At 61.8% G+C, this 42,720-nt stretch carries 40 protein-coding genes, 1 tRNA gene and 1 pseudogene; 24 read left to right on the top strand and 18 right to left on the bottom strand.

The window, feature by feature from the left end; genetic code table 11:
• The 5 genes and pseudogenes from K6N12_RS34515 to K6N12_RS31990 all read right to left on the bottom strand — a co-directional run.
• Nucleotides 1-114, bottom strand: a pseudogene (locus tag K6N12_RS34515) (electron transfer flavoprotein subunit beta/FixA family protein); the annotation flags it as partial.
• A gap of 163 nt (nucleotides 115-277) precedes the next feature.
• Nucleotides 278-1,075 (bottom strand): rhomboid family intramembrane serine protease, encoded by a 798-nt coding sequence (locus K6N12_RS32005; protein WP_097629823.1) that lies wholly within the window; start codon nucleotides 1,073-1,075, stop codon nucleotides 278-280.
• A 32-nt stretch (nucleotides 1,076-1,107) separates the two neighbouring features.
• A complete protein-coding gene (locus K6N12_RS32000; protein ID WP_097629819.1) occupies nucleotides 1,108-1,686 on the bottom strand; it encodes a cob(I)yrinic acid a,c-diamide adenosyltransferase in 579 nt (192 codons plus the stop codon).
• A 296-nt stretch (nucleotides 1,687-1,982) separates the two neighbouring features.
• Nucleotides 1,983-2,186: a twin transmembrane helix small protein gene (locus tag K6N12_RS31995; protein WP_097629818.1), complete on the bottom strand. Its 204-nt coding sequence runs from the start codon at nucleotides 2,184-2,186 to the stop codon at nucleotides 1,983-1,985.
• Nucleotides 2,187-2,200: 14 nt separating this feature from the next.
• Nucleotides 2,201-3,034 carry an SDR family oxidoreductase gene (locus tag K6N12_RS31990; RefSeq protein ID WP_097629817.1) on the bottom strand — a complete coding sequence of 278 codons (834 nt, stop codon included), beginning with the start codon at nucleotides 3,032-3,034 and terminating at the stop codon, nucleotides 2,201-2,203.
• 76 nt (nucleotides 3,035-3,110) lie between these two features.
• On the opposite strand from K6N12_RS31990, the gene K6N12_RS31985 reads away from it, so the two are divergent.
• Nucleotides 3,111-4,034, top strand: a complete 924-nt coding sequence (locus K6N12_RS31985) for a YihY/virulence factor BrkB family protein (RefSeq protein ID WP_097629816.1) — start codon at nucleotides 3,111-3,113, stop codon at nucleotides 4,032-4,034.
• On the opposite strand, the gene gluQRS is transcribed toward K6N12_RS31985, so the two are convergent.
• Entirely contained in the window at nucleotides 3,999-4,880 is an 882-nt protein-coding gene (gluQRS, locus tag K6N12_RS31980; protein WP_097629815.1) for a tRNA glutamyl-Q(34) synthetase GluQRS, read from the bottom strand. The two genes, K6N12_RS31985 and gluQRS, sit on opposite strands and share 36 nt — an antisense overlap.
• Here gluQRS and K6N12_RS31975 point away from each other — a divergent pair.
• The gene (locus tag K6N12_RS31975; protein WP_097629814.1) at nucleotides 4,879-5,571 is read left to right on the top strand and encodes a DNA-3-methyladenine glycosylase family protein; all 693 of its coding nucleotides are present in this window, start codon (nucleotides 4,879-4,881) and stop codon (nucleotides 5,569-5,571) included. The two genes, gluQRS and K6N12_RS31975, sit on opposite strands and share 2 nt — an antisense overlap.
• Before the next feature lie 111 nt (nucleotides 5,572-5,682).
• On the top strand, nucleotides 5,683-6,240 hold the full coding sequence (locus K6N12_RS31970) for an HNH endonuclease (RefSeq protein WP_003567029.1): 558 nt from the start codon (nucleotides 5,683-5,685) through the stop codon (nucleotides 6,238-6,240).
• Here K6N12_RS31970 and K6N12_RS31965 read toward each other — a convergent pair whose 3' ends face one another.
• Entirely contained in the window at nucleotides 6,241-6,756 is a 516-nt protein-coding gene (locus K6N12_RS31965; protein WP_097629813.1) for a disulfide bond formation protein B, read from the bottom strand.
• Between the two features lie 18 nt (nucleotides 6,757-6,774).
• Entirely contained in the window at nucleotides 6,775-7,365 is a 591-nt protein-coding gene (locus tag K6N12_RS31960) for a YqaA family protein (protein ID WP_097629812.1), read from the bottom strand.
• Between the two features lie 258 nt (nucleotides 7,366-7,623).
• On the opposite strand from K6N12_RS31960, the gene K6N12_RS31955 reads away from it, so the two are divergent.
• Nucleotides 7,624-7,908, top strand: coding sequence for a hypothetical protein (locus tag K6N12_RS31955; protein WP_097629811.1), 285 nt, complete (start codon nucleotides 7,624-7,626; stop codon nucleotides 7,906-7,908).
• 42 nt (nucleotides 7,909-7,950) lie between these two features.
• Here the strand turns inward: K6N12_RS31955 and K6N12_RS31950 are convergent, their stop codons facing one another.
• Nucleotides 7,951-9,699, bottom strand: coding sequence for a cation:proton antiporter domain-containing protein (locus tag K6N12_RS31950; RefSeq protein WP_097629810.1), 1,749 nt, complete (start codon nucleotides 9,697-9,699; stop codon nucleotides 7,951-7,953).
• Between the two features lie 212 nt (nucleotides 9,700-9,911).
• Between K6N12_RS31950 and K6N12_RS31945 the strand changes: the two genes are divergently transcribed.
• Entirely contained in the window at nucleotides 9,912-10,196 is a 285-nt protein-coding gene (locus tag K6N12_RS31945) for a hypothetical protein (protein WP_097629809.1), read from the top strand.
• 166 nt (nucleotides 10,197-10,362) lie between these two features.
• Complete coding sequence (locus tag K6N12_RS31940) at nucleotides 10,363-10,650, top strand: hypothetical protein (RefSeq protein ID WP_049732769.1); 288 nt, start codon at nucleotides 10,363-10,365, stop codon at nucleotides 10,648-10,650.
• A gap of 196 nt (nucleotides 10,651-10,846) precedes the next feature.
• On the opposite strand, the gene K6N12_RS31935 is transcribed toward K6N12_RS31940, so the two are convergent.
• Nucleotides 10,847-10,931 (bottom strand) — tRNA-Leu (locus tag K6N12_RS31935).
• A 190-nt stretch (nucleotides 10,932-11,121) separates the two neighbouring features.
• The gene (locus tag K6N12_RS31930; RefSeq protein WP_097629808.1) at nucleotides 11,122-12,417 is read right to left on the bottom strand and encodes an MFS transporter; all 1,296 of its coding nucleotides are present in this window, start codon (nucleotides 12,415-12,417) and stop codon (nucleotides 11,122-11,124) included.
• Between the two features lie 129 nt (nucleotides 12,418-12,546).
• Here K6N12_RS31930 and K6N12_RS31925 point away from each other — a divergent pair, with 129 nt between their 5' ends.
• On the top strand, nucleotides 12,547-13,125 hold the full coding sequence (locus K6N12_RS31925; RefSeq protein ID WP_097629807.1) for a TetR/AcrR family transcriptional regulator: 579 nt from the start codon (nucleotides 12,547-12,549) through the stop codon (nucleotides 13,123-13,125).
• Nucleotides 13,126-13,209: 84 nt separating this feature from the next.
• On the opposite strand, the gene K6N12_RS31920 is transcribed toward K6N12_RS31925, so the two are convergent.
• Entirely contained in the window at nucleotides 13,210-14,190 is a 981-nt protein-coding gene (locus tag K6N12_RS31920) for an aldo/keto reductase (RefSeq protein WP_097629806.1), read from the bottom strand.
• A gap of 251 nt (nucleotides 14,191-14,441) precedes the next feature.
• On the opposite strand from K6N12_RS31920, the gene K6N12_RS31915 reads away from it, so the two are divergent.
• Nucleotides 14,442-16,082 carry an AMP-binding protein gene (locus K6N12_RS31915; RefSeq protein WP_097629805.1) on the top strand — a complete coding sequence of 547 codons (1,641 nt, stop codon included), beginning with the start codon at nucleotides 14,442-14,444 and terminating at the stop codon, nucleotides 16,080-16,082.
• Here the strand turns inward: K6N12_RS31915 and K6N12_RS31910 are convergent.
• The 3 genes from K6N12_RS31910 to secA all read right to left on the bottom strand — a co-directional run bounded on the left by K6N12_RS31910 (nucleotide 16,079) and on the right by secA (nucleotide 21,668).
• Complete coding sequence (locus tag K6N12_RS31910) at nucleotides 16,079-17,356, bottom strand: GNAT family N-acetyltransferase (RefSeq protein ID WP_097629804.1); 1,278 nt, start codon at nucleotides 17,354-17,356, stop codon at nucleotides 16,079-16,081. The genes K6N12_RS31915 and K6N12_RS31910 overlap by 4 nt on opposite strands.
• A complete protein-coding gene (locus K6N12_RS31905; protein WP_097629822.1) occupies nucleotides 17,357-18,772 on the bottom strand; it encodes a lipopolysaccharide biosynthesis protein in 1,416 nt (471 codons plus the stop codon).
• 178 nt (nucleotides 18,773-18,950) lie between these two features.
• Nucleotides 18,951-21,668, bottom strand: coding sequence for a preprotein translocase subunit SecA (gene secA, locus K6N12_RS31900; RefSeq protein WP_097629803.1), 2,718 nt, complete (start codon nucleotides 21,666-21,668; stop codon nucleotides 18,951-18,953).
• Between the two features lie 245 nt (nucleotides 21,669-21,913).
• Here secA and K6N12_RS31895 point away from each other — a divergent pair, with 245 nt between their 5' ends.
• The 6 genes from K6N12_RS31895 to K6N12_RS31870 all read left to right on the top strand — a co-directional run bounded on the left by K6N12_RS31895 (nucleotide 21,914) and on the right by K6N12_RS31870 (nucleotide 26,133).
• Nucleotides 21,914-22,795 carry a peptidylprolyl isomerase gene (locus K6N12_RS31895; RefSeq protein WP_097629802.1) on the top strand — a complete coding sequence of 294 codons (882 nt, stop codon included), beginning with the start codon at nucleotides 21,914-21,916 and terminating at the stop codon, nucleotides 22,793-22,795.
• A 115-nt stretch (nucleotides 22,796-22,910) separates the two neighbouring features.
• Entirely contained in the window at nucleotides 22,911-24,152 is a 1,242-nt protein-coding gene (gene argJ / locus K6N12_RS31890; RefSeq protein WP_097629821.1) for a bifunctional glutamate N-acetyltransferase/amino-acid acetyltransferase ArgJ, read from the top strand.
• Complete coding sequence (locus tag K6N12_RS31885; RefSeq protein WP_097629801.1) at nucleotides 24,133-24,939, top strand: GNAT family N-acetyltransferase; 807 nt, start codon at nucleotides 24,133-24,135, stop codon at nucleotides 24,937-24,939. Before argJ ends, K6N12_RS31885 begins: the two co-directional genes overlap by 20 nt.
• On the top strand, nucleotides 24,936-25,349 hold the full coding sequence (mutT, locus tag K6N12_RS31880; protein WP_097629800.1) for an 8-oxo-dGTP diphosphatase MutT: 414 nt from the start codon (nucleotides 24,936-24,938) through the stop codon (nucleotides 25,347-25,349). Before K6N12_RS31885 ends, mutT begins: the two co-directional genes overlap by 4 nt.
• 229 nt (nucleotides 25,350-25,578) lie before the next feature.
• Nucleotides 25,579-25,896: a hypothetical protein gene (locus tag K6N12_RS31875; RefSeq protein ID WP_003582564.1), complete on the top strand. Its 318-nt coding sequence runs from the start codon at nucleotides 25,579-25,581 to the stop codon at nucleotides 25,894-25,896.
• Between the two features lie 69 nt (nucleotides 25,897-25,965).
• On the top strand, nucleotides 25,966-26,133 hold the full coding sequence (locus K6N12_RS31870) for a Flp family type IVb pilin (RefSeq protein WP_003590018.1): 168 nt from the start codon (nucleotides 25,966-25,968) through the stop codon (nucleotides 26,131-26,133).
• Nucleotides 26,134-26,202: 69 nt separating this feature from the next.
• On the opposite strand, the gene K6N12_RS31865 is transcribed toward K6N12_RS31870, so the two are convergent.
• Nucleotides 26,203-27,087: a methyltransferase domain-containing protein gene (locus tag K6N12_RS31865; protein ID WP_097629820.1), complete on the bottom strand. Its 885-nt coding sequence runs from the start codon at nucleotides 27,085-27,087 to the stop codon at nucleotides 26,203-26,205.
• Nucleotides 27,088-27,164: 77 nt separating this feature from the next.
• On the opposite strand from K6N12_RS31865, the gene K6N12_RS31860 reads away from it, so the two are divergent.
• Genes K6N12_RS31860 through K6N12_RS31845 form a run of 4 tightly spaced genes read left to right on the top strand, consistent with a single transcriptional unit; the run spans nucleotide 27,165 to nucleotide 29,523 of the window.
• On the top strand, nucleotides 27,165-27,941 hold the full coding sequence (locus K6N12_RS31860; RefSeq protein ID WP_097629799.1) for a ComF family protein: 777 nt from the start codon (nucleotides 27,165-27,167) through the stop codon (nucleotides 27,939-27,941).
• 31 nt (nucleotides 27,942-27,972) lie between these two features.
• On the top strand, nucleotides 27,973-28,230 hold the full coding sequence (gene grxC / locus K6N12_RS31855; protein WP_097629798.1) for a glutaredoxin 3: 258 nt from the start codon (nucleotides 27,973-27,975) through the stop codon (nucleotides 28,228-28,230).
• Between the two features lie 10 nt (nucleotides 28,231-28,240).
• A complete protein-coding gene (locus K6N12_RS31850; RefSeq protein ID WP_097629797.1) occupies nucleotides 28,241-29,098 on the top strand; it encodes a carbon-nitrogen hydrolase family protein in 858 nt (285 codons plus the stop codon).
• A complete protein-coding gene (locus K6N12_RS31845; protein WP_097629796.1) occupies nucleotides 29,095-29,523 on the top strand; it encodes a DUF1178 family protein in 429 nt (142 codons plus the stop codon). The genes K6N12_RS31850 and K6N12_RS31845 overlap by 4 nt, the downstream gene beginning before the upstream one ends.
• A 28-nt stretch (nucleotides 29,524-29,551) precedes the next feature.
• Here the strand turns inward: K6N12_RS31845 and ubiG are convergent, their stop codons facing one another.
• The gene (gene ubiG, locus K6N12_RS31840; RefSeq protein ID WP_097629795.1) at nucleotides 29,552-30,298 is read right to left on the bottom strand and encodes a bifunctional 2-polyprenyl-6-hydroxyphenol methylase/3-demethylubiquinol 3-O-methyltransferase UbiG; all 747 of its coding nucleotides are present in this window, start codon (nucleotides 30,296-30,298) and stop codon (nucleotides 29,552-29,554) included.
• A 296-nt stretch (nucleotides 30,299-30,594) separates the two neighbouring features.
• On the opposite strand from ubiG, the gene K6N12_RS31835 reads away from it, so the two are divergent.
• From K6N12_RS31835 to clpB, 6 genes are all read left to right on the top strand, one after another.
• Nucleotides 30,595-31,869: an aspartate kinase gene (locus K6N12_RS31835; RefSeq protein ID WP_012559094.1), complete on the top strand. Its 1,275-nt coding sequence runs from the start codon at nucleotides 30,595-30,597 to the stop codon at nucleotides 31,867-31,869.
• 89 nt (nucleotides 31,870-31,958) lie between these two features.
• Nucleotides 31,959-34,226 carry a phosphoenolpyruvate--protein phosphotransferase gene (gene ptsP / locus K6N12_RS31830; protein WP_097629794.1) on the top strand — a complete coding sequence of 756 codons (2,268 nt, stop codon included), beginning with the start codon at nucleotides 31,959-31,961 and terminating at the stop codon, nucleotides 34,224-34,226.
• A gap of 29 nt (nucleotides 34,227-34,255) precedes the next feature.
• A complete protein-coding gene (gene prfA / locus K6N12_RS31825; RefSeq protein ID WP_097629793.1) occupies nucleotides 34,256-35,335 on the top strand; it encodes a peptide chain release factor 1 in 1,080 nt (359 codons plus the stop codon).
• Nucleotides 35,332-36,192, top strand: coding sequence for a peptide chain release factor N(5)-glutamine methyltransferase (gene prmC, locus K6N12_RS31820; RefSeq protein ID WP_097629792.1), 861 nt, complete (start codon nucleotides 35,332-35,334; stop codon nucleotides 36,190-36,192). Before prfA ends, prmC begins: the two co-directional genes overlap by 4 nt.
• A gap of 343 nt (nucleotides 36,193-36,535) precedes the next feature.
• Nucleotides 36,536-37,258 carry a DUF4167 domain-containing protein gene (locus tag K6N12_RS31815; protein ID WP_097629791.1) on the top strand — a complete coding sequence of 241 codons (723 nt, stop codon included), beginning with the start codon at nucleotides 36,536-36,538 and terminating at the stop codon, nucleotides 37,256-37,258.
• Nucleotides 37,259-37,508: 250 nt separating this feature from the next.
• Nucleotides 37,509-40,109 (top strand): ATP-dependent chaperone ClpB, encoded by a 2,601-nt coding sequence (gene clpB / locus K6N12_RS31810; protein WP_097629790.1) that lies wholly within the window; start codon nucleotides 37,509-37,511, stop codon nucleotides 40,107-40,109.
• A gap of 189 nt (nucleotides 40,110-40,298) precedes the next feature.
• On the opposite strand, the gene K6N12_RS31805 is transcribed toward clpB, so the two are convergent.
• Complete coding sequence (locus K6N12_RS31805) at nucleotides 40,299-42,239, bottom strand: M23 family metallopeptidase (RefSeq protein WP_097629789.1); 1,941 nt, start codon at nucleotides 42,237-42,239, stop codon at nucleotides 40,299-40,301.
• Between the last annotated feature and the right edge of the window lie 481 nt (nucleotides 42,240-42,720).

The following is a 42,720-nucleotide window of genomic DNA, read 5'->3' as shown; positions in this document are numbered from 1 at the left end:
GAACGGGTTCATCGACATCTTCACATTGGCAAGCTCGACACCGGAACCATCCGGCTTCACTCGGATCTTCACGTTGTAGTCGACGACGCGCTTGACGGGCACGAGAATCTTCATGGTGTCCTTCCTTCAGGGGAAATTGGCTTCAGCGAAAATGCGCGCTCGCGCGCCATTTCGATTGTCGAATGGCGACATGGATACGCGCTTTTCCTCCAATTACAACGCTTCCATGCTAGCGGCGGGCGATTTGCCGGGCAATATATGGACGTTTACGTTCACGTCAATATTCTTGTCGGCGTCGACCCCAAGGAAGGCGTTGAACCTTGCGCCCGGCCGCGTCGACAGTGATGGCCGGACCGGTGCCGGGATCGCTTCTCACAGCCCGGGGCGTGACGATCTCTCGGTCGAAGAGCGGCACACCCGGCCGGCGCAACACCAGGATCGAAAGGGCACCGGCAAGAATGCCGCCGACATGCGCGCCCCAGGAAACGTCGCCGTCGGGTGCGACCGCCAGCATGAAGAATTGCTGGCCGATCCACAAAAGCAGCGGCACGAAGGCCGGCAGCGGCAGCGGCACGCGGAAGAAGACCAGAACCCAGACCTTGACGCGCGGATGCAGCAAGACATAGGCGGCAATCACACCGGAAATCGCCCCCGAGGCGCCGACCAGCGGCGCTTGCGACGTCATGCTCAGCAGACCGTGGCAGAGCGCGCCGGCGGCCGCGCACAGCAGATAGAAAATCAGGAAACGCAGATGTCCCATGGCATCCTCGACATTGTCGCCGAAGACCCAGAGGAAGATCATGTTGGAGGCCAGATGCCAGAAGCCGGAATGGACGAAGGCATAGGTGAGGTAAGTCAGCGGCTCCGGCACGATTTCCAGCCCCTGGGCCAGCACCGCGTCGCCAAAGGCGATCGCCGGGATATAGCCGAGCCCGACGGTCGTTGCCTGCGCTGCCTGCTCGCTCTCCAGGCTGGTGAAAAGCCAGACGGCGACATTCAATGCGATCAGTAAGAGCGTCACCCACTGGACCTTGATATATTTCAGCGTGTTGGCGTCATGAAAAGGTATGAACATCAAGCCCCCCGGCAATCGTGATCGCGGCAAGCCTATCTGTTTTTTCCCGGAACCCAAAGCACATCCGCATGGCCGCGGTCATTTGCATGACGTGCGGCGACGAAGAGGAAATCGGAGAGCCGGTTGACATATTTCCTCGCCGGCTCGCTGACGATCTCGCCGTCGGTGCGGGCAAGCGCCACCATCAAACGCTCGGCGCGGCGCGCGATCGTGCGGGCCAGATGCAACTGCGCGGCGGCCGGGCTGCCGCCCGGCAGGACGAAGGACGTCAGGGGCTCCAGGCCGGCGTTCAACTGGTCGATGTCGCGCTCCACGCGGGCGACCTGCGCCTCGACGATCCGCAGCGGCTCATAGGCCGGTGGCTCGCCGGTATCGGGGGTGGCGAGATCGGCGCCGAGATCGAAGAGATCGTTCTGGATCGACATCAACATAGCGTCGAGTTCGGGCAGGCCTGATGTGTGCAGCCGCGCCAGCCCGATCGCGGAATTGGCCTCGTCGATCGTGCCATAGGCCTCGACGCGCAGATCGTCCTTTGCCCGGCGCGGGCCGGACACCAGCCCGGTCGTGCCGTCGTCGCCGGTTTTGGTGTAGATCTTGTTGAGTTTCACCATGTTGCACCGCCTGATAGGGGGAGGGTTGAACCACCCCACCCTCCGTCATGCTCGGGCTCGACCCGGGCATCCAGACCGCATCCAGCAGCGGCTAGGGGGATGGATCCTCGGGTCAAGCCCGAGGATGACGGAGAGTGGGGTTGGCATTGTTGCCAAACTCGCGCAGTCATACTGACACACACCGCGTTGGGGTGTTTCCTCAAGCCGCTTACCTCACCTCCCTCATTCCTGTTACGAGCACAGGAATGAGGGAGGATGTTTCGGCGTTCATCATCAAAAATGCCCCCACGGTCTTCTCACGTCGGCCGGCCGCCGCCGGTGAACCAGAGTGTTAGCATGATCAGGAAGACGGCGATGGCCTGCAAGAGGACGCGCAGCTGCATCAGCTTGTTGGAGCGATTGGCGTCGCCGCCCTTCATCATGTTGAAGAGGCCGCGGATCAAGACGAGGGCGACGCAGCCCATGACGATGATCGCGAGGATATAGGTGACGGTGGACATGGCATTCAGCTTTCTCAGTCCGTCCAGCGCATCAGGCGGTAGAAGAGGTCTGCCGGAAGCAGCCGCTTCAGGAACATGCCCTGCTTGGCCGGTGTCGTTACAGGATAATGTGGCCTCGGATTTTTCGAGTTCAATGCGTGTTTCAACACGGAATAGACCGCCTCCGGGCCAAGCTTGTGGCGGTTGACCGGGCCGGATCCGTCGAGTCTTGCCAGTTGCCTGACATAGTCGGCTGCGTGCGGCGAGTTCTCGACGTCGATATGTTCGTGGATCTTGGCGAGCGCGTTGGTGGTGAAACGGGTGGCAATCGGGCCGGGCTCGATCAGACTTACATGGATGCCGCTGCCCTGCAGTTCCATGCGCAGGGTGATGCTGAGGCCTTCGAGCGCAAATTTGGAGGCGGTATAGGCGCCGCGATAGCGATAGGGCACGACACCGAGAATGGACGAGCATTGCACGATCCGACCCTGACCGCATTTGCGCATCGCCGGGATCACCTGCCGCGTCAATTCGTGCCAGCCGAAGAAATTCGCCTCGAACTGGGCGCGCAGCGCTGCCGTCGAAAGATCCTCGACGGCGCCCGGCTGGCCATAGGCGCCATTGTTGAAGAGCGCGTCGATGCGGCCGCCGCTACGTTGCAAGACGGTGTCGACCAGCTCGGAAATCGTCTCGGGCCTGGCATAATCCATCAGGAAGGCTTCGATGCCGTCGGTTTCCAAGCCCGGCAGATCTTCCGGTTTGCGCACCGTCGCGAAGACGCGCCAGCCATCGGCTTTCAGCGCCCGCGCGCAATGAGCGCCTATACCGGACGAGCATCCAGTCACGACGATGCTGCGCTCTGCCGCCATGGAATGATTCCTGTACAAAATGGGACTCGTTTCCCATATTCGGCCAGAGGATACAATCTGGAAAGCCGGAGACGGAATGCCGAAGGCGCTGCGCACGATCTACGACGTGGTCTACGACGCGATCTGTCACATGGTCGAGGATGACGGCTTCGCCATGGCAAGCCATGTGGCGCTGTCGAGCCTGCTTGCGGTTTTCCCCTTCCTGATCTTTGGCACGGCGCTCGCAAGCTTCCTCGGCGCCGATCAGTTTTCCTCGACCGCCATCCATCTGATCTTCGACACCTGGCCCGAGGCGATCGCCAAGCCGCTCGCCGACCAGGTGCTGCAAGTACTGACCATTCCGCGCGGCGGGCTGCTGACGATCTCGGTGCTGGCGGCTGCCTATTTTGCTTCGAACGGCGTCGAGGCGCTGCGCATCTCGCTCAACCGCGCCTACCGGGTGCAGGAAACGCGGCCGTGGTATTTCACCCGCCTCGCCAGCCTCGGCTATGTGCTGATCGCGGTGATCATCTTTGCGGCGATCAGCATCCTGCTGGTCGCCGTACCGCTGGCGCTCGACTATGCCAGGAATTGGTTTCCGCTGTTTGCCGATACGCTCGACATCGTCTTCAGCTGGCGCATTTACGGCACGCTTGTCGTGCTGACCGTCGGGCTGCTGGTCATGCATCTCTGGCTGCCGGCCGGCAAACGGCGGGTCTTCGACGTCATTCCGGGCGTGCTGCTGACGCTGCTGCTCTGGCTTGCCGGAGCGCTGATCTTTGCCTATTACCTCGCGACCTTCGCCAACTACACCGCAACCTATGCCGGTCTCGCCTCGGTCATGATCGTGCTGATCTTCCTCTATATGGTCGGCGTCATTTTCATCATCGGCGCCGAGATCAATGCGGCGCTGATCAAATTCCGCGTCTTCCGGATGTTCTCCCACACCCTTTCGATTGTCGGCAGGGAGCGTGTCGAAAGGCCATCAGAGCCCGACAAGGCGGCGAATGTCGGCCCCTGACATGCCGCTGGCGCGCAACTCGCCAATCCCGCTGTCGCCCTGGCTTTTCGAAAGCTTGCGGCCGGCATTGTCGAGAATGAGACGATGATGGTGATAAACCGGCTGCGGCAGGCCGAGCAGCACCTGCAGCAGCCGGTGCACCGAGGTGGCCGGGAAGAGGTCGAGCCCGCGCACCACATGGGTGACACCCTGGAGCGCATCGTCGACCACCACCGAAAGATGATAGCTCGACGGAGCGTCCGAGCGCGACAGGATGACATCGCCCCAGACTTCCGGCTCGGCGGCGATCTCGCCCGATCTGCCGTCGCCGGTTTCCGTCCAGAACAGCAGCTCGCCGATCAGGTCGAGTGCCTTGCGCATATCGAGCCGCCAGGCATGTTTCTTCCCCGAGGTCAGCATCTCCTGCCGTTCGTCTTCCGGGCGCTCGCGATCGGTTGCGGGGTAAAGTGGCGTGCCGTCGGGATCGCGCGGCCAGGACTTGCCAGCGGCCTCATAGGCGGTGACGCGCGTCTTCACCTCGCCGCGCGTCAGGAAGGCCGGATAGACCAGGCCGCGTTCGATCAGTGCGTGCAGTGCCGCCCGATATTCGGGGAAATGTTCCGACTGCCGCCGCACCGGGCTTTCCCAGCCGACCCCAAGCCAGTCGAGCTCCCTGAGGATGCCGGCCTCGAACTCGGGCGTGCAGCGCGTCTGGTCGATATCCTCGATGCGCAGCAGCAGGCGGCCATGTTCGGCCTCCGCCATGTCGTGATTCAAGAGGGCCGAGAGGGCATGACCGAGATGCAGCTCACCGTTGGGGCTCGGCGCAAAACGAAAGACAGGTTTTTGACGCTCGCTCGTGGTCATGCTTTCTTCTGCCATGGATTTAGGTTTCGAACCACTGCGAGGCGATGTGCAGATCATCCGCAACGAAGACGACGTCAGGCAAGGGCTCGAAGCGCTGCTTCGCCTCGATCCGCGCCTTGTGCCGATCGCGGCGGATGCCGGGCCTGTGCCGCTGCGGCTGCGTGAACCGGGTTTTGCCGGCCTTGCCCATATCATCGTCTCGCAGATGGTGTCGCGCGCCAGCGCCGAAGCGATCTGGCGGCGCATGCAGCCGGCGGACGGTCTCCTGACCGCGGAAGGCTATACGCTGCTTCACGCCGAGGCCTGGCGCGACTTCGGCCTGTCGCGCGCCAAGGCCGAGACCTTGTCGCGGATCGCCGAAGCCGTTGCCTCCGGCCGCCTCGATCTTTCCGGGCTCTGCCTGATGCCGCCTGGTGAAGCGCTTGGAGAACTCACCGCGCTGAAGGGCGTCGGTCCGTGGACGGCAGAAGTCTATCTGATGTTCTGCGGCGGCCATGCCGATGTGTTTCCGGCCGGCGATGTCGCGCTGCAGAACGCCGTCGGTGCGGCATTCGGTCTCGCGGCACGGCCTCAGGCAAAGGCGCTAACGGCGCTGGCGGAAGCCTGGTCGCCGTGGCGCTCGGTGGCGGCACGGCTTTTCTGGGCCTATTACGCTACGAAAACACGGCGTGACATGGTGCCGACCGGCTGATCGGCAACACTCTTCAAATTGCCTTTATCCTCTGAATTTATTGGACTTCACAATCCTGTAACAACCGGCCTAATATACAGGTGCAGATGCCGAATCGATCAGGAGAGTCCCTTGACGATTGCAGTCTCCCCCCAGGCCCTGCCAGCGCTCGTCCTGAACGCTGACTACCGGCCACTGAGTTATTACCCCTTGTCGCTGTGGTCCTGGCAGGACGCGATCAAGGCGGTATTTCTCGACCGTGTGAACATCATCGCAGAATATGAACATTCGGTTTCCTCGCCGAGTTTTTCGATGCGGCTTCCGAGTGTCGTGTGCCTCAAGACCTACGTCCAGCCGTCCCGCAATCCCGCCTTCACCCGGTTCAACGTCTTCCTGCGCGACCGGTTCGAGTGCCAGTATTGCGGCGCCCATGACGATCTGACTTTCGATCACGTCATCCCGCGCGCCCATGGCGGCGAGACGACCTGGGAGAATGTCGTGGCCGCCTGTTCGCCTTGCAATCTGCGCAAGGGCAGCAAGCTTCCCAAGCAGGCGAGCATGTTCCCGGCGCAGAAACCCTATCAGCCGACGGTGCAGGATCTGCACAATAACGGCCGGCTGTTCCCGCCGAACTATCTGCACGACAGCTGGCTCGACTATCTCTACTGGGATACCGAACTGCAGCCCTGATCAGGCCGTCTTGCGAACGCCAACGAAAGCGAAGGCGGCCAGCAGGATTCCGGCAATCACGTTCCAGCCCGCAAAAGACAGGCCGAGCACCCGGAGCGCCGCATCGGTGCAGGACGGGCCCTTGATCGTGTTGAGCTCACCGAGCAGATCGCCGGCATTGGTGGTCATGCTGCTTGCCGTTGTCGAGCAAGTGGCCGGGCCCGGCCAGAAATGCCATTCGACTCCGGCGTGATAGACGCCCATGCCGGCCGTGACCAGCATCAGCATGCCGGCGGCGAGAATGAGCGCGCGGGTGATCCAGTTCGGCAGGCCGACGAGTTCCGAAACCGCGGCGAGGACGGCGATCGGGATGGCGTAATAGTAGGGCTGCCGCTGCAGCAGGCAGAGCGCGCAGGGAATATAGCCGCCGATATATTGGAAACCAAGCGCCGTGCCGACCGCGGCCGCCATGCCGATGGCGAGCAATATGGAATAGACGAAGCCGGGACGGGCGAGCGGCGAGGAAGTGGCAGTCATGGCGGAACTCCGCGAGATTTAGTGAGCGAAAGAGCGGTAGCCGACATATAGCACGATCACCGCAGTTGCACCGATGCCGACGATCTGGCCGAGGCGCTTCTCGATGAAGTCACGGATCGGCTCACCGTAGCGGCGCAGCAACCAGGCGAGGAAGAGGAAACGCGCGCCGCGGGCGATGATCGCCGAAACAATAAAAAGCCCCAGATTGACGTGGATGACGCCGGAGAGGATCGTGACGATCTTGATTGGCGGCAGATGCGCAAGTCCCGAAGTGACGAGCAGCAACAGGATCGTCTCGTAGGTGACATAGGCCTTCATCTGCTCGAAGGCGTCGAGCTTGCCGTAGAATTCGAGAACCGGCCGCGCCACCGTCTCATAGGCGAAATAGCCGAGCGCCCAGCCGGCGATACCCCCGAGCACGGAAGCAATGGTCGCGATCACCGCGTAGCGATAGGAGCGTTCCGGCTTGGAAAGCGCCATCGGCAGGAACAGCACATCGGCGGGGACGAGAAAGACGGAGCTTTCGACGAAGGCGATGACGGCGAGCCAGACTTCGGCCGATTTGCGCGCGGCCAGAGACATGGTCCAGTCGTAAAGTCTGCGGAGCATTCCGAACCCTTCCTGTTGCGGTGCAAAAAAGCTTTAGGGGCCGTGCGCGACGCTGTAAATGCCCGCCCGTGTCCTTCGTGCCACCCGCCGCCTAAAAATTTCGTGATACAGGCCCCGCCGCCCTCCCAAGATTTCATGTGATGGCGAATCGGCCATTCTGCGGCAAGCTGTCTCAAAGCGTGATGCCGAAAAGTGTGGGCGGTTTTGGGACGGCATCAAGCTCGAGCTGAATTGGGCGACGTGCAGGGTGGCATCAGAATGTTCAAAGTGATCGAAGGCGGCCGCGGGCAGGCCGTGCATATGGCCGACCGGCCCGAAGAGGGCGGCAGACCGAGCCGGGACGATGTGCGCCGGGAAGCGGCGCGACGGCTGAGCGAAAGCGGCTATCATCCGTCGCGCATCCGGGAATTTGCGACCGGCGTGCCAATGCTGGCGTCGCTTAAATATTTGTCGCTGCAGATCGATTTCGCAGCCGAGACATTGTCGCGGCTCGACCCGATCCCGGAGGATTTCCGCGCCGACGGCTATTGGCCGGCTGGCTGAGGCAATCGCATATCGCATTCGCAGACATGCGTCGGTATTGCCTCAGGAGAGGTCCATCGACTTTTCCCATTGCTGACGCAGGTCGTTCATCTCCGTGCGTTTCTGCGCCATTTCGCTGACGGCGGCGCGCAGATTGGGATGACGCGACATGAACATGTTGAAGTCGCGCCGTTCGAGCACTTCGAACTGGCAGAAATCGACGGCGATGACATCGGCCGTGCGCCGTCCGCCGGTCAGAAGCGCCATTTCGCCGAAGAAGGCGCCAGGCTCAAGGCGGATCGCGCCGCTTGCGAGCCGGACTTCCACCGCCCCCGAAGAAATGAAATACATGCCGTCGCCGCGGTCGCCGCGGCGGATGACGCGTTCGCCGGGTGGAGCGGATTTTGCCTTGAAGAGCAGCAGCAGTTCCTCCTGCGCGTCTTCGTTAACCTCGGAGAACAAAGGAAAAGTCTCGATCAGCTGCTGCATTTTCAGCTGATGCTCGCGTTCGCGCTCCTCGCCGAGCGCCCTGATCTTTTCCAGTTCCTTGCTGAGCGCCTTCTGCCTCGCCCTGCCGTAGCTTTCCCAAAGGGAGGGCCATCTCGAATGGGCAAATTTCTTCAACCCGTCGGTCGCCAGGATCACGATCGGGTTGAGCGTGATCGACAGGATTGCAGCGGCAAGGATCAGATCCTGGCCCTCGTGCGGCAGCAGCCCGAGCGAGACGCCGAGGCCGGCGAGGATGAAGGAGAATTCGCCGATCTGGGCAAGGCCGCCGGCCAATGTCAGCCCCAGGCCGATCGGATATCGCAGCAGTAAGACGATGAAGAAGGTGATGATGGCCTTGCCGAGGATGACAAGCGCCAGCGCGCCGATCACCGCCAGCGGCTGGCTGACCAGGATCGATGGATCGAAGAGCATGCCGACGGAGACGAAAAACAGCACGGAGAAGGCGTTCTGCAGCGGCAGCGAGTCGGCGGCCGCCCTGTGGCTGAGCTGGGATTCGCTCATGACGACGCCGGCAAAAAAGGCGCCGAGCGCAAAGGAGACGCCGAAGATCGCCGCCGAGCCGAAGGCGATGCCCAGCGCGATCGCCAGGACCGTCAGCGTGAAGAGTTCACGCGAACCGGTGCGGGCGATCATCGTCAGCAGCCAGGGCACGATGCGCGGGCCGAGGAAGATCGCCATGGCGGCGAAGCCGGCCACCTTCGCCAGCGTCAGGCCGATCGTCAGCGCCAGGGAAAGCTCGCCGAGGCCGTGGTTGGTGGTCGCGGCGGCGTTGCCGCCAAGAAGCTCTGCGAGCGCCGGCAGCAGCACCAGCGCCAGCACCATCACCAGATCCTCGACGATCAGCCAGCCGACGGCGACGCGCCCGCTTGGCGCGTTGACGAGATTGCGCTCCTCCAGCGCCTTCAGCAGAACGACAGTGCTGGCCACAGACAGGCTGAGGCCCAAGACGATGCCGGCGCCCAAGCTCCAGCCCCAGAGTTTGCAAAGGCCGATGCCCAACAGGGTGGCGAGGATGATGCGCCCGATCGCGCCCGGCACGGCGATCCCTCGGACGGCGAGCAGGTCCGAGGCGGAAAAATGCAGGCCGACGCCGAACATCAGAAGGATGACGCCCATTTCGGCGAGCTGCCCGGCAAGGGCGGTATCGGCGACGAAACCCGGCGTAAACGGCCCCATCAGAATGCCGGCGAGGAGATAGCCAACGAGCGGCGGCAGCCGCAGCCGGTCGGCGCCATAACCCAGGATCGCCGCGAAAACGAAACTGACGGCGACCGTTGCGATAAGCCCTACTTCCTGATGCACGTCCGACCCTTCCTGTGATGGCGGCGGCCACTCTGTACGAAGTGCAAGCAAAATTAAACAGTTGATTTGGCGGGTAGCGGCCCTTGTTCGCAATCCTTGCGATCAGGCGTAGAACTGGTCTGCTGTCGTCTGCACCAAGCCCGGGCGGGCGGCGATCTTGGAACCAGTTGCGTCTTGTCTCGTTGCCCTTTCATCCAGAAAGGAGAAACGACATGCGGAAGATCATCCTGAATTGTACTATAGCGGCCCTTGCCGCCTGCTCGTTTGCAGCGCCTGTTCTCGCCGACAGCGTCTATGTTAGGGAACGTACCTATGATGACGGTTATCGTCATGAACGGGTGAGACCCGGCATAACCATCAGCGAGCGTGGCGTCACTTTCGGTGCGGTGCGCGAACGTGAACACCGCCGCTATCGCGACAACGGCTGCGAAACCAGAAGTGTCACCCGTCAGACCGACGACGGCGAAGTGACCAAAACGGTCCGGCGTTGCAATTAACTGGAACTACGCGACAATGACGAAGCCCGGTTCGAAGAGCCGGGTTTTCGCCTTTCGTGGCGCTGATATCGCAATCCAGTGGTGAAACTCGTCCGTCGGTGTTATGAGCACGCCTTTGGTAGAAGCGCATTCCCAGCGCAAACACCGCCTGCACAGGATTTCGAGTATGATTGAACTTACGCCGTCCCAGATCGCCGCGCTGAAACTCGCCAGGGATGGAGACCTTTACCCTCAGCCGGCCAATAAATGGACGCATCAGAACGCAACGGTGACCTACGCGAAAAACGACCGCTGGAAAGAGCGGCCGCAGAAAATAAAATCGGTCACTGCCAAGACGCTGGGCGAGTTGAAGGAACCAGGTTTCCTCGAGCGGCGGCACCTCGATGACGATGTCACGAAAGACGTCTACGGCATTACCATGGCCGGCAAGATGTGGCTGCTGAAGAACAAGTAGTTTCGGATGTGAATACGGTTCGTGCTTCCGCGTCAGCTTGTCGATGCGGAGGCGCGGACGAACGTATCGGGATGACGGTTTTAGTGGCCGGAGCACTGTCTAAACCGGTCAGCCATCCTTCCTAACGGAACTGCGGCGCGACAGCCTTCGCTCTATGAGCTTCGGCTTGCTGAGCCGAAGCTCATAGAGCGAAGGCTGGTGCCCCATGCCGGGGTCGAACCAGCACTTCTTTCGAAACTCGATTTTGAGTCGAGCGCGTCTACCAATTCCGCCAATGGGGCAACGGAGTGAACGGGCGGCTGTCTAACATGCGAGCGCCCGCACGCGCAAGACGGGCAAGCGAAGTTATCGGACTGATCCGGTAGAGACATCCGGCCTCGTTTCGAGGCCGGATGCTTGCGATATCAAAGCTCTCTATTTTTATGCATGTCGTTATCCCCGAACCGCTGGCACACTTCCGGGCGACATGCATTAATGGGCGGCGGCGGGCGCCGGGCTGGTCAGGCCGGACTTCTTCAGCGTGATCGCCAGGATCGAGGCCAGCAGGCAGAAAGCGCCGGCGACGAAGAAGGCGGGCAGGTAGCTCGACAGCTCCGTGCGCGACAGGCCGGCGCCATAGGCGGCGGTAGCGGCGCCCAACTGATGGCCGGCAAAGACCCAGCCGAAGACCAGGCCGGCCTTTTCGCGGCCGAAGCGGTCGGCGGCGATCTTGACGGTCGGCGGCACGGTGGCGATCCAGTCGAGGCCGTAGAAGATGGCAAAGATGGAGAGGCCGTAGAAGCTGAAATCGCTGAAGGGCAGATAGAGCAGCGAGAGGCCGCGAAAGCCGTAGTAGAAGAACAGCAGCCAGCGATTGTCGAAGCGGTCGGACAGCCAGCCCGAGCCGATGGTGCCGAAGAAATCGAAGATGCCCATGACGGCGAGCACACTGGCAGCAGCCACCGGCACGATGCCGAAATCGCCGCAGAGAGTGACGAAATGGGTCTGGATCAGGCCATTGGTGCTGAGCCCGCAGATGAAGAAGGTGGCAAACAGGATCCAGAAGGTCGAGGTCTTGGAGATTTCCCTGAGCACGGTGATCGGCGTCATCAGCGCAACGCCGAGAGAGGTTCCCGCCGGCGGCGGTGTCACCTGCGTTTCGCCGACGGACGGCAGGTTCAGGTCGGCCGGCCGGTCTCGCATGAAAGCCAGCACGGCCAGAGCTGCGACCATGATCATGGCGCAGACGAAAAACACCGTCGATCGCCAGCCGTAGCGTTCCGTCAGCTCCGCCATTAGCGGCAGAAAGACGAGCTGGCCGGTAGCCGAGCTCGCCGAAAGCATGCCGACGACGAGGCCGCGATGCTTGGTGAACCAGCGGGTTGAGACGGTGGCCGCGAGCACCATAGCCGTCAGACCCGTGCCGAAGCCGACGACGACGCCCCAAAGCGCCAACAGATGCCAGAGCTTGGTCATGAACAGCGAACCGATGAAACCGGCGCCGATCAGGGCCAGGGCGAAAACGATGACCTTGCGCACGCCGAAATAATTCATGAAGGCGGCGGCGAACGGTCCCATGAAGCCGAAAAGGATCAGGCGGATCGCAAGGGCCGAGGAAATCTGCGAGGTCTCCCAGCCGAACTCGTCCTGCAGCGGCTTGATGAGAACGCCGGGTGCGCCCATGGCGCCGGCCGTGACCAACATGGTGAGGAAGGTGGCGGCGACGACGACCCAGCCGTAGTGGATGTTGCGCCGGGCAAGGGTGGAGGCAAGGGCTGTGGAAACCATAGGCGAGATTCCGTTCGGATTCAGCTTCGGGAAGATACGGGAATGCTTTACATGATGGCCATCATATTTCTTGCCTATTGATGATGGACGTCATATATTTTGTCAAGCGACTATTTCTGGAGTTTAAAAATGCGGGTCAGCCGCGAGAAATTTGCCGAAAACCGAGAGAAAATCCTGAGCGTTGCCGGCGTGCTCTTTCGAGAGAACGGTTTCGACGGCGTCGGCGTCGCCGACATCATGAAGGCGGCCGGGCTGACGCATGGCGGTTTCTACGGTCACTTCGCGTCGAAGGACGACCTGGCGCTGGAGGTCAGCCGCAAGCTGATCGACAAGGTCGAAACGCGCTGGAAGGAGCATATCGCCGATTCTCCGGACCGGCCGCTGGAATCGCTTCTCGACCACTATATCCACTGGCGAACGGTCGACGATCCGGGCGGCAGCTGCGTCTTCGCGACTCTGATCCAGGAGGTCAGCCGCAGCCGCGGTGCGGTGCGCGCCGTCTTCAGCGACGGGCTCTCCGTGCTGGTCGACACGCTCGCCGATATCGTTCCCGGAAAGAGCGAAGAGGAACGCCGCGCCAATGCCGCTACCACGCTCTCCTCGATGATGGGCGCCGTCATTCTTGCCCGCGCGGTGGAAGACCGGGCGCTTGCAGAGCAGTTTCTGGTGACGATGCGCCGGCAGCTCGATCCCAGCAGTAGTTTTTAATCTGGAAAGACAATGTTTCGCTCTCCCTCTTCTGCCCATAGAGGGAGTGTGATCTGTCTTACCGATGCCTCAGGCGGCCAGCGGCTATTTGAAGCCGGCGACGGCGTGTGGGATATAGGGTGCTTCCAATGCGGCGATTTCCTCAGTGGTGAGCTTGACCGAGAGCGAGGCAACGGCGTCGGTCAGGTGGTTCGGTTTGGAAGCGCCGATGATCGGGGCGGTCACCGCACTCTTCTGCAGGATCCAGGCGGTTGCGACCTGGGCGCGGGAGACGCCGCGAGCCTTGGCGATCTCTGCCACCGCCTCGACGATCTTGCGATCGGCATCGATGGACTGCGTGTAAAGCGTCTTGCCGAATTCGTCGGTTTCGCTGCGCGCTGTCGCCTCGTCCCAGTCGCGGGTCAGGCGGCCGCGGGCAAGCGGGCTCCAGGGGATGACGGCGATCTTCTGATCCTCGCAGAGCGGCAGCATTTCGCGCTCTTCCTCACGGTAGAGCAGGTTCAGGTGGTCCTGCATGCTGACGAATTCGGTCCAGCCGTTCAGCCTCGAGACGTAGAGCGCCTTGGCAAATTGCCAGGCATACATGGAGGAGGCGCCGATATACCGCGCCTTGCCTGCCTTGACGACGTCGTGCAGCGCCTCCAGCGTTTCCTCGATCGGCGTCGTATAGTCGAAGCGGTGGATCTGGTAGAGGTCGACATAGTCTGTGCCGAGGCGGCGCAGGCTGTTGTCGATCTCGTCGAAGATCGCCTTGCGCGACAGGCCGGCGCCGTTAGGGCCCGGCCGCATGCGGTTGAACACCTTGGTCGCCAGCACGATGTCCTCGCGCTTGGCGAAATCCTTTATGGCGCGGCCGACGATCTCCTCGGAGGAGCCGTTGGAATAGGTGTTGGCGGTGTCGAGGAAGTTGATGCCGAGGTCAATCGCCTGCCGGATCAACGCCCGGCTTTCTTCCTCCCGCAGGCTCCAGGCATGATTGCCGCGGCCGGGATCGCCGAAGGTCATGCAGCCCAGGCAGATTTTCGAGACTTCCAGGCCGGTTTTCCCAAATTTTGCATATTCCATGAAACGACTCCGTGATGAATTTGCTGATCCAAATCCGATGCCCCAAATCCGATGTCGTTGGACCGCCTTGTATGATCTAGTGCGGAAACCGGCAAAGTCGCAGGGCGCCGGGCGAAGAATCCGTCCGGCGATGCGCACAACAATGCGTGATGGGCTTTGAAGCAGGGGGGCGGTCATCGCCGTCCGGACCGGTCGCTTGCGCAATTGCAGCACAAGGTGTTAGCTGGTGCAGCATTCACTGGATTTCGCCTATGCTACTGCCGTCCCACAATCGCTACGACGATCTCTATCGCGATTTTTCGTGGCGGATTCCCGAAGATTTCAATATCGGCCGCGCCGTCAGCGACGACTGGGCGGCGAGGGCGCCGGAGCGCGTCTGCCTCGAACATTTCAGCCCGGACGGGCATCACCGCAGTTTGACCTATCGCGCGCTCGCCGACCGTTCCTCGGCCTTTGCAAATGCGCTGGTTTCACTTGGCATAAAACGCGGCGATCGCGTCGCGCTGCTCCTGCCGCAATCCTTCGAGACGGTGATCGCGCATGTGTCGATCTACAAGACTGGCGCGATCGCCTTGCCGCTGGCGCTGCTCTTCGGCGTCGAGGCGCTGGAATACCGGCTGAAGGCGGCAGGGGTGGCGGCCGTCGTCACCAATGGCTTCGGTCTCGAGCGCATCCGGCAGATCCGGGAGCGCCTGCCGATGCTGAAACATATCGTCAGCATCGACGGGGCGACTGCCGATGCGGCCGACTTCGGCGAACTGGTGGATGGCCATTCTCCCGTCTTTGATGTCGTCAAGACCGGTCCGGACGATCCGGCGTTGATGATTTTCACCTCGGGAACGACAGGGCCGCCGAAGGGCGCGCTGCATGGCCACCGCGTCCTACCCGGCCATATTCCCGGCATGCAGTTTGCTCATGAGGGTTTTCCGAAAGCGGGCGACAAGGTCTGGACGCCGTCCGACTGGGCCTGGGCGGGCGGGCTGCTCAACGCGCTGCTGCCGAGCCTTCTGCTCGGCGTTCCCGTCGTCTCGTCGCCGGCGCAGAAATTCGACGCCGACATGGCCTATCGCATCATGGCCGAGATGGGGGTGCGCAACGCCTTCATTCCGCCGACGGCGCTGAGGTTGATGAGATCCGTTGCCGATCCGCGCTCGAAATACGATCTGGTGCTGCGCACCATCGGCTCGGCCGGAGAGGCGCTCGGCCGTGAGACCTATGAATGGGCGCAAAGGACGCTCGGCATCACCGTCAACGAATTCTACGGCCAGACGGAGTGCAATTTCGTGCTCTCGTCGAGCGCTGCCCATGGCGTGACCAGGGCCGGCGCCATTGGCCGCGCGGTACCCGGACACCGCGTCGCAATCGTCAGCGAAGCCGGTGACGAATTGCCGACGGGCGAACCGGGCCAGATCGCCATCGCCAGTCCCGATCCCGTGATGTTCCTCGGCTACTGGGACGATGCGGCGGCGACGAAACGAAAATTCGCAAAGAACTGGCTGCTCACCGGCGATGTCGGCCGGCAGGATGCCGATGGCTACGTCGCCTTCGAGGGCCGCGACGACGATGTCATCACCTCGTCGGGATATCGCATCGGCCCGGCCGAAATCGAGGATTGCCTGATCGGCCATCCCGCCGTGCAGCTTGCCGCCGCCGTCGGCAAACCCGATGCGGTGCGCACCGAGATCGTCAAGGCCTATATCGTTCTGTCGCTGGGCCATCAGCCAAGCGAGGCGCTGGCCGCCGATATCAGGGAATGGGTGAAGACGCGGCTTTCAATGCATGAATATCCGCGTGAGGTGGAATTCATCGATGCCTTGCCGCTGACGACCACCGGCAAGGTGATCCGCCGGCTGCTGCGCGAGAGGGCGGCGGCCGAAGGTCAGCCGTGCTAGCCCCGGCCGGCGAGCGACATGATCTTCTCGCGCAGCATTTTCGCCATGTTGCGGGTGCTGCGGTACATGTGGAGCTGGGCTGAGACCTGACGCATGTCGCGGTCGCTGTTCTGCGTCAGGCCGATCACCAGCGTTCCCATTTCCTCGCGCTCCTGCCAGAAGCGGCTCATGATCGGATGGTCCGAGACGGCGCAGGAATCGGAGCGGACGATATTGGCGTCGTCGAGATGCCATTCGGTGAGTTCGCTCATCAGCAGCTTGCCCGGCGAAAAGCGCGCATAGTTCTCGTCATAGGCGGTCTTCCAGGTATAGGCCTCGCCACCCATCATCAGCACGACGATGGCGGCGATCGCCTTGCCGTTGAGATCGATCGTGTGAATACGCACGGCATCGACGGCGGCAAGGTTCGACACCGCCTCGCGGGCGAAGGCCGTGTGATAACGATCGGTGACGAGAGCGCTTCGGCGCTTGCCCTTCCAGCCACCGGCTTCCATTGCCAGGAATTCCTCGAAGCGGATATGGATTTCGCGCGGTTGCCGGGCGACGGCATAGACCGCTGTTCCCAACTCCTCCAGCAGGCGCCACTGGCGGCGCATCTCGCGCATATGCGAGGAGGAGATGGTTTTGCCGAGATAGGCCGGCGCCTCTTCCTCGCTCTGCAGCATCGGGCGCAAATAGGGATTGGTGACGGTGACGGGAAGATTGCGGCTGAGCGCCACGGCCTTGATCATCCGCACGAAGATACCGTTCAGCCTGAGATCGGGCAGGACCACGATTCCGGGCAGATTGAGGTCGCGCGCGGTCAGTCCCTCGAAGAGATTGTCGAGAGTCTCGGCAGCATCCTCGCTGTCGACCAGCGGCGTGCCGAGCGGGCCGAAGCTGTTCGACCAGCCGCGGATGATCGATGGGCCGACGGCAAACCCCGGCTTGTCGACCGAAAACGGCATTAGAAAACGCATGCGGCTGCGGCCGGCATTGTGGTCGCGGATCAGGGCGAAGTTCACCTGCCGGTCTTCGAGCCGCGGCATGGCGGGCGCGAGGAAGCGGCCGGAGAAGAAGACGTTCGGCTCCATCGCCCGGTTGGAGAGGAAGTCGAGTTCTTCCTGCAGTTCATAGCCGAGCTTGCCGGGATAGAGGCAGAGTTCGCGCCCCGGCCGGCCGATCTCGGCGCGGGCCTCAGCCCGCGGCGCTTCGAAATGCAGCGCGGCGAGATCATGCACCATGCGGTTGGCAATGCTATCGGTGCTTTCGGTAACGGGAGGAATACGCACCATCTATCGAACTCTCATTTCTGGCGTTGCGGCGGAGGGGCTGGCAAAGGCGAAAAGGACGATGCCGAGCGTGCGGCGCACGGCAAGATGCAGCAGGATTGCCTCGACCGCCATGGCAGAAGCCGTGGCGATCGCGGTGCCCTCTATGCCGTAATGCGGGATCAAAGCGAGGTTGAGACCGACATTGGCGGTCAGAGCGCCGGCGTAGAGCGCGACGCAGAGGTTCTGCTTGCCAGCCATCATCAACAGCGTTTCGGCCGGGCCGACCAAAGACTTGGCGAGGATGCCGGCAAGCAGGATCGCCATGACCAGATAACCTGATGTGAAGACGCCGCCGAAGAGCGACAGCAGAAGATGGCCGGCGGCAAGTACCACAAGGCCGACGCCGAGTGCCGGCCAGAAAGTCCAGCGGGCGGCGTCGATGGCGGCGGTCGCCAGCTGGGCGTGGTCGCCTTCGGCGATGATCGAGGAAAAGCGCGGGCCGGAGGCTGCCTTGACCGAGAAATTGATGAAATGCACCAGCGCCATCGTCTTGGCGGCGGCGAAATAGATGGCGACATCGTGCGGCTCGAGGAAGATGCCGACGACGACGACATCGGAATTGGTGAGCAGGAAGCTCACGCCCTCGATCAGGAAAATCGGAAAAGCGACGCTGAACCAGGCGAGGAAATCGATTTTGCGCGGGCCTTCGTCATAATGCCGGCGAAGGCGATAGAGCGTTGCAGCATACTGGCCGAGCGCGGTGACGAAGGTCGCGACGAGCGCCGCCTGCATCGCGGTGACGGCCGTATGCTCGGCGCCGATGGCAATGGCGATGAGCATGAAGGCGATGATCAGGATCGGACGGACGATATAGACCGGGCTAAGCGCCATGACCGGCCAATGGTTCGCTCGCGACGTGCCTTCCAGAATGTCGCCGAGCGCGATCATCGGCATGGCAAGCAGGCCGAGGAATATCGGGACGAGATAATAGACTTGGATCATATGGCCGAATAAATGCAGCCCGAGCATGCCGGCGGCGAGCACCGCGGTGCCTGAAAGCAGCGCGAAGATGCGCGCCGTGCCGGTGAGGCCGCGGATTTCCTCGAAAGCGCCGGCCGCCCTGTATTGCGGCAGAAAGCGGATGATCGCCGTGTGGAACCCAAGACACGAGAGATCGCCGAAGACGACGACCAGCACCCAGACGAAAACGAAAATGCCATATTCATATTCGCCCATCAGCCGGGCAAGCACGATCTGGGAGATGAAGGCGAGGGCTGCGCTGAGGATTCGGATCGAAAAGGCCGTCAGCGCCATGCGCTGAGCGGCCGCCTTCTCACCACGTTCGGTGAGCACGGCCGCAAGCATGCGCAGCGCACGGCCGCCGATCGGGCGCAGACCCGCGGGCAGCATCTTTTCCGCTGTTTCTATGACCGCCATGATGAACACGCAAAACTCTGAAGGTCAGGCAAATCGTCCCGAAGTCTTGACAGAACAGGGTTAAGAAACGGTTCCGGATCGGGCTTGTCACCGATGCTGAAATCGCGGTTTTCCTGCGCGGCCGCGGAAAAGAAAATGCCGCCCGAAGGCGGCATTTTCACGATCTTTGGGGCTTGCCTCAGACCTGCTCGAAGGCGCCGTGGCAATGCTTGTATTTCTTGCCGGAACCGCAGGGGCAGGTCTCGTTGCGGCCGACCTTGCCCCAGGTAGCCGGGTCGTCCGGATTGCGGTTCTCCGGCGAAACGATGACTTCCGATGCCTGGTAGATCGCCGGGGCGAAATCGTCCTCGCCTGTGGTCGGATCGAGGTGATGGGCCTGCATCAGCGGCGGTTCGGGTTCGGCAGGGGCCTGCTGCACCAGCTCGACGCGCATCAGCTGGGCGGTCACGGCCTCGCGCAGATTGTTAAGGAGGCTCGTGAACAGCTCGAAGGCTTCCGACTTGTATTCCTGCAGCGGATCGCGCTGGGCATAGCCGCGGAAGCCGATGACGGAGCGCAGATGGTCGAGATTGACGATGTGCTCGCGCCAGAGATGATCGAGCGTCTGCATAACGATCGAGCGTTCGACATAATGCATAATGTCGTCGCCGAAACGCTCGGCCTTTTCGGTGAAGGCGGCGTTGGTGGCTTGCGTCAGGCGCTCGCGGATGTCGTCTTCGCCAATGCCTTCTTCCTTCACCCAGTCTTCGATCGGCAGGTCGAGATTGAGAATGTTCAGAGCACCGGTCTTCAGGCCGGCGGCATCCCATTGCTCGGCGTAGGCGCGCTCGGGGATATGCTTGTCGACCAGATCCTCGATCACCTCACGGCGCATGTCGGAAACGGTTTCGGAAATATTGGTCGATTCCATCAGTTCGAGGCGCTGCTCGAAGATCACCTTGCGCTGATCGTTGAGAACGTCGTCATACTTCAAGAGGTTCTTGCGGATATCGAAGTTGCGGGCTTCGACCTTCTTCTGCGCGCGCTCCAGAGCCTTGTTGATCCAAGGGTGGACGATCGCCTCGCCCTCCTTGAGGCCGAGCTTGGTCAGCATGCTGTCCATACGGTCGGAGCCGAAAATGCGCATCAGGTCGTCCTGAAGCGAGAGGTAGAATTTCGAGCGGCCGGGGTCGCCCTGACGGCCGGAGCGGCCGCGCAGCTGGTTGTCGATGCGGCGGCTTTCATGGCGTTCGGTGGCGATGACGTAGAGACCGCCGGCTTCCAGCGCCTTCTGCTTGAGTTCCTTGATCTCCTCGACGATTGCCTGGATCCGGGCTTCACGCTCCGGACCGGCTTCGACTTCGCCGAGTTCGCGCTCGATGCGCATCTCGAGGTTGCCGCCGAGCTGGATGTCGGTACCGCGGCCGGCCATATTAGTGGCGATCGTGATGGCGCCGGGCACACCGGCCTGGGCGACGATATAGGCTTCCTGCTCGTGGTAGCGGGCGTTCAGCACCTGGAAGTCGTCGAAGCCCTGTTTGCGCAGGCGCTCTGCGAGCAGTTCCGATTTCTCGATCGACGTGGTGCCGACCAGCACCGGCTGGCCGCGCTTATGGGCGTCGAGAATCTCCTCGATGATCGCCTTGAACTTCTCGTCGAAGGTCCGGTAAACCTCGTCGTCCTCGTCGATACGCTTGATCGGCAGGTTGGTCGGGACCTCGATGACGTCGAGGTTGTAGATATTCCCGAATTCTTCCGCTTCCGTCTGTGCCGTGCCGGTCATGCCGGCGAGCTTGGCGTACATGCGGAAATAGTTCTGGAAGGTGATCGAGGCCAGCGTCTGGTTTTCCGGCTGGATCTGCACCTTTTCCTTGGCTTCGAGCGCCTGGTGCTGGCCTTCGGAATAACGGCGGCCGGGCATCATGCGGCCGGTGAATTCGTCGATGATGACGACTTCGTCGTTGCGGACGATATAGTCCTTGTCGCGCTGGAAGAGCTTGTGGGCCTTCAGCGCGTTGTTGACGTGGTGGACGATCGCGACGTTCTCGATGTCGTAGAGCGCGTTGCCCTTCAAGAGGCCGGCCTGGCGGAGCAGGTCCTCCAGCTTCTCGGTGCCCTCTTCGGAGAAGTTGGCCGAGCGCTGCTTCTCGTCGATCTCGTAGTCGCTGGGGACGAGCAGCGGAATGAAGGCGTCGATCGTATTATAGAGTTCGGAGCGGTCGTCGAGCGGACCGGAGATGATCAGCGGCGTGCGCGCTTCGTCGACGAGGATCGAGTCCACTTCGTCGACAATCGCGAAGTTGTGGCCGCGCTGGACCATCTGGTTCTTCTCGTACTTCATGTTATCGCGCAGATAATCGAAGCCGAGTTCGTTGTTGGTGGCGTAGGTGATGTCGCAGGCATAGGCCGCGTGGCGTTCCTCGTCGGACAGGCCGTGGACGATGACGCCGGTGGTCATGCCGAGGAAACTGTAGACGCGGCCCATCGTCGCGGCATCGCGCTGGGCGAGGTAATCGTTGACGGTGACGACGTGCACGCCTTTGCCGGACAGCGCGTTCAGATAGACCGGCAGGGTGGCGACGAGGGTCTTGCCTTCGCCGGTCTTCATCTCGGCGATCGCATTCGAATGCAGGATCATGCCGCCGACCAGCTGTACGTCAAAAGGCCGCAGGCCGAGAACGCGGCGGGAGGCTTCGCGCACGACCGCGAAGGCCGGGATCAGGATGTCGTCGAGCGTCTTGCCCTCGGCGAGCAGAGCGCGAAACTCGACGGTCTTTGCCGCCAGCTGCTCGTCCGTCAGGGCCTTGGTCTTCTCTTCGATAGAGTTGATGGCAGCGACGTTCGGCTGGAAAGACCGCACGCGGCGGTCATTGGAGGACCCAAATAACTTGCGGGCTATACCGCCAAAGCTGACCATATGACTGGTCCTTTCTCAATATTCATCCCCGGCGTTTGTTGTTCGCGGCCCAGCCGAAAATCAGGCGCGCGCCTTAAAACGCCCGGAAACTGTTCTGGACGCGAGGTTGCGTGACAGATAAGAGGGGGGTCGAATGATGTCAACGGATTTGGCGGATACAGAAAGGCCACAATCCGGTGTTGATGGCTATTTTGGGCCGATTCAGGCGATGCTGAAACCGGCGATGTAACTGTGAAGGGTATTTCATGTTGAGCACCAACAAACTTGCCGTTCTGGCTTTCGCAACTGTTGTTGCGTTCCAGGCCCCGGCCTATGCCGATGACGCCGTCATCGCCAAGGTTGGCAATCTGGAGATTCACCAGTCGGAACTCGACCTTGCCGTCGCTAATCTCGATCCGCAGCTGGCGCAGCTGCCCGACGACCAGAAGAAAGTCGCAGCCCTTTCCGCCGCCATCGACGTGAAGCTGCTCGCCGCCGACGCTGCGGCCGAGAAGCTCGATCAGACCGACGAATTCAAGAAGCGCATGCAGTATCTCACGGACCGCGAGCTGCACAACGCCTACTTCAAGAAGCATGTCGTCGACATCGTGACGCCTGAAGAAGTCAAGGCTCGCTACGACAAGGAAGTCGCCGCCCTGCCGAAGCAGGAGGAAGTCCACGCCCGACATATCCTCGTCAAGACCGAGGACGAAGCCAAGGACATCATCAAGCAGCTCGACGCCGGCAAGGATTTCGCCGAACTCGCCAAGGAAAAGTCCACCGATCCGAACAAGTCGGAAGGCGGCGACCTCGGCTATTTCTCGCGCGGCCGCATGGTCAAGGAATTCGAGGACGCAGCCTTCGCGCTTGAGAAGGGCACCTATTCCAAGACTCCGGTTAAAACCGATTTCGGTTATCATGTCATCAAGGTCGAGGATAAGCGCGACGCCCCGCCGCCGCCCTTCGAGCAGGTGCAGGACCAGGTTCGTCAGCTCGTCATGCGCGACAAGTATCTTGAGCTTCTGAATAAGGCGAAGGCCTCGGCCAAGATCGAAATCAGCGACGAGACGCTGCGCAAGGGTTACGACCAGGCCAACAAACAGCCGGAACCGGGCAGTGAGCCCGTCGCGCCGGCGCCGAAGCAGTAATAGTCGCATCAGGGCCCGGTTTTTCCGGGCCCTTTAATATCGTTGTTGTTGTCGCATTTCCGGACGGCGAATCGTTTTCGATTCCGCCTGGAAATGCCCATTGGCAGGTTTCATCATGTCCGGTTCCGTCTCTCCGCTCGCCCCGAAATCCTTCGTCTCGATGCCGCCGCTGCGCGGCGTGCGCATGGCAACGGCTTCCGCCGGCATCAAGTACAAGAACCGCACCGATGTGCTGCTGATGGTCTTCGACAAGCCGGCGGCCGTTGCGGGCGTCTTCACCCGCTCGAAATGCCCGTCGGCGCCGGTGGATTTCTGCCGCGCCAACCTGCCGCATGGCAGTGCGCGTGCAGTCGTTGTCAACTCAGGCAATGCCAATGCCTTCACCGGCCTGAAGGGCCGCCAGGCGACTGCACTGACGGCGAAGTCGGCAGCATCAGCTGTCGGCTGCGGCGAAAATGAGGTCTACATGGCCTCGACCGGCGTCATCGGCGAGCCGCTCGACGCCACAAAATTCGCCGGCGTGCTCGACCGGATGCAGACCGAAGCCACCGGCGACTTCTGGTTCGAGGCCGCCAAGGCGATCATGACGACCGACACCTATCCCAAGGTTTCGACCCGCAGCGCCGAGATCGGCGGCGTTGCAGTGACGATCAACGGCATTGCCAAGGGTGCCGGCATGATCGCGCCCGATATGGCGACGATGCTGTCCTTCGTCGTCACCGATGCCGATATTGCGCCCGCCGCGCTGCAGGTGCTGCTGTCCGATGGCGTCGGGCCGACCTTCAATTCCATGACCGTCGACAGTGATACCTCCACATCCGATACGCTGATGCTGTTTGCGACGGGGGCTGCGGCCGAGGACGGCCAAGCCCGTATCGAACGCGCCGACGATCCGCGCCTTGCCGCTTTTCGCGCCGCGCTCAACGAAGTGCTGAAGGATCTGTCGCTGCAGGTGGTGCGCGACGGCGAGGGCGCCACCAAGATGCTCGAAATCACCGTGACGGGCGCCGAGAGCGATGCCGCCGCCAAGCGCATCGGGCTGTCGATCGCCAACTCGCCACTGGTCAAGACGGCGGCCGCCGGCGAAGACGCCAATTGGGGCCGCATCGTGATGGCTGTCGGCAAATCCGGCGAGATGGCCGACCGCGACCGGCTCGCCATCTGGTTCGGCGATGTCAGGGTCGCCGTCAATGGCGAGCGTGACCCGGATTATTCCGAGGCTGCGGCCACTAATGTCATGAAAGCGCAGGATATCCCCGTCAAAGTCGATATCGGTCTCGGCACCGGCACGGCAACCGTCTGGACCTGCGACCTCACCAAGGAATATGTTGCGATCAATGGCGACTATCGGAGCTGATCGTTCGTTGGTGCAGACATCCATCTCTTCTCAGAATCTGCCGTTGGTGCGCAGGCTGGAGGCCGTCGGCTTTCGTGCCTGGCCGGCGGCATCCGTCCAATATGACGGCAGCTGGCAGGTGCGGCTGACGGCCGGCCACCCGTCCAACCGGCTGAATTCGATCGTGCCGCTCGATCCCTCGGACTATCGCGACGTCGAAATCCGCCTGGAAAAGGCAAGCCGGAAATTCGAAGCCTATGGCCGCACCGCCGTGGTCCGCCAGACGCCGCTTGCCTCGCCGGTGCTGATCGATCTTCTCCGCGCGCAGAACTGGAAGCAATTCGACGAGACGGTGGTGATGACCTGCGACCTGGCCGAGGCCGAGCTGCCAGATACGCTCGATCACCTGCCGACCCATGATGTCGGACGTTTCGTTGACGCCAATCTTGCCGTCGACCGGGCGCCACTGAGTTTGAAGCCGGCGCTTGCCGAAATCATTTCGGCGATCAAGCCGCCATCGGGCCTGTTCATGATCGAGAATGCGGCGGACGGGCCGCTGGCGACCGTGCTCTGCGTCCAGGACAACGATCTTGCCGGCATCATGTCGCTTTCGGTCTCCGAAACGCGGCGGCGCGAGGGGCTCGGCACCGAGATCCTAACCTCGGCGCTGCGCTGGGCGCGCATGCGCAGCGCGCGATCGGCCTGGCTGCAGGTGAAACTGTCCAACCGTCCGGCCATCACACTCTATGAACGGCTCGGTTTTCGCGACGCCTATCACTATTGCTATTGGCAGCAGGAGCCGCGATGAGCGAGGCAGGCCGGAAAATATTGCTGGTCGCCGCCTGTGCGCTGATCGATGCCGATGGGCGTATCCTCTTGGCACAGCGTCCCGAGGGAAAGTCGCTTGCTGGATTGTGGGAGTTTCCCGGCGGCAAGGTCGAGTCCGGCGAGACGCCGGAGGAAACTCTGGTGCGCGAGCTTGAGGAAGAGCTCGGCATCAAGACCAAGATTGCCTGCCTGGCACCGCTGACCTTTGCGAGCCATTCCTACGAAACCTTCCATCTCTTGATGCCGCTTTATATCTGCCGGCGTTATGAAGGCATTCCGCAGGGTCAAGAGGGCCAGGCATTGAAATGGGTGCGCCCGCAGGCGCTGCGCGATTACCCGATGCCGCCGGCTGACGAGCCGTTGATCCCGATGCTGCAAGATCTACTTTAAACCGCGTCTCGTTGAACTTGATTCGCGCGACGCGGTTCAAATTTAATTGCATGGCATGTCGTTATCCTGGAGCCGCGGCCCACTTCCGGACGACATCCATTAGCGTTACCTGATTATTATCACGCCACGGCGTTTTCGGCTGTGGATATTAATGGATCGTTTAACACCTTCTGCCAAAGATCGGCCTCAATCAAGCATCTGGCGTGCGTGTATTAAAAGGCTTGACGTCATGGACGATGATTTCTGGAAAGCTGTCCGGGAAAAGGAACGGGTTTCGTCTGCCTCGCGCAGGACGGGTGCGCTCAATATCGCCCTTTTGTTCGGCACGGCGGTGGTCGCCCTGACGCTTATCCTGACACCGATGCTTGCGGATTCCTCGAAGAAGAGCGTCTTTGCCAGCGCACCGGCGGAATTCGATACGATGACGACGGGATCGATCCCGAAGAGCGAAAGCGGCAAGCGTTATACGATCCGCCGCAGCGTCCTCCAGGATACGCCCGGCTCTGTCTGTGTGGTCCAGGGCTACGGCGTCGGCGCCGGTTGCTGAAAATGCCGGCCATCACGTGATGGTCGTGGAATGCTCGTTTGCTTTCAGTTTGCGCTAAGGGTTGGGGTAATGCGTATTTTTAAAGCATTTCTTGCGGACGACGCAGGTGCGACGGCGGTCGAATACGGCTTGATCGCCGCTATCATTTGCACCGCGCTCGTCTCCGGCCTTGGCTTCTTCACCGGCGCCTTGCAGAACGTCTTCAACGTGATCAACAACAATATGACCGTCAACTGAAGCAGCAGTTGGCTCAACTGTTGCAGCGTGATGTTGTCCGAAACCGCTCACAGTTTTCGGCGTCGCGCTCTATTGCCTGAGCTTGTGCTCGTCCACGTTGAGCGCATCGGCAAGGCGTGCCTTGGCCGAACCCGGCTGAAGTGGCTTCTGCTGGCTCTCGTGGGGAGCCCACCCGGAGACATAGATGATCGAAAAGGTCGCGCGAATACGTCCGTCGGGATCTGAATAGCGCTCGGCGTAGATCTCTGCCGCGCGCAGAAAGAAGGCACGCGTCAGCGGTATGCGGCTGCGGGCGGCAAGCGGATTGCTCATGCCCATGGCTCGGAGATCCCGCATCAGCGGAAAGAGCGAATCATAGCGTACCGTGTAGTTTTCCGCGTCGATCACCGGCAGCGTGAAGCCGGCGCGCTGCATCAGGCTGCCGATATCGCGCACATCGGCGAAGGGAATAACGCGCGGGCTTGCGCCGCCTGTCATCTCGACCTCGGCGGCGAGCAGCACGTCGCGCAGTTCCTGCAGCGTGCCGGCACCGGGGATCGCAGCCAGGAACAGGCCGTCCGGCTTAAGGGCGCGGCGGATCTGGATGAAAACACCAGGCGTGTCGTTGGTCAGGTGCAGGCTAAGTGGCGCAAGGACGAGATTGGTCGATTGCGGCTCGAGCGGCACATCTTCGAGCGGCGCCTCGGTCAAGGTTTCGCCTTGGGTCGCATAGGCCTTCTCGCTTTCGACACGGATCATACTGCCGATCTTGCCGGTCGCCAACGCGGCACGGGCGGCGGCTCCGGTCGTGCCATGCAGTTCGACGCCGGTTTCGAAGGTCCGCTCGACCACAGCAAGCCTCTCGGCCATTTCCTCGGCGGCGATATCGAGCAGGAAGGCGGCTTTCGGGTCGTTATTGGCAAGCGCGCGATGGCGATGCGCGGCGATCAGGGTTTTATCGAAGATCGTTTCCATAACGATGTCCTTAATCCCGCTCTGTAGCAGCGGCAAGGCGATTTTCCTTTCGCGGAGAACAGGCTACTCTCTGCCGCATGGGGCCGATCGATGGCGAAACACGGGTGGAGTTCTTGCGGGCGCAGCTCTTGCGGCCGTTTTCGGCGCTTGCCGATTTTCTCTATCCGCCAGCCTGTTCCGTCTGCGGCATTTCCACCGGCGGCCATCGCGGGCTCTGCGCGAAATGCTGGTCCGGCATCCGCTTCATCGAACGACCCTATTGCGAGGTGCTCGGCATTCCCTTCTCGCACGATCTCGGCGCCGGCATCCTCAGCGCCGAGGCGATCGCTAACCCGCCGCCCTTCGACCGGTTGCGGTCGGCGGCAACGCACGACCGTGCGGTGCGTGATCTCGTTCATCGGCTCAAATATCGCGATCGCACCGATCTGGCGCCGATGATGGCCGCCTGGATGCTGCGCGCCTCCGACGGGACGGTTGAAAGCTGCGACACGCTGATCCCGGTGCCGCTGCACCGTACCCGGATGCTGGCGCGCAAATTCAACCAGGCAGCCGAACTTGCCCGTCACATGGCAAGGCTGTCAGGCAAGCCGCTGCTGGCCGCCACGCTTATTCGCGTCAAGCGCACCAGCCAGCAGGTCGGCCTCGGCGCGAAGGCGCGCGAGGATAATGTCAGGAGCGCTTTCGCGATTGCCAAGGGTTGCGAAAACGACATTTTCGGCAAGCGCATCGTCCTCGTCGACGACGTCTACACGACTGGAGCGACGGTCGCCGCGGCAAGCCGGACGCTGCGCAAGGCAGGTGCGGCCGACATAACGGTTTTGACCTTTGCAAGGGCTCTCTCCGAGCCTATATGACAGAAATACCCGGCATCCGTCTGGAGAGATTATGGTACCCGTCACCATCTATACGCGGCAGTTCTGCGGCTATTGCACCCGCGCCAAGTCCCTTCTCGAAGAAAAGGGCGTAGATTACGTCGAGCACGATGCGACATATTCACCGGACCTTCGCCAGGAAATGATCGGCAAGTCGAACGGCCGCACCACCTTTCCGCAGATCTTCATCGGCGCCGATCATATCGGCGGCTGCGACGATCTGTTTGCGCTCGATCGGGCCGGCAAGCTCGATCCAATGCTGGCGGCCTGAGGACGAACCGATGAGCTTCAAGGCCGCCGCCGTCCAGATGTGCTCCGGGGTCGACCCGCTTAAGAACGCCGCCGCCATGGCGCGGCTGGTGCGCGAGGCTGTCGCCCAGGGCGCGACCTATGTGCAGACGCCTGAGATGACCGGCATGCTGCAGCGCGACCGCGCGGCGGCGCGTGCGGTGCTCACAGACGAGACGCATGACATCATCGTCAAGACCGGCTCCGAACTCGCCCGGGAACTCGGCATCCATATGCATGTCGGCTCGACCGCGATCGCCCTTGCCGATGGTAAGATCGCCAATCGCGGCTTCCTGTTCGGCCCCGACGGCAGGATCCTCAATCGCTACGACAAGATCCACATGTTCGATGTCGACCTCGACAATGGCGAGAGCTGGCGTGAAAGTGCCGCCTATACGGCCGGCTCGGAGGCGCGCGTCTTGTCGCTGCCTTTTGCCGAAATGGGCTTTGCGATCTGCTACGACGTGCGTTTTCCGGCGCTCTTCCGCGCTCAGGCGGTTGCCGGTGCCGAGGTGATGACGGTTCCGGCTGCCTTCACCAAGCAGACCGGCGAGGCGCACTGGGAGATCCTCCTCAGGGCGCGCGCGATCGAGAACGGCGTCTTTGTCATTGCCGCCGCGCAGGCCGGCCGGCACGAGGACGGGCGCGAGACTTTCGGCCATTCGATGATCGTCGATCCCTGGGGCACGGTGCTGGCCTCGGCCGGCGCCACCGGCGAGGCGGTCATCATTGCCGAGATCGACCCCAGCGCCGTCAAGGCCGCGCATGACAAGATCCCGAACCTCAGGAACGGCCGGGAATTCTCGATCGAAAAGATTGCGGGGGCAGTCGCCGGAGGCGTCGCCGCTTGATCCGCTATTCCCTCACTTGCGACAATGCCCATGAATTCGAAGGCTGGTTTTCTGAAAGCGCCGATTTCGACCGCCAGGTCGCGACCGGTTTCTTGACCTGCCCGGTCTGCCATTCCGCCGCCGTCTCCAAGCTGTTGATGGCACCTTCGGTATCGACGGCACGCAGGAAGGACGAGAGGCAGACGCTGGCGATGGATGCCATGCGCCAGGAGGCACTGCAAAAGCTCAAGCAAGCGGTCGCGGCGGTCAAGGCCAATTCCGAGGATGTCGGCACGCAGTTTCCCGAGGAAGCCCGCAAGATCCATTATGGCGAGGCGGATGCCCGCGGCATTATCGGCCAGGCGACGGTCGACGAGGCGCAGGCGCTGCTCGAAGAGGGCATCGAGATTGCTGCCATTCCCGTGTTGCCCGAGGATGTGAACTGACGTCCGCGCGTCTGGCCTTCCGGTGGAGTTATGCAGACCGCTTGGCCAACAGCATATAATTCACGTCCATATCTTTGGACAGGTTCCATTGGTTCGACAGCGGATTGAAGAAGACACCGGTGCGGTCGGTGATCTCGATGCCGCTTGCCGTCAATGGCCTTTCCAGCTCTTCTGGGCGCACCAGCTTCTCATATTGGTGGGTGCCGCGCGGCAGCCAGCGCAGAATATTCTCGGCGGCGAAGATGGCAAGGGCTGCCGCCTTCATCGTGCGGTTGATGGTCGCAACGAAGATCAGGCCACCAGGGCGGACCATTTTTGCGCAGGTCGTCATGAAGAATTCGACGTCGGCGACGTGCTCGACCACTTCCATGTTCAGAACGATATCAAAGGTTTCGCCGGCGTCGGCGAGCTCCTCGGCGGTGACGGCGCGATAGTCGACCGAAACGCCGGAGGCCTTGGCATGGGTCGAGGCGATGCCGATATTCTTCTCGGACGGATCGGCGCCGGTGACGGAAGCGCCCATGCGGGCGACAGGTTCGGACAACAGGCCGCCGCCGCAGCCGATATCAAGCACGCGCAGACCTTCCAGCGGACGCGCGCTCTTCGGATCACGGCCGAAATTCTCGCAGGCCTTGTCTCTTATATAGGCGAGGCGGACGGGATTGAATTTGTGCAGCGGTTTGAACTTGCCGGTCGGGCTCCACCATTCCGCTGCCATCGCCGAGAAGCGGTCCACTTCGCCCTGGTCGATCGTGCTTCTGGCGCCTTCCGTCATCGTCCACTCCTTCGTTCGCAGGATGTGAAGTCGGACGATCGGAGGCATAAGTCAAGGGGCGCGGACCAGAGGACTGAGGAGCGCGGAGCTGCTCGCCAACCGCTTTTGTCGTGCGCGCTTGCCTCCCCCCGCCAAACTCGCTAAGAGACGCCGCAACTTGGGGCCTTGGGGACCCGGGCTTTTAGAGCGGTTCCAGAAGTCGGGAGCCGGCTCTCCGGCCAAGCGGTCCGCCCCAGAGCTTTCGTGATGCCGGGTCCGGTTTTCCGCTTTCCCGGCGCCAGTCGTGGTAGAGGCATATGGCACGCATCGTAATGAAATTCGGCGGCACGTCCGTCGCTGACCTGGACCGCATCAAGAACGTCGCCCGCCATGTCAAACGCGAAGTCGACGCCGGCCACGAGGTGGCGGTGGTGGTGTCGGCCATGTCCGGCAAGACCAATGAGCTGGTCGGCTGGGTGCAGGGCATGCCGAAGGTGATCGGCGCCAATTCGCCGTTTTACGATGCGCGCGAATATGACGCGGTGGTCGCTTCCGGCGAGCAGGTAACCTCGGGACTGCTGGCGATCGCTTTGCAGGCGATGGATATCAATGCGCGCTCTTGGCAGGGATGGCAGATCCCGATCCGCACCGATAACGCCCATGGCGCGGCGCGGATCATGGAGATCGACGGTTCCGACATCGTCAAGCGGATGGGCGAGGGGCAGGTTGCCGTCATCGCCGGCTTCCAGGGACTGGGACCCGACAACCGGCTCGCGACGCTTGGCCGCGGCGGATCGGACACCTCGGCCGTCGCGATCGCGGCGGCTGTCAAGGCGGATCGCTGCGATATCTATACAGATGTCGACGGCGTCTACACAACCGATCCGCGCATCGTGCCGAAGGCGCGCAGGCTGAAGAAGATCGCCTTCGAGGAAATGCTCGAAATGGCCTCGCTCGGTGCCAAGGTGCTGCAGGTGCGCTCGGTCGAGCTCGCCATGGTGCACAAGGTGCGCACCTTCGTGCGCTCGTCATTCGAAGATCCCGATGCTCCGGGCATGGGCGATCTGCTAAACCCGCCCGGAACGCTGATTTGTGACGAGGATGAAATCGTGGAACAGGAAGTAGTCACCGGCATCGCCTATGCCAAGGATGAGGCTCAGATCTCGCTTCGCCGTCTTGCCGACCGGCCGGGCGTCTCCGCGGCGATCTTCGGGCCGCTCGCCGAATCCCATATCAATGTCGACATGATCGTCCAGAATATCTCCGAGGACGGGTCGAAGACCGACATGACCTTCACGGTGCCATCGGGCGACGTCGAGAAGGCGATCAAGGTGCTTAGCGACCATAAGGAGAAGATCGGCTACGATGTCGTGCAGAACGAATCGGGGCTGGTGAAAGTCTCGGTCATCGGCATCGGCATGCGCAGTCACGCCGGCGTTGCCGCTACCGCATTTCGTGCACTTGCCGAAAAAGGCATCAACATCAAGGCGATCACCACCTCCGAGATCAAGATTTCCATCCTGATCGACGGTCCTTATGCGGAACTGGCTGTCAGGACTTTGCATTCCTGCTACGGTCTGGATAAGAATTGATTCCCAGTGGGCGGCCTGCCCCTTCAGGTTGAGGAGACGAGGGCCGGCCCGCCGGGACTGAGTGCTTTGTTTCGGGAGCTTGAGACGCCATGAGAGACCTTTCCGGCGGTCCGCGCGTGCTGCTCAGGCGGTTGCGCGAGTTGATGGCGGAGCCGCTGGAGCCGCAGGATCGTCTTGACCGGATCGTCCGCCAGATCGCCGGTAACATGGTGGCCGAGGTCTGCTCGGTTTACGTGCTGCGCGCCGATGGCGTGCTCGAACTCTATGCCACCGAAGGCCTCAACCGCGAAGCCGTGCACCTGGCGCAATTGAAGATGGGGCAGGGCCTGGTCGGCACGATTGCTGCCTCGGCCCAGCCGCTGAACCTTTCCGACGCACAGTCGCATCCTGCGTTCCGCTACCTGCCGGAAACCGGCGAAGAGATCTACCATTCCTTCCTCGGCGTGCCGATCCTTCGGACCGGGCGCTCGCTCGGCGTTCTCGTCGTGCAGAACAAGGCGAGCCGTACCTATCGCGAGGAAGAGCTGGAAGCGCTCGAGACGACGGCGATGGTGCTCGCCGAGATGATCGCCACCGGCGAGCTGAAAAAGATCACCAAGCCGGGCCTCGAACTCGACCTGACGCGTTCGGTAACCGTCGACGGCGACACGTATAATGACGGCATCGGCCTCGGTTACGTCGTGCTGCACGAGCCGCGCATCGTCGTCACCAACCTGCTCAACGAAGATGCGGAGAAGGAAATCCGGCGGCTCGCCGAAGCCATGGGCTCGCTCAGGATCTCGATCGACGACATGCTGTCGCGCCGCGACGTGTCGATGGAAGGCGAGCACCGCGAGGTGCTCGAAACCTATCGCATGTTCGCGCATGACCAGGGCTGGGTCCGCAAGCTCGAGGAGGCGATCCGCAACGGCCTGACGGCGGAAGCGGCGGTCGAGAAGGTGCAGAGCGACACCAAGGCGCGGATGATGCGGTTGACCGACCCCTATCTGCGCGAACGCATGCATGATTTCGAGGATCTGGCGAACCGGCTGCTCAGACAATTGACCGGGTATACCGGGCGGACGACCGCCGAAGGTTTCCCCAACGACGCGGTCATCCTGGCGCGCGCCATGGGGGCGGCCGAGCTGCTCGATTATCCGCGCGCCAATGTGCGCGGGCTGGTGCTGGAAGAAGGCGCGGTGACGAGCCACGTGGTGATCGTTGCGCGGGCCATGGGTATTCCGGTTATCGGCCAGGCGGCCGGTGTCGTGGCGCTCGCCGAGAACGGCGATGCCGTGATCATCGACGCCGACGAGGGGCATGTGCATCTCAGGCCGATGGCCGATCACCGACGTTCCTACGAGGAAAAGGTTCGCTTCCGCGCCAGGCGGCAGGAGCAGTTCCGGGCGCTGCGCGCCGTCGAGCCGGTGACCAAGGATGGGCAGCGGATCGCGCTGATGATGAATGCCGGGCTGTTGGTCGACCTGCCGCAGCTTTCGGAATCGGGTGCCGAGGGCATTGGCCTCTTCCGCACCGAACTGCAGTTCATGATCGCCTCCACCATGCCGAAGGCGGACGAGCAGGAGCAGTTCTATCGTAATGTGATAAAACAGGCGGCGGGCCGCCCCGTCACCTTCCGCACGCTCGATATCGGCGGCGACAAGGTCGTGCCCTATTTCCGCGGTCACGAGGAAGAAAATCCCGCACTCGGCTGGCGCGCCATCCGGCTGTCGCTCGACCGGCCGGGGCTGTTGCGCACCCAGCTGCGCGCCCTCCTGAAGGCTTCGGCCGATACCGAGCTGAAGCTGATGGTGCCGATGGTGACCGAGGTTTCCGAGCTGAAGGTGGTGCGCGAGCTGCTACAGAAGGAAGTGCAGCATCTGTCGCGTTTCGGCCACGGGCTGCCGCGCAAGCTGCAATTCGGAGCGATGCTGGAGGTGCCTGCACTGCTTTGGCAGCTCGACGAGCTGATGGAGGCGGTGGATTTCGTTTCGGTCGGTTCGAACGACCTTTTCCAGTTCTCGATGGCGGTCGATCGCGGCAATGCGCGGGTCTCGGACCGGTTCGACCCGCTCGGCAAACCGTTTTTGCGCATTCTGCGCGACATCGTGCGCGGCGCCGATCGGAACAGGACGCCGGTGACGCTTTGCGGCGAACTCGCCAGCAAGCCCATCTCGGCAATGGCGCTGCTCGGCATCGGCTTCCGCTCGATCTCGATGTCGCCGGCCTCGATCGGACCGGTGAAGGCGATGCTGCTCGGGCTCGATGTCGGGGCGCTGGCAACGGCGATGGCCGAGGTGCTGGACGATGTCCACGCCACGACGCCGATGCGCGAGGTGCTTGCCCGCTTCGCCGAGAGCCACAATATTCCCCTTTAGGCAGACGTTAAGAAGAATCGGAGTGAAGGGTGGCGAAGCTTCCCGTTGAAAAGATGCGCGAGCTGGAACGCCGTTTTGGCGAGATCGAAGCGCGCATGTCGGCCGGCCCGGCTGCCGACGTCTATGTGAAGCTCGCATCCGAATATTCCGAGCTGCAGCCCGTCGTGACGAAGATCCGCGCCTATGAGAAGGCGAATGCCGAGCTTGCCGATCTCGAAACGCTGCTCGAGGACAAGTCGGTCGACCGCGAGATGCGCGACCTTGCTGAGCTGGAGCTGCCCGAGGTGAAAGAGCAGATCGAGGCGCTCGAGCAGGAGATGCAGATCCTGCTTCTGCCGAAGGACGCAGCGGACGAAAAGAGCGCGATCCTCGAAATCCGCGCCGGCACGGGCGGATCGGAAGCAGCCCTTTTTGCCGGCGATCTCTTCCGCATGTATGAGCGTTTTTCGGCGGAGAAAGGCTGGAAGGTGGAAGTGCTCTCGGCAAGCGAGGGCGAAGCCGGCGGTTACAAGGAAATCATCGCGACGATCACCGGCCGCGGGGTCTTTGCCAAGCTGAAATTCGAATCCGGCGTGCATCGCGTGCAGCGCGTGCCTGAGACCGAGGCAGGCGGGCGCATCCACACGTCGGCGGCAACGGTTGCGGTGCTGCCCGAGGCCGAGGAGATCGACATCGAGATCCGGCCGGAGGATATCCGCATCGACACGATGCGCTCTTCGGGTGCGGGCGGCCAGCACGTCAATACGACGGACTCGGCGGTGCGCATCACCCATCTGCCGAGCGGCATCGTTGTCACCAGCTCGGAAAAATCGCAGCACCAGAACCGCGCCAAGGCGATGCAGGTGCTGCGCTCCAGGCTCTACGATGCCGAGCGGCAGAGGGCCGACAGCGAGCGGTCGGCCGACCGCAAGAGCCAGGTCGGTTCCGGCGACCGCTCCGAACGCATTCGCACCTATAATTTCCCGCAGGGGCGCATAACCGATCATCGCATCAATCTGACGCTCTACAAGCTCGATCGGATGATGGAAGGCGAAATCGAGGAGGTCGTCGATGCGCTGATGGCCGATTACCAGGCAAGCCAGCTGGCGCAGCTCGGCGAGCAGCAATGAGCTCGACGGTTGCCGATACGCTCGCCGAAGCACGCCGCCGCTTCACCGAGGCGGGTATCGCCGACCCGGCAACCGATGCGCGCTTGCTTGTCGCGGGCCTTCTGAAACTATCGCCGACCGAGCTTTTGACGCGATCGGCCGAGAGGCTTTCGTCTGAGCAGGCGGAGGTGATGTCCAAGGCGGTCGAGCGGCGGCTCGGCCATGAGCCGGTGCACCGCATTCTCGGCGAGCGGGAATTCTACGGCCTGCCGCTTGTCCTTTCGGTGGAAACGCTGGAACCCCGGCCGGATACGGAAATCCTGGTCGATACGGTGCTTGCCTATCTCAAGGACCTTGCAAAGACACAAGGCCATCTCCATATCCTTGACATGGGAACCGGGACCGGGGCGATATGCCTTGCGCTTTTGAGCGAATGTCCCGATGCGTCGGGTGTCGGAAGTGACATATCGGCGGATGCACTTCGCACAGCAAGATCGAATGCAGAAAGAAACGAGTTGCAGGATCGTTTTCAGGCCGTGCAGTCGAGATGGTTCGAGAGCATCCAGGGTTCGTTTCACGCGATTGTCTCAAATCCGCCCTATATTGCTTCCAATGTTATTCACGATCTCGCTCCCGAAGTGACGAAATTTGATCCGGTCGCAGCGCTGGATGGCGGCCCGGATGGGCTTGACGCCTACCACGCCATCGCCAAGGATGCGGCAAGGTTCATGAGGCCCGGTGGGGTCGTCGGGCTGGAAATCGGCTACGATCAGCGCAACGATGTGATGGCGATCTTTGAAGCGAAAGGCTTCAAGTGCCTCAAATCCGTAAAAGATTATGGTCAGAACGATAGAGTGCTCGTGTTTGCGCTCGCGTGACAGGCGATAATCGCTGCATTGAGCGGGACATTCTTGTTATTGCGAAGAAAAGGCTTGGATTTCCCAGGGAAGCAATATAGGTTGCGGTCACGTGTTGGGCAGATAGGAATGAACGAGATTCGTTCGGTACTTGGTTTGCCTCGGGGGTCCGCTCTTTTAAACGAGAGTTTCAACGGTTGAACACGACCCAACGCGTGAATCAGTCAAACTGACTTGAGAACCAAGCGGCAGGTCGGCGCAAAGGCGCAGTATGCTCGCGGCACAAAGGTCCTGACCCGGTTTTCCGGTCATGGCGGTTGGTGCCATGTATCCATCACAAACAGAGAATTCAGGTGAACGATCTATGAGGCCAGGACAGCAGAACAAGCGCGGTCGAGGGCGTGGTAACAACAATAATAACAACGGCGGCGGTGGAAATAACAATAATAACAATTTCAACCGCAAGGGCGGCAATCCGCTGACCCGGACCTATGACAGCTCCGGCCCCGATGTGAAAATTCGCGGGACTGCCCAGCATATCGCCGAAAAATACGCCCAGCTTGCCCGCGATGCTCAAAGCTCCGGCGACCGCGTGATTGCCGAGAACTATCTCCAGCACGCTGAGCATTATAATCGTATCATCGCCAGCGCCCAGGCGCAGATGCAGGAACGCTTCCAGCGCGACGATCGCGGCGAGTATGATCGCGATGGTGCAGACCGCGACGGTTCGGATCGCGACGGCGACGATATGGATAACAACGACAATGACGGCGACGATGTCGTTATCGTCCAGCCGCCGCAGAACAGGCAGCAGCATCGGCCGCAGGCACAGCCGCAACCGGCGGCTGCACCGGCGCCCCAGCCCGAGGTGATCGACGGAACCGGCCCGCAGCCGGAGATCGAAGGCATTCCGGCCGAGGTCGCCATGGACGAGGAAGGCTCCGCCGGCCAGCCGCGCCAGCCCCGCCGCCGCAGCACCGGCAGCCGTCCCCGTCGCCCGCGTCGCGGCGCTGAGGGCGAAGCCGCCGCTGAGGGCGAGGGTGCCTCCGGCGAGGCGCCGGTTCTGGCCGACGCCGCATCGGAATGAGGATTTCGCTTCTCCTTCGAGGGAGGCGCGAGGTTCATGCCATCTGTTAGAATTGCAACGAAAATCCCCGGCCTCGTGTCGGGGATTTTCGTTTTGTCGGCTCTTTAAACTCGCAGAACAGGGTACCATATTCTCCTCGACTGCTTCGCTCAAATCAGAGATGGGTGAAGCGCGGCCTGCCTTTTCAGGGGGTCGATCTCAATCATCGGTCTGCGCCTCATCAGGGCAGAGCGATCCATGGAGGTAGAATATGAATATCGAGAAATATTCCGAACGGGTGCGCGGCTTCATCCAGTCGGCGCAGACTTATGCGCTGGCGCAGGGTCACCAGCAATTTACGCCCGAACATGTGCTGAAAGTCCTGCTTGACGACGATCAGGGCATGGCCGCCTCGCTAATCGATCGCGCCGGCGGTGATGCCAAGGCTGCCCGCCTTGCCAATGACGCGGCGCTGGCCAAGCTGCCGAAAATTTCCGGCGGCAACGGCAACATCTACCTGGCCCAGCCACTCGCCAAAGTGCTTTCGACCGCTGAAGAGGCGGCAAAGAAGGCCGGCGACAGCTTCGTCACCGTCGAGCGCCTGCTGCAAGCGCTGGCAATCGAATCCTCGGCTTCGACTTTTTCGACGCTGAAGAATTCAGGCGTGACGGCGCAGGGTCTGAACCAGGTCATCAACGACATTCGCAAGGGCAGGACGGCGGATTCGTCCAATGCCGAGCAGGGTTTCGATTCACTGAAGAAGTTCGCACGCGATCTCACCGCCGAGGCCCGCGAGGGCAAGCTCGACCCGGTGATTGGCCGCGACGACGAAATCCGCCGCACCATCCAGGTGCTTTCGCGCCGCACCAAGAACAATCCGGTGCTGATCGGCGAGCCCGGTGTCGGCAAGACGGCCATCGTCGAGGGACTGGCGCTGCGCATCGTCAACGGTGACGTGCCGGAATCGCTCAAGGACAAGAAGCTGATGGCGCTCGACATGGGCGCGCTGATTGCCGGCGCCAAATACCGCGGCGAATTCGAGGAGCGGCTGAAGGCCGTGCTCAATGAGGTTCAGGCTGAGAACGGTGAGATCATCTTGTTCATCGATGAGATGCACACGCTGGTCGGTGCCGGCAAGGCGGATGGGGCGATGGACGCCTCCAACCTTCTGAAGCCCGCACTTGCCCGCGGCGAGCTGCATTGCGTTGGCGCGACCACGCTCGATGAATATCGCAAACATGTCGAGAAGGATCCGGCGCTTGCCCGCCGCTTTCAACCGGTCGTCGTCGACGAGCCGACGGTCGAAGACACGATCTCGATTCTGCGCGGCCTCAAGGAAAAATACGAGCAGCATCACAAGGTGCGCATCGCCGATGCGGCGCTGGTGGCGGCGGCGACGCTTTCCAACCGCTATATCACCGACCGTTTCCTGCCCGACAAGGCGATCGACCTGATGGATGAGGCGGCGGCGCGGCTGCGCATGCAGGTGGATTCCAAACCGGAAGAACTCGACGAACTCGATCGCCGCATCATTCAGCTGAAGATCGAGCGCGAGGCGCTGAAGAAGGAAACCGACGTCGCCTCGGCCGACCGGCTGAAGCGGCTGGACACCGAATTGACCGGCCTCGAAGAGGAGGCCGATGCGCTGACGGCCCGCTGGCAGGCGGAAAAGCAGAAGCTCGGCCTTGCCGCCGATCTCAAGAAGCAGCTCGACGATGCCCGCAACGAACTGGCGATCGCCCAGCGCAAGGGTGAATTCCAACGGGCCGGCGAGCTGACCTATGGCGTCATTCCCGATCTGGAAAAGCAGCTGGTCGACGCCGAAAAGCAGGATGGCGAACGCGGCGCGATGGTGCAGGAGGTGGTGATCCCCGACAACATCGCCCACGTCGTTTCCCGCTGGACCGGCATTCCGGTCGACAGGATGCTGGAAGGTGAGCGCGACAAGCTGCTCCGGATGGAAGACGAACTGGCGAAATCGGTGATCGGCCAGGGTGATGCGGTTCAGGCCGTGTCGCGTGCGGTGCGCCGTGCGCGTGCCGGCCTGCAGGATCCGAACCGGCCGATCGGTTCGTTCATATTCCTCGGCCCGACCGGCGTCGGCAAGACGGAGCTTACCAAGGCGCTCGCCCGCTTTCTCTTCGACGATGAAGCGGCGATGGTGCGCATGGACATGTCGGAATACATGGAGAAACACTCCGTGGCCCGGCTGATCGGTGCGCCTCCCGGCTATGTCGGTTACGACGAAGGTGGAGCGCTGACGGAAGCCGTGCGCCGCAGGCCCTATCAGGTCGTGCTGTTCGACGAGATCGAAAAGGCCCACCCCGATGTCTTCAACATCCTGCTGCAGGTGCTGGACGACGGACGCCTGACGGATGGGCAGGGCCGAACTGTCGATTTCCGCAACACGATGATCATCATGACCTCGAACCTCGGCGCCGAATATCTGACGCAGCTCGCCGACGGTGACGACAGCGATACGGTTCGCGAGCAGGTGATGGAGGTCGTGCGCGGGCATTTCCGGCCGGAATTCCTGAATCGCATCGACGAGATCATCCTCTTCCACCGCCTGAAGCGCGAGGAGATGGGCGCGATCGTCGATATCCAGCTGAAACGTCTGGTGGCGCTGCTCTCCGAGCGCAAGATCGTCATCGACCTCGACGAGGACGCCCGCCATTGGCTGGCGAACAAGGGTTACGATCCGGTCTACGGCGCAAGGCCGCTGAAGCGGGTTATCCAGAAATTCGTGCAGGATCCCCTCGCCGAGCAGATCCTGTCCGGCCAGGTGCCGGACGGATCGACGGTGAAGGTGACGAATGGTTCCGACCGGCTGCAGTTCAGGACTGGTCAGACGGTGAGCGAAGCGGCATAGGCCGATTTTGCCGGATGAATGAGAAATGGCGGCTTCGGCCGCCATTTTTGTCTGGCGGGTGCGAAACCACGCAAGGGTTAAAGCATGTCGCGCAAAAGTGTGCAGCGCTTTTTGCGGCAACGTCATGCGTAAAAACAAAGAGCCAAAGTGTAGGGAGCGAATCTGAAAGATCGCCACGCGCTTTAGCGATTATTTGCTCGCCACCTGGTCGGACGTCTGGTTGTTCAGCAGCGTATCGATACGCTTGCGCTCGTCCTCGAATTTCGCCAGCGCCTCACCTTGCAGCGATTTGCCGCCCGGCAGGCGGATGCGCAGGGGATCGACCTTGGTGCCGTTGACGATCAGCTCGTAATGCAGATGCGGTCCGGTGGACTCGCCCGTCGTGCCGACCCAGCCGATCACCTGGCCCTGGCGGATCTTGGCGCCGGGGGTAACGCCCTTGGCGATGGCGCTCTGGTGATTGTAGGAGGATTCATAGCCGTTGGCGTGACGGATAATCGTCTGATTGCCGTAACCGCCAGAATCCCAGCCGGCTTTTTCCACAGTGCCGTTGCCGGCAGCGATGATTGCGGTGCCGCGGGGTGCCGCCCAATCGACGCCGGTGTGCATGCGGGCGAAACCGAGGATCGGGTGACGGCGCATGCCGAAGCCGGATTTGAAAATGCCGTTCGGGACCGGGTTGCGCAGCAGGAACTGGCGGATGCTTTTACCGTTCTCGTCGAAATAATCGACCGTGCCGTCCTCCGGATCCTGGAAGCGGTAGAAGCGTGTCTGCGTATCGCCGAAACGGGCGTTAACGTAGAGCAGCTCGGAATCCTCGGTCGCCTGGCCGGCGCTGTCGGCGACGGAGAAGAAGGCTTCGAGACTGTCGGTAGGCCTCAACTGCGCCTGGAAATCGACATTGCTGGCAAGCAGCTTGATAATCAGCGCCGTCATATCCTTGGTCATGCCGTAGGAAAGGGCAGCGCGATAGATGCCGTCATAGACGCGCGGCAGGTTCTGGCCCGGCGGCGGCGCGAAGGAATTGTCATCGAAGGCGGTGGCGATGGCATCCAGCATCGGCGGTTCGCTGCCGGGCACGTATCTGCCCTTGTCGTCGACGGCGACGGTAACGAGATGGCGGGTGCCGCGATAGACACTGGCCCGGATGATCTTTGCCTGTTCGCCCTTCTGAATGATGCCGATACGCAGCACGTCGCCCTTGTCGAGATCGGTGGAACCCAGTTGTTGCGAGATAAAACCGGCAATGCCGTCGGCATATTGCTGCGGATAGCCTGAATCCGTCAGCGCCTTGGCGATCGGCGTGTCGGCGCGGACCGGCAGGATGTCGTCGGCGAATTCCTCGGTCTGCGGCGTGATCGATTCCGATGCGGAGACGGTCATGTTCTGTTCGAGCACACGGGCGGAGAGACCGGCGGTCAGATCGACATCGGCATCCTCGTTGGAGAAACGGCGCGGATCGACGTAATAGAGGGCCGCAAGCTGGGTGTTGCCGTCCGTCAGCACCGAGCCATTGGAGCGCACATTCTCTTCGACCTCCTCGAGCGACAGGCCGGACGCCATCTTCATGCTCGTCTTGCCGGTCGGGAAGGAAACGGTTTTCAGGCTGACTTCGGATTCGACATCGGAGCCGTAAATCGCGCCGGTGCGGCTTTGCGGGGCGGGCTGCGGTTCGTCGGCGGAAAAGATCGCCAGGGGATCGAAGTCGGGATAGTCCTCGGTCGCCACGTGGTTGGCGGCCAGCGTCATCTTCACATGCGCGAAGGGCTGGCGGCGTACGACTTCCTTTTCGCCGTCGTGGACGACTGTGGAAACTTCCATGATGGCCCGGTCGGACGGTTTTGCGGCGATGGCAGGCGCGATCAGCCTTCCGCCGCGCACCACCGTCGTATCTTCGTGCGCGTCTGCCGCAGCACTTGCATAGGCTTCGGCGGGGATTGCCAGTTGCTGGCGGCCGTCAAGGGCGGCAAAAAGCGCGACGCCCATCAGGACCGAGGATGTAATGCCGGTGAGGAACGTACCCGAGAGCCAGCGGAGAGACACTTCACGGCGGTCGGGCGCACGCCTGCCGTCGGCCAGAAGCGGAGGCTCGTTGCCTAACGAGCGGATCATCATTTTCTCCGTCATCATGGCAGTCGGGTCCGCGTCCTTACATTCGACGTCTCTGGAAGCATTTCTCGGCCATCCTGGCTGGGGCGAAAGATGTGCATATTTTGGGCATGGAAGTCAAATCGCCCAGGGAAAGGCAGTCTGCCTGCATTTGCCTGTGTGAATCATGTGTCTCTTAAGACCAGCAGATTGTGATGATGTCGGGGCGCCGAGGAGACGAAAGAGCATTCTTCCCCGGAAAAGTCGAAGAAGGTTCATTTTTCGAGCCATGTCAGGCCGGTCGGAATCCGGGAAACTACCGCATTTCCCAGTCGTTGGAAAATTATCATTTGAAAACAATTGCATAAAAGAAAAATCAGTTTTTTCGAAATGGCCTGTTGACTGTTTGGGAGGGTTAGTTCTATAAGCCCACTCACTGAACGAGGGCGGCGGCGCTGCTGGCGACGAAGTCTTTCGTTCTAAAGAAACTCAAGCGGATTGGCGATTGCTGGTTTGTGTTCTG

It is taken from the genome of Rhizobium redzepovicii (assembly GCF_019793435.1).
Lineage (GTDB): Bacteria > Pseudomonadota > Alphaproteobacteria > Rhizobiales > Rhizobiaceae > Rhizobium > Rhizobium redzepovicii.
Note: the sequence above shows the minus strand (reverse complement) of the source record. Positions and strands in the feature narration are given on the sequence as shown.

Excerpts from the sequence above, each read along its gene's own strand:
- grxC (WP_097629798.1), top strand. The coding sequence starts at position 27,973 with ATGGTACCCGTCACCATCTATACGCGGCAGTTCTGCGGCTATTGCACC.
- K6N12_RS32000 (WP_097629819.1), bottom strand. The coding sequence starts at position 1,686 with ATGGTGAAACTCAACAAGATCTACACCAAAACCGGCGACGACGGCACG.
- K6N12_RS31865 (WP_097629820.1), bottom strand. The coding sequence starts at position 27,087 with ATGGAAACGATCTTCGATAAAACCCTGATCGCCGCGCATCGCCATCGC.
- K6N12_RS31905 (WP_097629822.1), bottom strand. The coding sequence starts at position 18,772 with ATGGCGGTCATAGAAACAGCGGAAAAGATGCTGCCCGCGGGTCTGCGC.
- K6N12_RS31920 (WP_097629806.1), bottom strand. The coding sequence starts at position 14,190 with ATGGAATATGCAAAATTTGGGAAAACCGGCCTGGAAGTCTCGAAAATC.
- prmC (WP_097629792.1), top strand. The coding sequence starts at position 35,332 with ATGAGCTCGACGGTTGCCGATACGCTCGCCGAAGCACGCCGCCGCTTC.
- K6N12_RS31875 (WP_003582564.1), top strand. The coding sequence starts at position 25,579 with ATGGACGATGATTTCTGGAAAGCTGTCCGGGAAAAGGAACGGGTTTCG.
- K6N12_RS31910 (WP_097629804.1), bottom strand. The coding sequence starts at position 17,356 with ATGGTGCGTATTCCTCCCGTTACCGAAAGCACCGATAGCATTGCCAAC.
- clpB (WP_097629790.1), top strand. The coding sequence starts at position 37,509 with ATGAATATCGAGAAATATTCCGAACGGGTGCGCGGCTTCATCCAGTCG.
- ubiG (WP_097629795.1), bottom strand. The coding sequence starts at position 30,298 with ATGACGGAAGGCGCCAGAAGCACGATCGACCAGGGCGAAGTGGACCGC.
- K6N12_RS31885 (WP_097629801.1), top strand. The coding sequence starts at position 24,133 with ATGGCGACTATCGGAGCTGATCGTTCGTTGGTGCAGACATCCATCTCT.
- K6N12_RS31815 (WP_097629791.1), top strand. The coding sequence starts at position 36,536 with ATGAGGCCAGGACAGCAGAACAAGCGCGGTCGAGGGCGTGGTAACAAC.
- K6N12_RS31945 (WP_097629809.1), top strand. The coding sequence starts at position 9,912 with ATGCGGAAGATCATCCTGAATTGTACTATAGCGGCCCTTGCCGCCTGC.
- K6N12_RS31860 (WP_097629799.1), top strand. The coding sequence starts at position 27,165 with ATGGGGCCGATCGATGGCGAAACACGGGTGGAGTTCTTGCGGGCGCAG.
- K6N12_RS31805 (WP_097629789.1), bottom strand. The coding sequence starts at position 42,239 with ATGATGACGGAGAAAATGATGATCCGCTCGTTAGGCAACGAGCCTCCG.
- K6N12_RS31915 (WP_097629805.1), top strand. The coding sequence starts at position 14,442 with ATGCTACTGCCGTCCCACAATCGCTACGACGATCTCTATCGCGATTTT.
- K6N12_RS31895 (WP_097629802.1), top strand. The coding sequence starts at position 21,914 with ATGTTGAGCACCAACAAACTTGCCGTTCTGGCTTTCGCAACTGTTGTT.
- K6N12_RS31925 (WP_097629807.1), top strand. The coding sequence starts at position 12,547 with ATGCGGGTCAGCCGCGAGAAATTTGCCGAAAACCGAGAGAAAATCCTG.
- mutT (WP_097629800.1), top strand. The coding sequence starts at position 24,936 with ATGAGCGAGGCAGGCCGGAAAATATTGCTGGTCGCCGCCTGTGCGCTG.
- K6N12_RS31850 (WP_097629797.1), top strand. The coding sequence starts at position 28,241 with ATGAGCTTCAAGGCCGCCGCCGTCCAGATGTGCTCCGGGGTCGACCCG.
- gluQRS (WP_097629815.1), bottom strand. The coding sequence starts at position 4,880 with ATGACCACGAGCGAGCGTCAAAAACCTGTCTTTCGTTTTGCGCCGAGC.
- K6N12_RS31990 (WP_097629817.1), bottom strand. The coding sequence starts at position 3,034 with ATGGCGGCAGAGCGCAGCATCGTCGTGACTGGATGCTCGTCCGGTATA.
- K6N12_RS31940 (WP_049732769.1), top strand. The coding sequence starts at position 10,363 with ATGATTGAACTTACGCCGTCCCAGATCGCCGCGCTGAAACTCGCCAGG.
- K6N12_RS31995 (WP_097629818.1), bottom strand. The coding sequence starts at position 2,186 with ATGTCCACCGTCACCTATATCCTCGCGATCATCGTCATGGGCTGCGTC.
- K6N12_RS31965 (WP_097629813.1), bottom strand. The coding sequence starts at position 6,756 with ATGACTGCCACTTCCTCGCCGCTCGCCCGTCCCGGCTTCGTCTATTCC.
- ptsP (WP_097629794.1), top strand. The coding sequence starts at position 31,959 with ATGAGAGACCTTTCCGGCGGTCCGCGCGTGCTGCTCAGGCGGTTGCGC.
- K6N12_RS31835 (WP_012559094.1), top strand. The coding sequence starts at position 30,595 with ATGGCACGCATCGTAATGAAATTCGGCGGCACGTCCGTCGCTGACCTG.
- secA (WP_097629803.1), bottom strand. The coding sequence starts at position 21,668 with ATGGTCAGCTTTGGCGGTATAGCCCGCAAGTTATTTGGGTCCTCCAAT.
- K6N12_RS31960 (WP_097629812.1), bottom strand. The coding sequence starts at position 7,365 with ATGCTCCGCAGACTTTACGACTGGACCATGTCTCTGGCCGCGCGCAAA.
- K6N12_RS31930 (WP_097629808.1), bottom strand. The coding sequence starts at position 12,417 with ATGGTTTCCACAGCCCTTGCCTCCACCCTTGCCCGGCGCAACATCCAC.
- K6N12_RS31975 (WP_097629814.1), top strand. The coding sequence starts at position 4,879 with ATGCTTTCTTCTGCCATGGATTTAGGTTTCGAACCACTGCGAGGCGAT.
- K6N12_RS31870 (WP_003590018.1), top strand. The coding sequence starts at position 25,966 with ATGCGTATTTTTAAAGCATTTCTTGCGGACGACGCAGGTGCGACGGCG.
- K6N12_RS31985 (WP_097629816.1), top strand. The coding sequence starts at position 3,111 with ATGCCGAAGGCGCTGCGCACGATCTACGACGTGGTCTACGACGCGATC.
- argJ (WP_097629821.1), top strand. The coding sequence starts at position 22,911 with ATGTCCGGTTCCGTCTCTCCGCTCGCCCCGAAATCCTTCGTCTCGATG.
- K6N12_RS31955 (WP_097629811.1), top strand. The coding sequence starts at position 7,624 with ATGTTCAAAGTGATCGAAGGCGGCCGCGGGCAGGCCGTGCATATGGCC.
- K6N12_RS32005 (WP_097629823.1), bottom strand. The coding sequence starts at position 1,075 with ATGTTCATACCTTTTCATGACGCCAACACGCTGAAATATATCAAGGTC.